Here is a 56,172-nt window from a genome sequence, read left to right as displayed (position 1 = left end):
CCGGCGATGAGCGAGCTCGCCACCGCGTTGAACTCCGTGCTGGAGGCGCTGGGGAGCATCGAGCGGAACACTCGGCAGGAGATCCTCGCCGCGCGCGAGGAGGTGGCCGAGGCGGGGCAGCGGGTCGCGGTCGCAGAAGAGCAGGCCGCGGACGCCGAGGAGCGGTCCGTCCGGTCGGAGCGGCAGGCCAGCGAGGCCGAGGAAGCGCGGCGCCGGGCCGAGGAGGACGCGCGCACTGCGCGTGAGCAGGCGGAGCAGGTGCAGCGGCAGGCGAGCGAGACCGTCGCGGCGCACCGGCAGGCGCGGGAGGCGGCCGAGCGGACGGCGCAGCTGGCCAAGCAGGCCGAGGCGTCGCTGGCCGAACGGCTGGAGGCGGCCGGCGGGCAGCTGGCGGACGAGCGGTCGGCCCGGCAGCGGCTTCAGGACGACCTCGCCGCCTGTCGCGCCGAGGTGGCGACCGTGCAGGCCGAAGCGCGGGCGGTCGCCGACACGCTCGAACGCACCAGGCGGGAGGCGGCCGATCGGGTCGCGGCCGCCGAGCAGCAGGCGGCGCGGCTGGTCAGCGCGGCCGAGGAGCGGGCCGGGCAGGTGGTGGCGGCCGCCGAGCGCGCCACGGCCGCCGAGGCGGCGCGAGCCGGGCGGGCGGAGCAGGCCGCCGAGAAGTTGCAGGAGCGGATCAGCGCTCAGCAGGAAGCCGGAGATGAGATCCGGCAGCAGCTGCATCAGGCGCTGGCCCGGCTTGAGGTGCTCGGCGCCGAACGCGACGCGGCCCGCGCCGACGCCGACCGGATGCGCGAGCGCGCGGTCACCGCCGAAGCCCGCGCCCAAGCCCTGCAGGAGCAGGCAGAAATGGGCAAGCCGAGTGACAGCGCGCCCAGCGCTGGTTAATTGGGTGTTCTTGGACGGGTGTGACGCTTGGCTTTAGGGCGGGTGGGCGAGGAATCGGCTGGATCGTGCGGCGACGGGTGACGCGCGCCGCCGCGTCCGGCCGACCCGAGGGGGACACCTTGACCAGCTTTGCCAGCGACATTCGGCCGCTGTTCCGCGAGAAGGACGTCGAGTCGATGAGCCAGTCGTTCGACCTCAGCGACTACGACGACGTCAGTGACAACGCCCAGGCCATCCTCGCCGCGCTCGCCGACGGCAAGATGCCGTGCGACGGGCCGTGGCCGAAATCGAAGGTCGACCTGTTCCGGCAGTGGGTCAACGAGGGCCAGCCCCGCTGAGCGCGGGCGCGGCGGTGACGTGCCGCAGGGGGAGCGATGCCAGGGCAGCCAGGCCCGCGCCGGCGGTGTTGAGCAGGACGTCGTCCACCGAAGCGACCCGGTCCAGGCGCAGGACGTACTGGGCGGTCTCGACCGTGGTCGAGCACGTCGCCGCCAACGCGAGGATCCGCGGCACCGACGCCAGCGCGGGGAACCGCAGCGGCCCGAAGAACCCCAGCGAGGCGAAGACCAGCAGGTTGCCGCCGATCTGCCCGGCCGCCGTCATCGGACCGGCCGCGATGATCATGGACATGTCGTGGAACGGGACCAGGCTCACCCGGTGCGGGTCGGTCTCGGACGGGCCGCCCGGCAGCAGGGTCAGCCAGACCGGCGGAACCGTCCCGTAGACCAGGCCGATCTCGCTCAGCGACGTGAGCCACGATCCCGCGAGCGTGCCGCCCAGGGCGATGCGGCGGCGCGACAGAGCCCAGACCGCCAGCACGGCCACCGGCAGCGCGGCCAGCGTGAGCAACACGACGCCGGTGAACGTCCCGAACAGGTCGTACCAGTTCCTGAGCAGCATGGGGCTTCCACTTCGTCCGATCGCAAAGGTCATCCGGGGATCGCGGCGGTGTCCACGAGGCGCGCGATCAGCTGCTCGTAGGGGACGCCGGCCGCCGCGAACATCTTCGGCACCTGGGACTCGGGAGTCATCCCGGGCATGGTGTTCACCTCGTTGAGGACCGGACCGTCCTCGGTGAGGAAGAAGTCGATGCGGGCGAGCCCGGCGCAGCCGAGGGCGTCGAACAGCCGCAGGGCGGCATCGGTCAGCGCGGTCCGGTCCGCGTCGGTGAGGACGGCCGGGACGGTGAAGCGGGCCGAGCCGTCGTACTTGGTCCGGGTGTCGAACAGCCCGTCGGCGTGGATCTCCAGCGCCGGCGCGGCCCAGGTGTGGCCGTCGGCCTCCTGGAGGACGGCGACGTCGATCTCCCGTCCGGCGATGACGTCCTCGACCAGGATCCGGTCGTCGTAACGCGCCGCGTCGGCCAGCGCCGCGCGGAGTTCGTCCGCGTCGCGGGCGACGGCGACGCCGTAGCTCGACCCGGCCGAGACCGGCTTCACCGCCACCTGCGACTCGAACCGGACGTCGGCGATGCCGGTGATCAGGCGTCCGGGCGCGGTGGCGATCCCCACGGCCTGCGCCACCAGTTTCGTCATCCATTTGTCCATCCCGATCGCGCCCGCGCGGACGCCCGAGCCGACCACCGGGACGCTGGCGAGAGCGCACAGCGCGGCGAGGGTTCCATCCTCGCCGTTGGGGCCGTGGACGACGGGGAAGACGGCGTCGGCGCGTTCGATGATGCTCAACGCGGCCGCGAGGGAGTCGGCGGGACGGGCTCCGAGCGCTCCCGATCCCTGCCGCCAGACGCCGTCGCGGCCGATGGTCAGCTCGTCCACCTCGAAACCGGTCGAGCACAGGGCCTTGGCGACTCCCGTCGCACCGGCCAGCGCGACCTCGTGCTCGGCGTTGGCGCCGCCGCCGATCACCACGACGCGCCGGGTCCTACTCCTGCTCACGCGAAGCTCCTTGTCGCGACTGCTGGTCACGCGATGCTCCTTGTCACGCGCGGCCCGATGCCGCTGACGATGGTGTGCGGGATCGTCCCGGCCCAGCGGGCCCAGTCGTGGACGCTCGGCACCGCTCCCCCGCCGGGGCCGAACACGGTCGCGGACGTGCCGACCGGGAAGGACGCGGCGCCGGTGTCGATGACGATCTGGTCCATCGAGACGCGCCCGGCGACCGGGAAGCGGCGGCCGCGGACCTCCACGCCCGCCTCGGGCGAGCACTCGCGGGGGATGCCGTCGGCGTACCCGACGGGCAGGACGCTCAGATGGGTCGTCCGGCCGGTGACGTAGGTGCCGTCGTAGCCGACGGGCGTGCCCGCCGGGACCGCCGTCGTGTGGACGATCGGGGCGGTCAGCCGGGACGCGCCGTGCATCGCGACCGTCCCGGACGGGTCGATGCCGACCAGGCCCGCCCCGACGCGGACCATGTCGAAATGGGTCGCGGGATCGGTCAGCGCCCCGGACGTGGACGCCAGGTGCGTGAGCGGCGAGCCGAGCCCCGCGGCCTGGACGGTCTGGCGCGCCAGCTGCATAGCCGCGACCGCCGGGGCGTTCGCCTCGGGGTCGGCCCGGTCGGCGAGGGGAAGGTGGCCCATGAGTCCCGCGACGCGGATCCTGCCCGCCTCTTGGCCGCGCCGGGCGAGGTCGATCAGGTCGTCCCAGCGTTCGCGCGGGCAGCCGCCGCGGGACATGCCCGTGTCCAGGTGCAGGTGGACCCGGACGGGCGGGGAGGGCTGGGCGAGCAGCGCGTCGAGCTCGTCGGGCGACCCGACCGCGACGTCGACCCCGGCGGCCGCGGCCGCTTCGGCGTCGATGCCCGAGGGGTGCAGCCAGGTGAGGATCGGCACCGACAGCCCGGCCGCGCGCAGCACCGACGCTTCGGCGACGCTCGTGGTCCCGAGCCATCCGGCGCCGGCGGCGACGGCCGCGCGCGCGACCGTCACGGCGCCGTGCCCGTAGCCGCCCGCCTTGACCACGGCCATGATCATGCTCTGGGTCCGGGCGCGGATTCGGGCCACGTTCGCGGTCACGGCCACCGGCAGCGTCTGCAGGGTCGGCGCAGGCAGGACGCCGGGCCGAGATGCGGTCGGCGCCCGCTCCCCCGGAGCGTCGCCGGGACACTCGGCCGTGCGGTTTCGCAGCGTGCTGTGGTCCATGGGTCCACTGCACACCGGGGCCGGTTGCGGTGGCGTATGCGTTTTCCGATACGTCCGCGATAACCCGGTAGGTGCTGGTCAGTTGCGCGCGAACGCCTCGGCGTGGGCGGCGGCCCATTGTTCGAACGTGCGGGCCGGACGGCCGGTGAGGTCCTCGACGGTGGTGTTGACCTGCGAGTCGTCCAGGGAGCCGGTGACGTAGAAGTCGAAGTAGGCCTCGACGTACTCGGGCGGCATGGTGTGGGACAGCTCGGCGCGCGCCTCGTCGTCGGCCTGCGCCTCGAAGCGCAGGTCGCGGCCGAGGACTTCGGCCAGAATCCGCAGGCGGTCGGCGGGCAGCAGCGCCTCGGGGCCGGTCAGCCGGTGGACGCGTTCCCGGTGACCGTCCGCCAGCAGGGCCAGGGCGGCGACCGCGCCGATATCGGCCGGGTCGATGCTCGCGATCGGGGCCCTCGCGAACGGCGCGCGGACGACGTCACCGGCGGCCAGCTGCGCGACCCACTCCAGGGTGTTGGACATGAAGCCGCTCGGGCGCAGGATCGTCCACTCCAGCCCGCACGCGCGCGCGAGGGTCTCGGACTCGACCATGGAGCGGGTCACGGCGTTGTTGAGGTCGCCCGAACCGGCAGACGGCCCGGACAGCAGCACCACGCGTTCGACGCCGGCGACCGCGGCCTCGGCCAGCAGTTCCGCGGTGCGGTCGAAGCCGGGCAGCAGGAACAGGCCGGTCGCCCGGTTCACCGCGGCGGCGAAGGTCGCGGGGTCGTTCAGGTCGCCGGCCACCGCCTCGACGCCCGCCGGGAGGCGCTCCGACTCGCCGTTCCGGACCAGGGCGCGGACGCCGGCGCCGGCGGACGCCAACGCCCGGGCGACCTCGCCGCCCACGTTCCCCGTGGCGCCTGTCACCAGGATCATCTGCCCGCCTCCATCGCCGGAGCCGCCTGCCTGGCGTCGGAGTGCTCGCCGTCCGGGTGCCTGCCGTCGTGTGTCGAGGTCACGATCGCGTCCTTCGCTTGTCGCATGGCTCGGTGTCCTGCCTGGTCGGAGCGGTTCCGGGATCAGCGAGCCTCCGGTGTCCGCGCCAGGACGGCGCTGAGGGCGGCGGCGCCGTCCAGCAGGGCCCTTGATCTGCGGGTCAGGTCGGCGCCGCGTGCGGTGAGCGCTTCGGCGACGTCCTCCAGGCGGCCGCCGCGGCGCAGTTCGGGCATGAGGCCGCGCAGCGGTTCGATGCGGTATCCGGCCGCCCGCAACTGTTGCACGATCCGCGCGTCCCGCACCTGCGACGGGGTGTACCGGCGCGTCCCCTGCGCGGTGGTCCGGTCGGGGACGACCAGGCCCTCGGCGTCCCAGTGCCGCAGCGTCGAGGAGCGGACGCCCAGCGCGGCGGCCAGTTCGGAGACGGTCATCGCGTCGGTGCCGCGGACGTCGGCGATCGGCTCGCCGGAGATCGTCCGCACGGCCGCCTCGGCTTCGTGCAGCGCCCGGCGCTCGGCGTCCAGGCGGGCGTGCGCCGCGTCCAGCAGCGCCAGCATCCGGTCGGCGGGCGGACGGTGGACGGCCCGGACGATCTCCTTCGCCTCGACCGGCCCGACCGCGGCGGCCAGCGCGCGGTAGGCCAGCGCCGACCGGACATGGACGTCGCCATAGGAGCGGTAGCCCGAGGCGGAACGCACCGCCGGCGGCAGCACCCCGTCCCGCTCCAGGTTGCGGATCTGCTGCACCGAGTACCCCGTGCGCTCGGCGACGGCACCGGTCCGCATCGCCGCCGAGTTGAGACTTGGCACGCCCTGACCTCCCCGCCTTCCCTGTCACGTCTCCACTAGCACTTCAATGTAACGCTTGAAGGCATGAGCATGGACGAGATCATCGCCTTCGTGGACGCCCTCGGCGGCGTCCTCACCCTGCGGCCGGGTCCCGGTGACGGGACGCCGGAGCTCGCCTGGGGTGACGCCTTCTTCTACTACTCCCCCGACGGCGCCGTTCCCACCGCGACCCAGCCGTTCGCGACGATCGTGACCAAGAACTACCCCGGTGACGAGACGTCCGGCCTGGACCGTCCGGGCGCCTTCCGGGTGAACATCGCGGCGGGCCGGGACGAGTTCGTCCGCCGCCTCGGTCATGGGCCGGGCGCGCCCGCGGCGGCGCCTGATGCGGCGACCGATGCGGCGACCGATGGGGCGCGCGCGGCGGCGACCGACGTTCTGATCGCGCATCCGGTCTACGGGGCGCAGGCCTGGTTGGCGGTGGTCGAGCCGGGGCCGCGCACCGGGACGGCGGTCCGTGACCTGCTGCGACGCGCCCACGAGCTGGCGAAGAACCGGTACGAGCGCCGCGCGGCCGCCGAGCGCTAGCCGTCACTGCGGCAAAGCTCTGCCGGCGCCGCGTCGCGGTCCCCATGACAAATGTCATCGGCCGGTGGTGGATGAACTCACTGGGCCCGGTGGAGGCGCCGGAAGCACCATTGAGCCATGACGAACAAAGCAGCAGGAACCGCGAACGGAATGGACGACCCGAACCACGTGATCGCCTTTCGCCGGTTGAAGGCGCTCGTGGGCCTCTATGCGACCGTCAGCGTCCTCACCTTCGCCGGTCTGGTCGCCTACCGCGACTCGTCCTCGGTGACGCAGCCGGTGTGGGTGCGCATCAGCATCGTGGCGGTCAGCTCGCTGATCCTGTTCGCGCTGACGCTGCGCGCCGCCCGCGGCTCGCGGGGCGCGTTTCGGCGGCTGCGGATCCTGTCGGCGGTGATGCTGGTCGCGATCGTGGTGATCGTGTCGCTGCCCGGGATGTTCCCAGTGTGGATGCGGATCGAGCAGAGCGTCTGCGGGGTGCTGCTGCTCGCGGTGGTGGCGGTCTCCAACGGCCGCGGCCTGCGGACCCGCTTCGCCCGATGACCGGGCGGGACGTCCCCGGGAAGCGGCGGCGGTGTTAGCGTGCGGACCATGGACCAGGCCGCGGACGCACCGGCGGAGAGCGGGTCGCCAGGAGGCGACCCGCTTCGCTGGGCGCTCGGCTGGCGGCGGGCGCTGCTCGCCACCGGAATGTTCGTTTATCCCTTCGTTTCCTTCATCGGCGTGACGCAGTTCTCCAAAGGCGCGGCGGCGTTCACCGGATATGCGATCGGGCTCGCTTTCTGCGTCGTTTACGCGATGGCGGCGGTGGCGTTCGCGCAGCATTCCGAACGGCGTTTCTGGCCGCTGCTCGCGGTGCTGACCGTGCTGTTCGCCGCCGAGCTGCCGTTCGCGCGGACGCAGGCGTTCTACCTCCTCGCCGTCATCGTGTCGTTCCTGGCGCTGACGCATCCGCGCCGGTTGCCGCTCGTCCTGGGCGGTGCCGTCGCGCTGACGCTGCTGGTGCCGTGGGCGGTGCGTCCCTGGCACACCGGGCCGGGCTGGCTGGAGGCGGCGATGGTGGCGTTCACCGCGCTGGTCGTGCGCGGGTACGCCGACCTGGCGGGCGCGAACCAGGCGCTGCTGGAGGCGCGCGCCGAGGTGGCGCGGCTGGCGTCGGACGCCGAGCGGAACCGCATCGCCCGGGACCTGCACGACCTGCTCGGGCACTCGCTCACCGCGATCACGGTGAAGAGCAACCTGGCGCGGCGGCTGGCCGAGGGCGGCGCGGACCGCGCGGTCGCCGAGATCACCGAGGTGGAGCGGCTGTCGCGGCAGGCGCTCGGCGAGGTGCGCGCCGCGGTGTCGGGGTACCGCGAGGTGACGCTGCCGGGCGAGCTCGCGCGCGGCCGGGAGCTGCTGCGCGCGGCGGGCGTCACCGCCGACCTGCCGTCCGCGGTGGACGTGGTGGACCCGGCGCACCGCGAGCTGTTCGGCTGGGTCGTCCGGGAGGGGCTGACCAACGTGGTGCGGCACGCGCGCGCGACCCGCTGTACGGTCACCCTGTCGGCGGCGGAGGTGGAGATCGTGGACGACGGTGTGGGCGGCGCGTCCGGGCCGGGCAGCGGCCTGACCGGGCTGCGCGAGCGCGTCGCGGCGGCGGGCGGCCGGGTGGAGTCCGGACCGGCGGAGCCGCGCGGCTGGCGCCTCCGCGTGACCGCCGGCACCGCGGGTTCTCACGGTGCGGGTTCGGGGGGCGTGTCGTGACGGTGCGGTTGCTGCTGGCCGATGACCAGGAGCTGATCCGCACCGCGCTGGCGGCCCTGCTGGACCTGGAGCCGGACTTCGAGGTCGTCGCGCAGGTCGGGCGGGGGGACGAGGTCGCCGCGGCGGCCGAGCGGGAGCGTCCGGACGTGGCGCTGCTGGATGTGGAGATGCCGGGCCTGGACGGGCTGGCGGCGGCCGCGGTGCTGGCCGCGCGGGTGCCGGACTGCCGGGTGGTCATCGTGACGACCTTCGGGCGGGCCGGGTACCTGCGCCGGGCGATGGAGGCGGGCGCGGTCGGGTTCGTGGTGAAGGACGCTCCGGCCGAGGCGCTCGCCGATGCGATCCGCCGGGTGGCGCGGGGCGAGCGGGTGGTGGATCCGGCGCTGGCCGCCGCGACGCTGGCGGCGGGCGCGTCCCCGCTGACCGCGCGGGAGCGGGACGTGCTGAACGCGTCCCGCTCGGGCGCCAGCGTCGCCGAGATTGCGGGCAAGCTGTTCCTGTCGGAAGGGACCGTCCGCAACTATCTGTCCGCGGCGATCGCGAAGACCGGAACCCAGAACCGGATGGAGGCGCTGCGGGTCGCCGACGACCGCGGCTGGCTCTGAGCCGCGACCGCCGGCTTCATCCCGCCGTCCCGGACGGCGGGTGACCGCGCCGCCGGTCAGCGGCTGACGGCCTTCTGGTACTGGCGGGTGGCCAGCGGGACGAACACCGCGAGCAGCGCCGCCGTCCACAGCACGGACGCCACGATCGGGTGGTGCAGCGCCCAGGCGTGGCTGTGCTGGGTGACGTTCGGGGAGGCGTTGCCGAAGCACACGCGGGCGGCCTGGGTGACGGCCGAGACCGGGTTCCACTCGGCGAAGAACCGCAGCGGCCCGGGCATGGTCGCGGAGTCGACGAAGGTGTTGGCGACGAACGCCAGCGGGAAGATCAGCATCGTGGAGGCGTTGCTGAACACCTCGGGGCTGCGCATCGACAGCGCCAGCGTCGCCATCACCCACGACAGCGCGTAGGTGAACATCAGCAGCACCAGCATCCCGAGCAGCGCCTTGGCCGGTCCGCTGTGCACGCGCCAGCCGACGACCAGTCCCATCGCGCTCATCACGGCCAGGCTGACGACGCCCGCCAGCAGGTCGCTGGTGGTGCGGCCGACCAGCACGGCGGACGGCGCCATCGGCAGCCCGCGGAACCGGTCGATGATGCCCTTCTGCAGGTCCAGCACCAGGCCGTAGCCGGTGAGGGACGCGCCGAACGCGACGGTCTCGGTGAACACCCCCGCCATCATGTACTCCCGGTAGGAGATACCGGGAATATGGATGGCGTTGCCGAAGACGTACGCGAACAGCAGCACGAACATGATCGGCGTCAGCACGACCATGCCGATGAGGTCGGGGTTGCGGCGGGTCTTGATCAGGTTGCGCCAGGCGATGGTCCCGCCGTCGCCGAGCGCGGTGGTCAGCGCGGTCATCGTGCGTGCTCCTCTCGATCGGCGCGTCCGGCGCGTCCGGACGGCCGTCCCGGCGCGGCCAGGGCCGGTTCGCGGCCGTCGTCGGGGTTGGGCGGGGCGTCGGCGGTGTGGCCGGTGAGGGACAGGAACACCTCGTCCAGGGTGGGGCGGCGCAGGCCCACGTCGCGGACGGCGACACCGGCGGCGTCCAGCAGCCCCAGGGCCCGGGCGAGCGAGTCGGCGCCCTCGGCGACCGGGGCCATGACGTGCGCGCCGTCCGCGCGGACGGGCCCGGAGGCCAGCGGCGCGAGCGCCCGGCAGGCCGCCTCGACGGCGCCCGGGCCGGGCGCGGTGAGCTCGATCCGGTCGCCGCCGATGCGGTCCTTCAGCTCGTCGGCGGTGCCGGTCTCGATGACGCGGCCGTGGTCGAGCACCGCGACGCGGTCGGCGAGCCGGTCTGCCTCCTCCATGTACTGGGTGGTGAGCAGCACGGTCGTGCCGCCGGAGACCAGGTCGGCGATGGTGTCCCAGAGCGCGGCGCGGGCGCGGGGGTCCAGGCCGGTGGTCGGCTCGTCCAGGAACAGGACGGGCGGCTCGGCGACCAGCGATCCGGCGAGGTCGATGCGGCGGCGCATCCCGCCGGAGTAGCCCTTCAGGGGGCGGTCGGCGGCCGCGGTGAGGTCGAAGCGCTCCAGCAGCTCGCGGGCGCGGGTCCGGCTGCGGCGGCGGCCGAGGTGGTAGAGGCGGCCGATCATCTCCAGGTTCTCGGCGCCGGTGAGGTCGTCGTCCACGGCGGCGTACTGGCCGGACACGCCGATGCGGGCGCGCAGCGCGCGGGCGTCGGCGACGACGTCCAGGCCGGCGACGGTTGCGCGTCCGGCGTCCGGGCGGACGAGGGTGGTGAGGATGCGGACGGTGGTGGTCTTGCCGGCGCCGTTCGGACCGAGCAGGCCGAGGACGGTCCCCTCGGGGACGGTCAGGTCCAGCTCGTCCAGGGCGGTGTGGTCGCCGTATCTCTTGGTGAGGCCCTCGGCCACGATGGCGTCGGACATGGGGGCTCCCTCGGTTCGGGCGCGTCCGCCGGGAGGACGGGCGCGCGGACCAGATGCGGGGTGTTGGATGCGGGGGCGGCGCCGGGTTCCAGCGCCGGGTTCCAGCGCCGGGGTCAGGCGGGGGTGTCGGCGAGGTCGGCGGCGCGGTGCACGTGGATGTCGCCGTAGGAGGTGCGGGCGTTGACCTCCAGCACGTCCTCGCCGGGGGCGGGTTCGCCCGACGCGTCGTCGACGAGGTCGGTGCGGACGCCGCCGTAGAGGGATCGGGCGTCGAGCCAGGCGGCGGTGCCGCGGCGGATGCCGATGTCCAGGCCGCCGGCGGAGGTCTCCATCGTGACGGTGCCGCGCACGGCCTCGCCGATGCGGACGCTGCCGTAGGCGGTCGTGGCGGTGACGCCGGCGAGGGCGAGGTCGACGGTGATGTCGCCGTAGGCGGTCTTGGCCTTCAGGTCGCCGCCCGCCTCGCCGACGGCGATCTCGCCGCTGCTGCTGCGCGCCTCGGCCGGGCCTCCGACGCGTCCGAGGCGGATGCGGCCGTAGGGCGAGACGGCGGTGGCGGGCCCGGTGGTGCGGGCGATCCAGACGTCGCCGTTGCCGGTGTCGGCGTGGCAGGAGGCGGCCTCCTCGACGCGGACGTTACCGTTGCCGGTGCGGATCCGGACGTCGCCGAGGCGTCCCTCGCAGCGGACGGCGGCGTTGGTCCGGACGTCCAGGTCGGATCCGGCGGGCAGGTCGAGGACGACGTCGATCTCGCCGGGCCAGTTCAGCCAGGAGCGCCAGCCGGTGGCCTGCTCGGTGGTCGACACCGACAGGTGCCCGTCGGCGTACTCGACCTCGACCCGGTTGGCGGACTCCACGTTCGCGGCCGAGTTCAGGTCGGCGGGCCGGACGGTGACGACGGTGTCGGCACGGTCGGCCGCGCGGACGCGGACGGTCGCGACGGCCAGCCGCAGCTCGGCGGTGACGGGTTCGGGCGTGGTGTAGGTCGGCATGGCTCCTCCTCCTCCGAGGATGGTCTGGTCAGCGCACCCAGCCGCGCACGTGCGCGCCGAACGTCGGCTTGCCCGCGGACGGGCGGCCGGCGGGCGACTCGTCCGCGCGGGTGGTGCGGCGGGTGTCGCGGTCGGTGCCGCGCTGCGGTTCCAAGGCGGCGGCGACGGCGCGGACAAGCCAGGCGTTGACCGACAGCCCGGCGTTTCCGGCGGCGGCCTCGATGCGTGGTTTGAGGTGCTCGGGGACGCGCAGGGTGATGCGCGCGGTGCCGCCCTCGTCGGTCTCCGCACCCGCGCCGGTGTCCGCGCCGGGCTCGGCGGGCGGTTCGGCGGCGATGGCGCTGGGCGGCCCCTCGGCGGGCATCGCGGACGGCGCGGGGGCGGCGTCCCCGGCCGGCTCTTCGGGCGGGGGCGGGGTGACGACGAAGTCCGGGTCGCGGCCGCGCAGCCGGACCTCGACCGAGCCGGGGGCGAGATCGGTGGTGATCTCGCCCGCGGCCCCGGCGAGCGCCTCCAGCAGCACCAGCCGGGCGGTGGAGTCCAGCGGGGCGGTGAGCCGCTCGGCCAGGGCGCGGGCCTCGGGCCCGCCCGCCTCCGCCGCCACCGCGAGGTCGCGGCGGAGGCGTTCGACATACGGAGTGAGGTCCATGACGCCATAATGACGTCCTTATGACGTCACTCGCAACGCCTGGCCGCAAAGTGCCAGGTAAAAACCCTCCCGAGTGTGGCGTCAGCGGTGACGCCACTGACGTCACCGGGTCAGAGGATGACGACCAGTCCGGCGGCGAACACCAGGTACAGCACGCCCGTCCAGGCCAGGCGGGCGGGTGTCAGCCGGTGCGCGCGCAGCGTCGCGAGCAGGTAGACGATCGCGACCATGGTCATCGCGCCCGACCAGACCAGCGCGTGGTCGAACCTCCACGGCGTGAACAGCAGGCCGAGCCCGGACGGGACGGTCGCCTGGATCATCATCGCGCCGGAGATGTTGGCCAGCGCCAGGCTGGTCTTGCCCTGCCGGACCCAGATCACCGCGTTCATGATCTCCGGCAGCTCGGTCGCGACCGGGGACAGCAGCAGCGCGGTGACCGCGGCGGGCAGCCCGATCATCGGGCCGATCGCGTCGAGCTGGTGCACGAACAGCTGGGAAGCGAAGAAGATCACGGCGAGCGTGGCCAGAGTCTGCACGGCGACCGCCCAACCGGCCGGGACCTCCCGGCGCGGCTGCAGCTTCAGCGGGTCGAGCTCGTCGTCGACCGGCCCGTCACCCTCGCGGTCGTCGCCGCCGCTCATCTCGCGCCAGAAGTAGACCGCGTAGACGGCGAAGAACAGCACGCCCAGCCAGGGCTTGAAGGCGAAGGCGACCAGGCCGAGGCCGACCTTCACCACGAACACCGCCAGGAACCAGCGCTGGTCCTTGGCCAGCCGCGCCGCCTCGGCGGGATCGGTGAGCACCTCCCCCGCCCCCGTCCCGCCAACGGTTCCCGAAGCCGCGGACGCGCGCGAACCCGAGCCCGTGGACGGGGCCGGGACGGCGGCGGCGAGCTGCGCGCGGGCGCGGGTGCGGCGGTTCCACAGCAGGGCGAGGCCGGTGACGGCGTAGGCGACGGTGGCAAGGGCCAGCGGGCCGCCCATGGCGGCGCCGACGCCGATGTCCTTGCCCCGCTCGCCGTCGCCGGTGGTGACGGCGACCAGGGTGACGACCGACTCGGGCAGCGCGGTGCCGAAGGCGGCGAGGATGGTCCCGACCGCCATCCGGCCGACGTTCAGCCGGCGGCCGAGCCACTCGACGGCGTTGACGAACCATTCACACGACAGATAGATCGCGACAGCACAGGCGATCAGCAGGACGAAGTGCCACACGTCCGGTACCCGCTCCTCCCGCGTCGCCGGGGGTTCGAGGCCGGGGGGCCGCTCCGGGGCGTCCGCGGAGACCTCGATCCCGGCCGGTGACGCGTCTGGTCATCGACAAAGGGATCGAAGGTCTCGCCCGTCCGCCTAGGCGGACCCGGCCACCGGGAGCGGGGCTCCAGTGTGTCGACGACCGGTTCGCAGGGCTACTCCCCTTCGCGCCTGCGACTCTACCGCATGGCGCCCGGACCGCCGCCGACGCCGCCGCCGGGCGGCCCGCGCCGCCGACCGTTCGGCGGCAGGCACCGGCCGATCACCCCCTCCCCGTTTCGGTCTCCAGAGGTGCGCAGTTATGGACAGACCGTATGCGGGGAGCCGGGGATGGTGACGGGGCCGGAATCAGGACGGCAAATCCCGGTCAACCCGCATGTCCCGGCAACGGACGTTCGGCAGGATCCCGTCACGATGCGTGCGGGCCCGGCGTACCGATGACGCCGGGACTCCGCGCCGCAGCACGGCCCGCCAGGGGCACCGCGTCGCGCGGGCCGCCGGGCGCGGGCCGCGGCGCGGGCACGACCGAGACGGCTAGGTACGGGGGCGCGGATGGCGACGGACACGGTGACCGGTTTCCGGATCCCGGAGATCTCCCTGCCCTTCCCGGGCCCGGTGCGGCGCGGCGACGCCGAGCGGCTGCGGGCCGGGGTGTGCGGGTGGGCCGAGGAGCGCGGGCTGGTGGGGCCTCGGGGCCGGGCGCGGCTGGAGACGTCCCGGCTGCTGGACCTGGGGATCGCGCTGACCGGGCGGGCGGACCCGGACCGGGCGGCGGTGCTGATGGGCTGGTTCCTGTGGGTGCTGCTGCTGGACGACCGGGTGGACGACGGCCCGTGGGCGGCCGGCGGCGTGCTGGCGGAGTTCTCGGCATCGGCGCTGGCGGTGCTGCGCGCCGATGCGAACACCGGGACGAACGCCGAGGCGAACGGCGAGGCGAACGGCGAGACGGGCGCCGGGGCTCTGGACGATCCGATGCTGGTCGTCCTGGCCGAGGATCTGTGGCCGCGGACGTCGGCGCTGGCGGGGCCGGCATGGCAGGAGCGGTTCGCCGGGCACCTGGCGCGGCACCTGACCGCGCAGTGCTCGCTGGTGGAGCGGCGCGCGAGCGGGCGGCTGCCCCGACTGCCGGGTTACGTCGGGCTGCGCCGGGACCTGTTCGGCGCGGACGTGTTCTTCGACCTGTTCGAGGCGGTGGACGGGATCGCGCCGCCGGACGATGCGGTGACCGCGGGGCTGCGCGCGGCGGCGGCTGACGTCATCGCCTGGACCAACGACCTGTTCTCGGTGGAGAAGGACCTGGCGTTCGGGGAGCGCGCGAACCTAGTGCTGCTGCTCCGCGAGCGTCATGTTGGAACGCTCCAAGAGGCGGTGGACGCGGCCCGGACCCTGATCTCGGCGCGCGCGGCCGACTTCCAGATCCTGCGCCGCGGCCTGCCGCGCGGCGCGCGGGACGCCGGACGGCTCGCCGACCGGCTGCGGCGGGCGATGCGAGCGTCGCTGGACTGGCACCGGTCGGTTCCCCGGTACCGTCCGCGCGCGGCCGCGGCGGTCGCCGCGTCCGGTTCGGTGGCGGGCGGGTCGGGCGGGCCGTCCGGTGCGGGCGGCGGCTGTACCGGGCGCGGGTCGGAGGAGGTCGATCCCGCGCTGACGCCGCCGAGCCTGCTGTGGCCGGAGTTCGAACGCGACCCGTACCCGCTGTACCGGCGGCTGCGCGAGGAGTTCCCGGTCGTCCGGGACGAGCCGATGGACGCCTGGCTGGTCAGCCGGTACACCGACGTCCGGGCGGCGCTGTCCGATCCGCGCTTCAACTCGCACAACTACGGCTGGCAGCTCGCGCCGATGTTCGGCCGCACCGTCCTGCAGATGGACGGCCGCGAGCACGCCGCGCACCGCTCGTTCCTGACACCGGCGTTCCGGGGCCGGGCGCTGACCTGGCTACGCGCGGCGATCGAACGCACCGCCGCCGACCTGGTCGCCGATCTGGCGTCCAAGGCGCGGCGCGGTGACGGGGTGGTCGATCTGGTGGACGGGTTCTGCCACCGCCTGCCGATCGCGGTGGTGGTGACGGCGCTCGGGCTGCCGGTCGGGGACGCGCCGCTGTTCCAGGACTGGTACCAGGCGGGGTTCTCCTACCTGAGCAACTACCGGCAGGACCCGGCGCTGCTGGAGCGCGGCCTGTCGTCCCGGGACGAGCTGTACGCCTACCTCGCCCCGTACGTCGCGCGGCGGCGGATCGCGCCCGGCCGCGACCTGCTGTCGGTGCTCTGCACGGCCGAGGTGGAGGGCGAGCCGCTGCCGGACGAGATGGTCATGGGCTTCTGCGGGATGCTGCTGGGCGCGGGCGGGGAGACGACCGACAAGGGGATGCGGTCGCTGCTGGCGAACCTGCTGGACCATCCGGACGCGCTGGCCGGGCTGCGCGCCGCCCCGGACGGGCTGGCGGCGGCGTGGGTGGAGACGCTGCGGCGCGATCCGCCGGTGCAGGTGGTGCTGCGGCAGACCGAGGAGGCGGTGGACCTGCCGTCCGGACGGGTGCCGGGCGGCGCGACGGTCGCGTGCCTGGTCGGAGCGGCAGGCCGGGACCCGGAGCAGTTCGCAGATCCGGACCGGTTCGATCCGTCCCGGCTGGCCGATGAGCCGGACCGGCAGTTCACCGCGGCGGCCGGGCACCTGTCGTTCGGTGCGGGCCGGCATTTCTGCCTGGGGTCGCAGCTGGCGCGGGCCGAGGCCGAGATCGGCGTCCGGACCCTGCTTGCGGCGCTCCCCCGGCTGCGCTGGGCCGACGGCTTCCGCCCGCAGTACGGCGGCCTCCTCACCCGCGCGCCGGAGGAGCTGCTGGTCACCTTCCGCTGACCAGCCGCCGACCCCGGCGGCGGGACGCATCGAGTCACCGGGCGCCGGGCCAGGCGGCAGGGACGCTTCGAGGCCCGGCGAAACGTCCGTCGGCGACGCTGGGCCAATGGGTTCCCCAACAGAGATCCGGACGGAGACCAGGGAGATCGACGGCGGAAGGGCGCGGCGGGGCGCGGCGCTGGCGGTGGTGTGCGCCGGGATGTTCCTGGTGCTGCTGGACGTCACGATCGTCAACGTCACGCTGCCCGGCATCGGCCGCGCGCTCGGCACGGGCGTGGCCGGGATGCAGGGGGTGGTCGACGGCTACGCGGTCGCGATCGCCGGGCTGCTGCTGGGCGGCGGCGCGCTCGGCGACCGGCTGGGGCACCGGCGGATGCTGGTGGCGGGCCTGCTGCTGTTCGGTGCGGCGTCGCTGGCGTGCGGGCTGGCGGCCGGGCCGGTGTCGCTGGTCGCGGCGCGGGCGGTGCAGGGCGCGGGCGCGGCGATGCTGCTGCCGGGGAGCCTGGCGGCGGTGACCCGGATGTTCCCCGATCCAGGCGAGCAGGCGCGGGCGATGGGGGCGTGGGCGGCGGTGTCGTCCACGGCGCTGCCGGCCGGTCCGCTGCTGGGCGGCGTGCTGGTGGACGGCCCCGGCTGGCGGTGGATCTTCCTGCTGAACGTGCCGATCGTGGTGGCGGCGGTCGCGGGCGTCCTGCTGCTGGTCCCCCGGGACCCGGCGGGTGGGCGGCAGCACCGGCGCCTGGACGCGGCGGGCCTGGTGCTCGCGCCGGTCACGCTCGGCGCGCTGGTGTGGGCGGTGATCGAGCTCGGGCACGGCGACCGGTCCGGGGCGCTGGCGGCGGCGGTCGCAGCGGCGGCCGGGGCGGTGGCGCTGGTGCTGGTGGAGCGGCGGGCGGCCGATCCGCTGTTCCCGTCCGGGCTGGTACGGGCTCCGGCGTTCCTCGGCGCGAACGGCGCGTCGCTGGTGATGAACCTGGTCACCAACGGGACGCTGTTCGTGGTGACGCTGTGGCTGCAGCAGGTGCAGGGCCGCTCGGCGCTGGCGGCCGGGGCGCTGCTGCTGCCGATGGCGGTGCCGCTGGTGCTGCTGGCGCCGCTGAGCGGCGCGCTGAACGCGCGGTTCGGGCCGCGCCTGCCGGTGCGGACAGGGATCGTGATCGCGCTGTGCGGGACGCCGGCGCTGCTGTTCACCGGCCCGCACTCCCCATACGCGGTGCTGCTGCCGACGCTGGTCCTGATCGGGATCGGGGACGGGCTGATCACGGCGTCGGCGGTGTCGGCGGCGATGCGCACCGCGCCGCCCGCGCTTGCGGGCCTGGCGGGCGGGTTCAACAACACCGCCCGGCAGGTCGGGACGGCGCTCGGCGCGGCCATCTTCGGGTCGGTCGCGGGGTCGCCGCTGGACGGCGCGGCCTTCGCGAGCGGGCTGCACATCCTTGCGTGGGTCAGCGCGGCGCTATGGCTGGCGGCGCTGGCGGGCACGTCCCTGATCCGCCTCTGATCCGTCTCTGATCCGCCCCCGAGCGGCCCCCGAGCGGCCTCTGAGCGGCGGGAAAACGGGTTGGCCGCGGCTGCGGCGCGCCGGTACAACCGTGGGCATGTTGAACAAGTACCCGCGGACCCGGCATCTCCAGGGGTCCCGGCTGCAACCGGGCGACCACGACCTGTCGGCGGCACCGTTCGGTGAGGTGGCGGGGCGGTACCTGGTGGTGGAGGAGAAGCTGGACGGCGCGAACGCCGGGATCAGCTTCTCCGGCTCGGGTGAGCTTCGGCTGCAGAGCCGCGGGCACTTCCTGACCGGCGGGCCGCGGGAGCGGCAGTTCGCGCCGTTGAAGGCGTGGGCGGCGTCCGTCCAGCACGAGCTGTGGCCGCGGTTGAAGGACCGGTACGTGATGTACGGGGAGTGGCTGTACGCCAAGCACACCGTCTTCTACGACGCGCTCCCCCACTACTTCTGCGAGTTCGACGTCCTGGACCAGCAGGACGGGACGTTCCTGTCGACCGCCGCGCGGCGCGAGCTGCTGGACGGCGCGCCGATCGTGTCGGTGCCGGTGCTGCGCACGGGCGAGGTGGCCGATCTGAAGGAGCTGACGGCGCTGGTCGGGCCGTCCACCTGCCGGACGCCGCGCTGGCGGGAGGCGCTGCGCGAGGCTGCGGTGGCGTCGGGGGCCGATCCGGACCGGGTCGCTGCCGAGACCGACACCGCCGACGAGATGGAGGGCCTCTACCTGAAGGTGGAGGAGGGCGGCCAAACGGTCGGCCGCTACAAGTGGGTGCGGGCGAGCTTCCTCACCGCGATCCAGGACGCGGGGACGCACTGGCAGGACCGTCCGATCGTCGCCAACGGCCTGGCCGATCCGGAGGTGCTGTATGCGGGTGTGGGATGAGCTGTGCCCGGCGCCGCCGGACTGGACGGTGCCGTGGGACGCGATCAGCGAGGCGTTCGGGTGGGTGCGGCGGCTGACCGGTGTCCCGCAGGACGCGGTGCACCACGCCGAGGGCGACGTCGCCACGCACACGCGGATGGCGTGCGAGGCGCTGACGGCCTCGGCCGAGTGGCGGGCGCGTCCGGCGGACGAGCGGGCGCGGCTGTTCGCGGCGGTGCTGATGCACGACATCGCCAAGCCGGACTGCACGCGGCACGAGGACGACGGGTCGGTCACGGCGCACGGGCACTCGCGGCGCGGGGACCTGATGGTGCGCCGGATCCTGTGGGAGCTGGGCGCGCCGGTGGCGTGGCGGGAGCACGTGGCGGCGCTGGTGCGGCACCACCAGGTGCCGTTCTGGGCGCTGGAGCGTCCGGACCTGCGGCAGATCGCGTTCCGGGTGAGCCTGCTGGCGCGCAACGACGACCTGGTGCTGCTGGCGACCGCCGACATCCTCGGCCGGATCTGCGGCGACACCGAGGAGGTGCTGGAGAACATCGCGCTGTACCGCGAATACTGCGCGGAGCAGCGGTGCCTGGACGCGCCGCGCGCGTTCCCGTCCGACCATGCGCGGTTCTGGTTCTTCCGCCGTCCGGACCGGGACCCGGACTGGGCGGCCTACGACGACACGCGCTGCACGGTGACGGTGCTGTCGGGGCTGCCGGGTGTGGGGAAGGACCACTGGATCGCCGCGCACCGTCCGGGGCTGCCGGTGGTGAGTTTGGACGCGCTGCGCGCCGAGATGGGCGTGGCGCCGTCGGGTGACCAGCGTCCGGTGGCGGCGGCCGCGATGGAGCGGGCGCGGGTGCACCTGCGGGCGGGCGAGTCGTTCGTGTGGAACGCCACGAACGTGTCGCGGCAGCTGCGCGGGCAGGCGATCGGGCTGGCCGCCGACTACCGGGCGCGGGTGGAGGTCGCGGCGCTGGAGGCCGCGCCGGAGGTGCTGCGGTCGCGGAACCGGGCGCGTCCGGCGCCGGTGCCGGACACGGTGATCGACCGGCTCGTCCGGCGGTGGGAGACCCCGGACCCGACCGAGGCGCACCGCGTCGACTGGATCGCCACCGGCTGACCGGTCGCCGCCCGCCCGGCGTGCGGGTGCTTACGCGTTCATGACCCCGGGCTGCCGGGACGTGATCGTCCGGATGAGAGGGTTTCCCCGGGGAGAGGGGACGGGATCATGACGGACGCGGCGGACGGCCGGGTGGCGCTGGTGACCGGCGCGGGTTCGGGGATCGGCGCGGCGGTCGCATCGGCGCTGCTGGCGCGCGGCGACCGGGTCGTCCTGGCCGGGCGGCATCCGGACACGCTGGAGCGGACGGCCCGCGACGCGGGCGGCGACGCGCTGGTGGCGCGGGCGGACGTGACCGATCCGGAGTCGGTGGACGCGCTGTTCGGCGCGGTCGCGGACCGCTGGGGACGGCTGGACCTGCTGTTCAACAACGCCGGGGTGTTCGGCGCGCCCGCCGGGATCGCCGACGTGCCGTTCGAGGCGTGGCGGACGGTCCTGGACACCAACGTGACGGGCGCGTTCCTGTGCGCGCAGGCGGCGTTCCGGATGATGCGCGACCAGGATCCGCAGGGCGGGCGGATCATCAACAACGGGTCGGTGTCGGCGCACACGCCTCGTCCGCTGTCGGTGGCCTACACCGCGAGCAAGCACGCGGTGACGGGCCTGACCAAGTCGCTGTCGCTGGAGGGCCGCGCGTTCGGCATCGCGTGCGGGCAGATCGACATCGGGAACGCGGCGACCGACATGACCACCACGTTCACCGGCGGTGTGCTGCAGGCGGACGGGTCGGTGCGGTCCGAGCCGGTGATGGACGTGCGGAACGCGGTGGAGGCGGTGCTGTTCATGGCGGACCTGCCGGCCGAGGCCAACGTGCAGTTCATGTCGGTGCTGGCGACGACGATGCCCTCGTTCGTGGGACGCGGCTGACCGACGTCCCGGCGCGCGTCCTGGCCAGGGTGTCGGCGGCGCTGGCGGGAGCGCCGCGCGGTAGGGATCATGGTCGGGATTTCCCTGTCGCGCGGGCGGTGCCGCGACCGTAGGATCGGCGAATGTTCAAGCCGGTATTCCCGATTAGGACGGAACGTCTGGATCTGCGGCCGTTCCGCGACGAGGACCTCGGCGCGCTGTACGCCTACCAGTCGCTTCCGGAGGTGGCCCGGTTCCTGTACTGGGAGCCGCGGTCGCTGGAGGAGGCGCGGTCGTTCCTGCGGGAGAAGCAGGCCGCGACCTGCTGGGACCGGGAGGGCGACTGGCTGGCGCTGGCGGTGGAGTGGCGCGAGCGCGGCGAGGTGATCGGCGAGGTCAACCTGCAGTGGGGCAGCCGCCGGGACCGCAACGCCGAGATCGGCTACATCCTCAACCCGGCCTACCACGGCAAGGGGTTCGCGACCGAGGCGGCGCGGGCGGTGCTGCGGATGGCGTTCGAGGACGCGGGCCTGCACCGGGTGGCGGCGCGGCTCGACGCGCGCAACGACGCGTCCGCGCGCGTGCTGGAACGGCTCGGGATGCGCCGCGAGGCCCTGCTGCTGGAGAACGAGTTCGTCAAGGGCGAGTGGGCGAGCGAGCTGGTGTACGCGATGCTGCGCCGCGAGTGGGACGCCCTCGCCGACACCTGACCGCTCCCGCGGGACGCGCCCACCCGCGAGGCGCCATCACCTGCGGGGCGCGGTCAGAGGAAGAACAGCAGCAGGCCGGCGGCGTGGCCGACGACCACCAGGACGATCCCGGCGAAGAAGATGTACTTGGCGGTCGGGTGGTCGAACTGGCCCTTGGGGGTCGATCCGTGGACCGAGCGGCGCTGCGCCTGGTCTTCCAGCTCGTCCAGGCTGGGCAGGAACGCGGGGCGCTTGAACGCCATGCGGATCACCCTTTTCTCGCTCGCGTGCCGGGGGCGGAGTCCCGCGGGTCCACGCGGTGCCGCCTCTTGTATATCTGAGGCCCCGGGGAGTCCTGCCTCGGGGCCCGGGTTGCGGGGCCGGGACTCCCCCGGTCGGGCCTGGCGGTCTCCGGGCCGGGGCCGATGAGCACGCGGCCGATCGCGCCGAGGACGAGGCCGAGGCTCCAGCCGGCGAGGGCGTCGGTGGGCCAGTGGTAGCCGAGCGCGACGACCCCGACCGCCACGGCGGCGATCAGGGCGTGCACGGCGATCCACCAGCGGCGGGTGGCGTGCAGGAGCGCGGCGGTGACGGTGAGGCAGGCGGCGGCGTTGGCGGCGTGCCCGGACGGGAAGGACAGGTACCCGCCGGTGAACAGGTGGTCGGCGCCGGTGCGGGGCGGGGTGCGGGCGAAGGCGGTCTGGGCGGCGCGGATGGCGGCCTCGGTGCCGAGCAGCCAGATCCCGGCGCGGACGGCCGTGGCGAGGCTGCGGCGGCGCCAGGCGGTGCGCAGCGCGACCAGGGTGACCAGCGTCCCGACGAGCCAGTACTGGCCGCCGTTGACGACGGTGCGCCAGAACCAGTGCCAGGCGCCGGTGCGCGGCGGCAGGCCGCCGGCGAAGACCCGGTCGTCGGCGTGCCGGAGCAGGCCGCCCGCCAGCACGTCCAGGACGGTGGCGGCGGCGATCAGCGCGGCGAGGAGCGGCAGCGCCCAGGCCCGCAGGGCGCGCCCGGGAAGGCGCCCGCCCCCCGGTCGGAGCACCTGCATCCTTCGAGCATGCCCGATCACCCGGGGTGACTTCACACCCCGGGGCGGCCGGATACGCAGATCACGACAACTTCGGACATGATTCTTATCACTGCCCGGCGTAGCACGCGGGCGGCCGGGGCGAAACAGTCGGCGGCAGTCGCGCGGCCAGGGGAGGGCCGCGCCGCGTACCCCCTGGAGGAGCCATGCCGGTGCCGGATCGTCCCCTTCCGAACGTCCCGGACCCGGGCGGGCCTCCCCCGGCGGCGTCCGCCCGCTCGGCGGGTCCCCGCCGGGCCCTGGCGGTCGGCGCGGCGGCCGCGGCGTGCGCGGTCGCGCTCGGGTTGGCGGCTCCGGCGGCGTCCGCGCGGCCGATGGACGGCGCCCAGACGCGTCCGTCCGCGGCGGCAGTGAGCGTGAAGGCCGCCGACGGCGCGCAGATCACCGCGACCACGTGGCTGTCGGACCGGGAGGTGGACCTAACGGTCAACTCCCCCGCGCTCGGCAAGTCGGTGAAGGTGCGGGTGCTCGTCCCGCAGGGCTGGAGCGCGGACGCCTCGCGCACCTGGCCGGTGCTGTACGCGCTGCACGGCGGCAACGACGACTACACCTCCTGGACGACGAACAGCGACATCGCGACGTGGGCGGCGGGCTACGACGTGATGGTCGTGATGCCGGAGGCCGCGAACGGCTCCTACACCGACTGGTACAACTACGGCATGGGCGGGAACCCCCGCTGGGAGACCTTCCACACCCAGGAGGTCCGGCAGCTGCTGGAGGCGAACCTGCGGGCGGGCGACGCGCGCGCGGTGATCGGGAACTCCTCCGGCGGGCAGGGCGCGTTCGACTACGCGGCGCGGCATCCGGGGCTGTTCAAGTACGCGGCGTCGCTGAGCGGGATCCTGTCGATGCGGTATCCGGGCATCCCGGCGATGCTGATGATGACGAACGCGGCGTCCGGGCAGGACCCGAACGCGATCTGGGGCATCCCGCTACTGAACGACGCGAACTGGGCGGCGCACGACCCGAAGGCGCTGGCGGACAAGCTGCGCGGGGTGGGCCTGTTCTTCTCGTCCGGGACGACCGGCAAGCCCGGGCCCGGCGACCCGCAGGTGGCGCCGTGGGACATCGGGCTGCTGTCGGAGATCGCGGTCGGCGCCGAGAACAAGGACTTCCAGCAGCAGCTGGACCGGCTCGGCATCCCCTACACCGCGCACATCTACGGCGACGGGCGGCACAACTGGCCGGCGTGGCGGCGTGAGGCGCAGTTCATCTGGCCGACGCTGATGCAGTCGATCGGCGCGTCCGCGGTCCAGAGCTAGGCTGTGTTTACGCAGTCACGGCCCACTGCGCTCGCCTAGCGGCTCGCTCCGTGACCGTGCCTGGGCGAACGCGGCATCGCTTCGCGATCAACCCGGGTGCCGCGACGCCGAAGGCGAGCGGCACCCGGGTTGGTCACGCGTTCGCGCGCGTGGCCGAGGCCACTTCGAAACAGGCCCTAGCCGCGAGCGCGGGAAGGCCCGGCGCGGGGCGGAAAGGCCCGGCGCGGGAAGGCCCGGCGCGAGATGGTCCGCGCCGGGCCTTCTGGTGTGCCGGTTGTCAGTGGCGGGGGTAGGTCAGGCCGGAGCCGAAGGGGTAGAGGGTCTGGTCGGGGTGGTCGGCGGCGGGGATGTCGACGGGCAGGCGTCCCTGCGGGCGGTTGGCGCCGAACAGGGTCGCGGCGGCGGCGTGCAGCGCGTCGGCGGTGTAGGAGTAGGTGGCCAGGTAGGCGGGCGCGGCGGGGAAGGCGTTGATGTCGTAGGCGTCCCGGACGGCCAGGACGATCACCGGCTTGCCGGTGGCGATCAGCGCTTTGACCAGGTCGGCCTGGCCGGGGCCGTTGTGGCCGGTGGCGGTGGAGGTGTCCCAGGCCTTGTTGGTGGTGACCACGGTGAGGTCGTGGGTGCGGGCGGCGGCGACGGCGGTGGCGATCGTGGCGGGGCTGGGGCTGAGGCCGGTGGAGAAGGCGTCGGCGGTCGCGCCGTAGTTCTTGATCTCGGTGGCGAGGGTCGCGGTGGTGGTGACGCCCCATCCGGTGACGTAGACGCTGCGGGCGCCGGGGCGCAGCGGGAGCCGGTCGCCGCCGGGCTGCGGGTCGTTCTTCACCAGGGTGGTGGTGCGGTCCGTGGCGCGGCGTGCGGTTGCGAGGTGTTCGGGCGTCCCGACGACCTGGTCGACGCGGCTCTCGTCGGTGTAGGGGTTCCGGAACAGGCCGCGCCGCTGCTTGAGTTCCAGGACGCGGTAGACCGACTGGTCGATGCGGTCCTCGGTGAGCTCGCCGTTCCTGACGGCGTTGACGACGGCGTCGAGTTGGGTCGCGAACTTCCCGGCGGGCGGCTTGAGCAGGGTGTCGACGCCGGCCTTGAGGGCGAGGACGGGCACCCGGTCGTCGCCGTACTTGTCGCGCACGCCCTGCATGTCCAGGGCGTCGGTGATGACGACGCCGCGGTAGTGCAGCTGGTCGCGCAGGATGCCGGTGACGATCGGCCGGGACAGGGTGGCGGGGTCGCCGGAGGGGTCCAGGGACGGCACGACCAGGTGCCCGGTCATGATCGAGTCGGCGCCGGCGGCGATCGCGGCGCGGAACGGCGGCAGGTCGATGGCCTCCCACTGCGCGCGGGTGTGCTTGATGACCGGGACGCCGGTGTGGCTGTCGGTGTCGGCGTCGCCGTGACCGGGGAAGTGCTTGGGCGTGGCGGTGACGTCCGCCGACCGGTATCCGGCGAGCTGCGCGGTGACCATCCGCGACACCAGGGCCGGGTCGGAGCCGAAGGACCGGACGCCGATGACCGGGTTGACGGGGTTGACGTTGACGTCGGCGTCGGGGGCGTAGTCCTGGTTGACGCCGATGGCGCGCAGTTCGGCGCCGGTGATGCGGGCGAGCCCGCGGGCGTCGGCGGTGCGGCGTCCGGCGGCCAGGGCCATCGCGCCGGGCTGCTGGGTCGCGGGCGGTCCGACGCGGGCGACGATGCCGCCCTCCTGGTCGATCGCGACGGTCTCGGGGATGCCGTGCCCGGCGGCGCGGGCGGCGCGCTGGATGCCGTTGGAGAAGGCGGCGAGCTGGTGCGGGTCGGTGACGTTGTTGCCGTAGTAGATGATGCCGCCGGGCTGGTCGCGGGCGATGAGCTGCGCGGCGTTGTCCACGCCGTACAGCGAGCGGTTGGCGGCGACGTCGGCGGGGTCGGTGGTGTCGGCGGACATGCCGTAGATCTGCACGACGAACAGCTGCGCGACCTTCTGCCGCAGCGTCATGGAACCGAGGAGCTTCACCAGGCGGGGGTCGCGTCCGTGGGCGCTGCTCGTGCGCGCGCGGGTGTCGGCGTGGGCGGACGTGGCGGCGGCGAGCGGCGATGCGGCGAGCACGGCTGCGGTCAACGCGGCTGTGACCGGACGTCCGGCTCTGCGTGCGCGCGGCTTTGCGGGGACGCGCGGCTCTATGGTTGCGCGCGGCGCTCGGGGCTTGCGCACGGCCTTGGGCATGCGTGCAGGCATGGAACGTTCCCTTCCGCCCCCGAGAACGATCTTGTGTGTGGTCCGCACGCTAGCCCCGCGCGGACGACGCGTCCAGAGCAGGACCCGACGACATGACGGCCCGACGGCCCGGCGCTCGACCGCGCGCCGCAGCGCCCGACCAGCGGACGCGGCAGGCCGCTCAGTGGACGCATCAGGGACCGTCCAGCGGGCGCGGCGGGCCTGTTCAGCCGACGCAGCGGGGGCCGGATCAGCAGGTACGGCGGCGGGCGCGCCCGGCCGTCTTCAGCGGGTGTGGCGGCGGGCGCGTCCGGTCGTCTTGGCGGTGGTGAGGGGGTGCTCCTCGACGTCGTAGCGGCGGACGTAGGCCTGCAGGAACGCCTGGAGGCTGGCGGCGACGGGCAGGCCGAGGACCGCTCCGACGGGTCCGAGGATCGCGGTGCCGGCGAGGACGACGCCGAACGCGACGGCGGGGTGCATGTCCAGGGTCCGGGCGGTGATGCGCGGTTGCAGGACGTAGTTCTCGAACTGCTGGTAGGCGATGATGAACAGCAGCGTCCACACCGCGGTCGAGGGGGCGTGGGTGAGCGCGATCAGGACGGGCACGACCCCGGCGAGGTAGGTCCCGACGGTGGGGATGAACTGGGACACGACGCCCACCCACAGGGCGAGGGTGAGCGCGTACGGGACGTCCAGCAGGCTCAGCGCGGCGTAGTGGAACACCGCGGAGATCGCGGCGAGCAGCGCGCGGGAGTAGATGTAGCCGCCGGTCTTGTCGACCGCGATCGTCCAGGCGCGCAGGACCTGCCGCTGCCGGTGCGGGGGCAGCAGGGAGCAGACCGTCCGGCGGAACTGCGGGCCCTGCGCCGACAGGTAGAAGGTGAACAGCAGCACGCCGAACCCCTGGAACAGCACGCCGAGCGCGGTCGCGCCGATCCCCCACACGTTCCCGGCGACCTCCGACAGGTGCTTGGACAGCTCGCCGCTCACCGCGGGGATCTTGCTGACCAGGGTGTGCTTGGACAGCCGCGCGCCGAACGACCGGTTGACCCAGTCGATGATCTCGTCGGCGTACCGGGGCGCGTTGTCGACCAGGGTCGTGGTCTGGTGGATCAGCAGTGACCCGAGGACGCTGACGAACCCGACGCCGAGCACGGCCAGCACGATGAACATCGCACCGGTGGCGACGCCGCGCCGCCAGCCGCGGTCGGCGAGCCAGTTCACGGCCGGTTCGATCGCGAACGCCAGGAACAGCGAGATCACCAGCAGGATGATCAGGCCGCGCAGCCGGTCCAGCAGCCACAACCCGACCCCGAACGCCACGACCGTCGCCGCGGCGAGCACAAACGCCCGCGGCAACCACACCGGCATCCGCGCAGCCCCCGCACCACCCCGGCCGCCCGCGCTCGTCCGGTCACCCGCACTGTTTCCGCTGGACGGGCGGGTCGAGTCGTCCGCACGGGTCGGGCCATCTGCGCGGGTCGGGCCATCTGCGCGGGTCGGGCCATCTGCGCGGGTCGAGGAGTCCGCGCTGGTTCCGGCGTCCGCGCGGGTTGAGTCGTCTGCGGTGGTCGGGCCCTCCGCGTCAGTCGAGGCGTTCGCGTTGGTTCGGTCGTCCGCGCCGGTCGGGTCGTGTGCGTTGCTTTCGTCGCCTCTGCTGGTGGGGCCGTCCGCGCCGGCTGCGGGCGTCTGCGCCATGCGAGGACGCTAGCGGCGCGGTCCGTCCCGTCCACTGGGATGCCGCGCATGCGGAACGAGCCTTTGCCGTCGCTTCGCGCGCGCGTGGAACGCCCGCGGCACCTACGCGCTCCGGCCCCGCCTCACGCGCGTGCGCGGGTCGTACGGTGCAAAACACACCGCAGCCGCCAGCGCGGCTTCCCTTCGCGCGCGTGGAACGCCCCCGGCAGCTGCGCGCACCGGCGCCTCTTCGTGCGTGCGCGGGTCGCATGGTGCACAGCACACGGCCGCCAGGACGGCTCTGCCTCGCGCGCGCGTGGAACGCCCGCGAGACCTGCGCGCACCGGCGCCGCTTTGTGCGCGGGCGCACGGTGCACAGTGCAACGCCGCCGCCGGGGCGGTGCTGCTTCGTGTGCGTGGGCGCGGGTCAGTCGTCGTCGGCGACGGTCTGGCTGATGTGGTCGCCGAAGGACGGCGCGGTCGTGTCGGCGTCGGCTTCGTTCGGTGCGTCGGCGGGGAGGGCGGTGAGGCGGGGTTTGGCGGCGTAGTCGCCGATGCCGTGTTCCAGCAGGTCGAAGACGCGTGCGGCGTCGGCGTGGACGCTGTCGCGCATCTCCTCCAGGGTCTCGCCGGCGAGCTTGCGCTTGGTGATCTCGCCGACCAGGCTCCACTGCGCGGCGTGGATCATCGCGGCGACGATGCGGGGTGTCACGTCGTCGGGGTCGGCGCCGGTCTCCTCGGCGAGGACGGCGGCGAGGGCGTCCTGGGCGAGCTGGCCGATCTCGCGCTGGCGGGCCATCAGCGCGGGGCTGTCGGTGACGGTGCGGACCCAGACCTCGGCGCCCTCGTGGAAGCCGGTCTGGAACGAGCCCTCGTCCAGGCCCTCGAAGAACCTGCGGCGGTAGAACGCGACGGCGGACTCGCCGGGGCGGCGGGCGTGGAAGCCGTCGGCGGCGTCTCTGAGGATCTCGTCCTGCCGGTCGAAGAACAGGTCTTCCTTGGTGTGGAAGTAGTTGAAGACCGTGTTCACCGACACGTCGGCGTTGCGGGCGACGTCGGCGATGGTGACGTTGTCGAAGCCGCGCATCATGAACAGCCCGGTGGCGATGTCGGCGATGCGCCGCCGGGTCTCGCGCTTCTTGCGTTCGCGCAGGCCGAGGCGGGGTTCGGCGTCGTCGTGGGTGTCGTCCGGCGCGGTCTGCTTGGCCATGGACCCGATTCTAGGCCGACTGGCGTCGCTGAAAAGTTGGTGTGACTGCAAAATTGGGGTTACTCTATCTCTGTCGCGGTGGTCGCCGCGGCGCGGGGTCGAGGTGATCTTGGAGGCTTGGGTGATCGAGGCGCGCGGGCTCGCCCGCACTTTCACGGGCAGGCGCGGGACCGTCGAGGCGGTGCGCGGGGTGGACCTTTCGGTCGCGTCCGGGGACGTGGTGGGGTTCCTCGGCCCGAACGGCGCGGGCAAGACCACCACGCTGCGGATGCTCACCACGCTGCTGGCGCCGACGGCGGGTACGGCGACGGTCGCGGGCCGCGACCTGCGGTCCGATCCGGCCGGGGTGCGGCGGCGCATCGGGTACGTGGCGCAGGGTGGCGGCACCGATCCGTCCGTCCCGGCGGCCGAGGAGCTGGAGCTGCAGGCGCGGCTGTACGGGGTGGCCGATCCGGCGGCGCGGATCGGCGAGCTGGCGCGGCGGTTGGAGCTGGACGGCGAGGGCCTGCTAGCGCGTCCGTCGGCGGCGATGTCGGGCGGGCAGCGGCGGCGGCTGGACCTCGCGCTCGGGCTGGTGCACCGTCCGCGGCTGCTGTTCCTGGACGAGCCGACCACCGGCCTCGATCCGCAGAGCCGCGGCAACCTGTGGGAGCACATCCGGGGCATGCGCGACCGCGACGGCACGACGGTGTTCCTGACCACGCACTACCTGGACGAGGCCGACGCGCTGTGCGACCGCATCCTGATCATCGACCGGGGGCGGATCGTCGCCGAGGGCTCCCCCGCCGAGCTGAAGCGCCGGGTGTCGGGCGATGTGGTGACGCTGGAGCTGGCCGCGTCCGGCGAGCCGCTCGACCAGATCGCGGGCAAGGCCCGCGCGGCGCTGGCCGACCATCCGTCGGTGCGCGAGGCGACGGTGCTGGACGGCGCGCTGCGGCTGACCGTCGACGACGGCGAGCGCGCGCTGATGGGCCTGGTCCGCGCGCTGGACGGCGCGGGCGTGGAGCTGGCGGCGCTGCGGATGGCGCGCCCGACGCTGGACGACGTGTTCCTGACGGTGACCGGCCGCTCCCTGCGGGACGCGGCCTGATGCGAGGGAGAGACATGACAACGACGACATCGAACACCCCGTCCGGCCTCGGCGGGGGCGGCGACCCCGGCGAGGAGCGGGACGGCGGCCCCGGTCGCGGGCGGCACGACGGTCCCGGTGGCGGGCGGCACGACGGTTCGGGTGGTGGGCGGCACGGCGGTCCCGGTCGCGAGCGGCACGATGGTCCCGGCAACGAGCGGCACTACGGCTCGGGTGGCGGGCGGGGCGGCGGTTCGGGTGAGGGAGGGGACGGCCGTTCCGGTGACGGCGGGGGCCTGGGCGGGAGCGGCGCCGCCGCTGTGGACGGCGGGTTCGTGGAGGAACGGGGCGGTGTCGCGCGCACGCTGCGCGACACGCGGCTGATCTTCCTGCGGTACGTGCGGCAGATGCTGCGGAACAAGGTCGGGGTGGCGTTCGGGTTGACGCAGCCGCTGCTGTACCTGGTGCTGTTCGGTCCGCTGCTGGGCAAGATCGGCGGGGTGCAGGGCGCGGGCGGCGGCAACACCTGGCGGGCGTTCGTGCCGGGCATCCTGGTGCAGCTGGCGCTGTTCGGCGCGGGGTTCGTGGGGTTCGGGCTGATCGCCGATCTGCGGTCGGGGGTGGTGGAACGCCTGCGGGTCACGCCGGTGTCGCGCCTTGCGCTGCTGCTGGGCCGGGTCCTGCGCGACACGCTGCTGCTGGTGGTCCAGGCGGTGATGCTCCTGGCGACGAGCGTGGTGCTGGGGCTGCGCGCGCCCCTGTGGGGCATCGCGGTCGGGCTGGTGTTCGTGGCGCTGCTGGCGCTCAGCATCGCCTCGCTGTCCTACGTGCTGGCGATGGCGACGCGCGTGGAGGACGCATTCGCGCCGCTGCTGTCGACGGTGACGCTGCCGCTGATGCTGCTGTCGGGGATCATCCTGCCGATGGACATGGCCCCGACCTGGCTGGACGCGGTGTCGCGATGCACGCCGTTCCGGTACGTGGTCGATGCCGCGCGGGCGGCGTTCCGCGGCGACTTCTCCTCCCCGTCCGTCCTGGAGGGCGCTGCCGTCACCGCCGTCCTGGTGCTGGTGTCGGTGACCCTGGGCACCCACCGCTTCCGCCGCGAGAACGCCTAATGCCCGCCTCGCACCGGCCGACCGGCTCCCGTCCGTCCGACGACAGCCCTCCCCGGCCGCAGCCGCCCGCAGCCACGCACGCCCGAACGCGCCTCCGCTCGTGCGGGTCAGCCGCAGGGTCAGCGCGCGAGCTCAGGCGTGCGGGGTCAGCCGCGCGGAGCCGTCCGTACGGGATCAGCCGCGTGGGGCCGACCGCACCGGCCGAGCGCACGAGATCAGCTGTGGAGGTGGTCGGTGGTGGGGGTCAGGTGAGGGTGGTGGATTCGGCGGGGATGGGGGGTTCCGGCGTGAGCGGGAGGGTGTCGGGTGCGGCGGGGGTGGGGTTCGAGGGGGTGACGGAGCGTTGGGCCAGGTAGGCGCCGGTGAGGACGATCGCGCCGCCGGCGAGCTGGACGGCGGTGAGGTGTTCGCCGAGCACGATCCAGGCGATGAGCGTCGCGGCGACGGCCTCGGTGTAGGAGAGGGCTCCGGCGATCTGGGCGGACAGCAGCCGGACGGCGATGTTGCCGGTGACGTAGGCCAGCACGGTGCTGATCCCGATGATCCAGGCGGCCAGGACCCAGCCGGGCGCGGTGTGGCCGCCGATCGGGACGGCGTCGCCGAGGACGTGCCAGGGCATCGCCCAGGGCGTTGCGGGGAGGATCAGCAGCACGGCGGCGACGAACCCCCCGGCGGCGTTGGTGACGAGGGGGTCGACGGCGTCGCCCATCCGGTCCAGCAGCAGGAAGTAGGCGGCCTGGCAGGCGGCGGCGCCGAGCCCGGCGGCCAGGCCGAGGGCGTCCAGCCGCAGGCCCTGCCAGACCTGCACGACCAGCGCGAGCCCGACCATCGCGACGGCGACGCCGCGGGCGGCGGAGCGGCGGACGGGGGTGCGGCGCACCAGCCGCATCCACACCAGGACGAGCACGGGCCCGCAGAACTCCAGCAGGATCGCCACGCCGACCGGGAGGCGGGACGCGGCGAGGAAGTACAGGCCCTGGCAGCCGGCGACGGCGACGACCCCGTAGGCGGCCAGCGGGGCGAGGCTCGCCCGGACGGTGGTCCAGGCGGCGCGGCCGCGCAGGGCCGCCGACAGCACGATCAGGACGGCCGCGGCTCCGGCGATGCGCATCCACACCGCCTGCAGGGGACTCAGCCCCGCCTCGATGAGGGCCTTGCCGAACGGCCCGGAGCCGCCGAAACAGACCGACGAAAGGATGATCAGTGCCAGTCCGCCGGCGCGGTGACGGCCCGCGCCGGTTTCGGGGTACGCCAATGAGGTGTCCTCCTGCGCTCCGGGTTCAGGAGCATAGTGCCATATCGCTACTTACATGTCGATGGTCGCGTTCCTCCCGGATGGTCGCCGGAGGACTACTATTCGCCGGGTGAACCAGCAGGCAGCGGGGACCGGACCGGGCGGGCACGGCGGAGGCGGTCAGGCGGGCGATCGGGGCGACCTGTTCACCGCCGTGGAGGGCAACGTCCGGGAGCTGGTGGCCTCGCCGTGGTGGGCGTCGGCGCCGCCGCAGCAGCGCGCCGAGCAGATCGTCGCGCGGATGCTGTGGGGCGCGGGCGAGTGGTGGCTGTACGGGGCGTGGGGGCGCTGGTACCGGTGCGGCCTGGACGGCACGTGGCACCCGTGCCCGCCGCCGCCGGACTCGGCGTCGCGGAACGCGGCGATGCCCGCGCCGCGCGGCGCCGGCAACCCGCCCGTCCCGCCGCAGCTGTTCCCCACCGGCCCGGACCTGGCCGCCGGGCGGATGGTGTCGGCGGGCTTCCTCGGCCCGGTCCCCGACACCGCCGTCGTCGCGCGGATCTCCCAGGCCCTGACCACGGCGCTGGCGGTGGACCCGCAGCAGTTCCAGCAGCACGACCCGATGTTCCAGCCCGGCACGCCCTCGACGGTCGCGGCGGCATGGGGCGCGCTGCTGTGGTGCGCGGGCGCGCCGGTCGCGCTGACCGAGCATCCGCTGATCGAGTCGTTCGTGCCGTTCCTCACCACGCCCGCCGACCGGCTGCACTGGATGATGCCGCCGGACTTCTCCACCCTCGCGGGCTACTACGCGTCCCGGCTGGTGATGGGCGACGGCGCGGGCGCCGCGCACGTCGCGCGGGTGATGTACGAGGTCGCGGCGGGCCTGGCGGGCGACGAGCGGTTCCGTCCGGGCGCGGACGCGCTCGCCGCGGTGACGGCGGCGTCGCTGCGGCTGGTGCCGCAGGACCTGGCGACCGCCCGGTACGGGCAGCAGGCGGTGCTGGCGGAGTGGCGGCGGCGCTGCCCGGCCGAGCACGCGATCCCGATGATGCGCGACGCGGCGCCGGGCGAGCACCTGCGGCTGTCGCTGTACGACCTGCAGCAGATCGTCGCCGATCTGGCGGGCGAGGAGCTGCCCGGCACCGGGATGCTCGGCGGCCCGGGCGCCACGCAGGGCGCGGGCCAGCAGGGCATGACCGCCGGGACGTCCGCGCCGGGACGGCGCCACGACGCGGTCCGCCGCGCCGGTGTCGCGGTCCTGGCCGCCGACCTGCAGGCCGCGCCGAACGTCCTGCCGGCGCTGCAGCGCTGGCTCGACCCCGACAGCGCGCGCGTGCTGCAGGCGGTGCTGGCCGATCCGGGGCATCCGCTGCGGGTGCTGTGGCCGCGCGAGGGGCGCCTTCCGGACGTGCTGCGCGGCGACTCCGACACCCTGGGGTCGCTGCTGGTCACCACCTACAGCCTGGGGCTGACCTGGTGCCGGCTGGCGCAGGTGACGCCGCCCGCGACCGGGTTCGCGCTCCCCCAGGCCGTCGCGGCCGAGCTGATGTCCCCGGCGATGCACACCCCGCCGTCCACCGACGAGCTGAGCGCGTGGGACATCATCAAGGCCGCCCGCGCGCACCTGGCCGCGCAGCGCGAGCCGTCCCAGTCGCCGTCCGGCACGCCCGACCCGCCGTCGGGCCCGGTCGCGGGCGGCCCGCCGCCGCCCGTCCCGCCGGGGTCCCCGTCCCCGGCCCCCGGCCCGGACGCCGCCCCGCCGCCTCCGCCGGCGGGCGCGCCGGTCCCGGCCCCCGGCGCCGACCAGCCGGGCGCCGCGTTCGGTTCGGTGGGCGCCCCCGGCGACCCCGCGGCCTCCCCCGGCCCGTCCGGCCTCCCGAGGATCCCTCCGCCTCCGCCCCCGCCAGGCCCCGGCAACCACCCCGCCCCCAACGACCCCCCACACCCGTCACCCGCCGGCGCCCCCAGCGACCCCATGTACCCACCGCCAAGCGGCACCCCCGCCGCGCCCGCAGGCAGCCCACCCGCCGCTGCCCCCGGCGCGCCGCCCTTCGGCCCGCCCCCCGCACCGGGGTATCCGCCTGCAGGGGGTTCCGGCTCGTCCGCGCCCGGCAACCCGTCTGGAGGGGGTTCCGGCGCAGCCGCTTCTGCCATGCCTTCGGCACCGGGTTATCCGCCCGCGGGTGGCCCCGACGCAGCGGCGCCGTTCGGCGCTGGCGGTGGCTCGGGTGCGCCGGTTTCCGGTGGCTCGGCGGGGGCTCCTGCGGCCGGGTTCGGGTCCGTTGGTGTGCCTCCGGCGGGCGGTGCTCCCGGTGCTGCGCCCGCATACAGCCCGGCGCCCCCGACGGTGCTGAGTTCCGAGGGGGCCGGTTCTGACCGTGGCGGGACGAGCGGGTCGTCGTCCGGAGATCCCGGTGCGGGCGGATGGGCCTCGCCCGGCGGGGGTCCCGCGGCCGAGCGTCCCGGTTCGGGTGGTGCTTCTGGCGGGTCGTCCGACGCGGGTGCGCGGCCGTCGAATCCGCAGGGCGTTCCCGGGGGATCCGGTGGCGGGTTCCAGCAGGGTGTGACGACGGCGGATCCGTCCTACCGGATTCCGCCCGCGGGGCCTGCGGCTCCTCCGCCGGGGCCGCCGCCGGGCGCGGGCGTTCCGGCCTGGATGGACCGGTCGGCCGATCCCGAGGCGACGCAGATGGATCCGGGTCGGGGACGTCCGGCGCGTCCGGTCGACGCGACCACGGCGGACGCGGGCGGCGCGTGGGGCGGGGAGGCTCCGGCGATGGGGGCGGCCGGGTCGTGGGCGTCGGACGCCACGACCGCGGACGCCCCGGCGCTGCCGCCGCCTCCGCCGCCGGTGGCCGAGCCGATCCCGCCCGCGCCGCAGCCCCCCGCTCCGGCGCAGGGGCCGCGGATCGCCGAGGCGTACGGGATCCGGTTCCTGTGCGGGGCGGACGACATCGAGCGCGTGGTGACCGAGGTACGGCGGCGCGGGAAATGGGCCAAGCGGCTGCGCGGGCAGGAGGTGTCGAGCGCGTCGGCGCCGGGCCTGCTGCTGATCGGCGAGCCGTCCAGCGGGCAGCGCCGCCTCGCGCGGATGGCGGCACGGGCGCTGGCGGAGGTCGAGGCGGGCAGCGGCGAGGTCCGGACGGTCCGCGCGGAGGAGGTCGCGGCGAACGGCCCGGAGGGGCTCGCGGAGTTGCTGGCGAGTCACGCCGGGAACGTCCTGCTGTTGGACGGCCTGGACAAGCTCGTCCTGGACGAGGCGCGCGGTGCAGGTTACTCGGCGGCACTCGCGCGTGCACGCCTGGAGGGCGTCAGCGATACCGCGCTACTCGGCACGTGCGCGCCCGCGCGGGTGGGTGAGCTGTCGGCGGCCGCGCCAGAGCTGGTGACCGACTTGCGGGCCGTTCGGCTGCCGGACCTGTCGCAGCCGCGCGAGCGGGAGGCGCTGCTGCGGCTGCTCGCGGAGGAGCGGCGGCTGCGGATCGGTGAGGATGCGTGGCCGGTGGTGCGGCGCGACCTTGCCTCGATGCGGGGACGCGGACGGGTGACCGGCGCGCGGCTGGTCGAGGCGTACCTGGACCGCGCCGCGACGCGGAACCTGGGCCGCGCGGCGGCGACGCAGGCGATCAGCGACTCGGGTTCCCTGACGCTCACCGCCGGCGACTTCGAAGGCGTCGCCGACGACCTCACCACCCCCTGACCAGCGCCAGCGCCCACCCCCGTCCCCGCTGGACGGTGGGGTGTGCGGTCCCGTCCCGCTGCCGCGGCTACCTGGACGGCGCGGCCGCCAACGGGCAATGTCGCCGCTACTGCGAGCTGTCCGTGCTGCCGACGCCGCAGAAGGGGCCGCGGTCGGGGACGTGAGATGTCGGCGCCCGCCACCGCGCTGGTCCCCCTGCCGCGCTGGTCACCCCGCTTCGCTGGTCACCCCGCTTCGCTGGTCACCCCTGCCGCGCCGGTCCCCCTGCCGCGCTGGTCACCTCGCTTCGCCGTCACCCTGCCGCGCAGCTCACTTCGGACGCTGCCCGCCCTCGCCAGGCTGCCCACCCATGCGCGCTGCCCACCATGCGCTGCCGACGCGTGCGCGCTTGCCTGCCCCGCGCCGCTGCTCACCCCAGCGCCGCTGCTGACCCCAGCGCGCTGTCGGTCAGGCGCGGTGGCGCATCGACGCGAGGAGTTCTGCCGGCCCGTTGGGCTGCCCGCCGACGCGTCCGCCGGGCTGGCGCGGGTGCCCGGGAGCTGCATGCGGCGCCCAGCAGGTGTGGCGGGCGGACGTGCCCGCAGCCCTAGCCCTGTTCCGCTGACCGGGGCCGTCCGCCCAGGAGATGGGCCGAGCGCACCTACGACCTCGCGCGCTACACCCGCCTGCCCCGCGGCGGGCACTTCGCCGCGCACGAGAAGCCCGAGGTGCTGGCCCGCGACACCATCGAGGGCTTCCACGCCTGACGGCGAACGCCAGTCAGGGCGGGGCGGCCCTACCTGTGCGGTTCGCTCTGGCGGTGGGTGGCGTGGATGGAGCCGAGGAGGTTGAGGGCCTGGGCGCTGTCGCTGCCCGGCTCGGCGTGGTAGATCACCAGTTGCTGGCCGGGGGCGTCGCGTACGTCGAAGGCCTGGTAGGTGAGCGTGAGCGGGCCGACGTCGGGATGCAGGAGGTGCTTGGCGTCCTGGGTCTTGCCGCGGACGGTGTGGGCGTTCCAGAGGCGGGCGAAGTCCGCGCTCCGCTCAGTGAGGTCGCGGACGAGCTCGGCCAGGTGCGGGTCGTCCGGGTCGAAGCCGGCCGCCTGGCGCAGGTTGGCGACGGTGGCCTGGGCCGCGCGGTCCCAGTCGGTGTAGAAGCGCCGGCCCGCCGGATCGAGGAAGGTCATGCGGGCCAGGTTGTCCGCCTGCTCGAAGGGGCTGTAGAGGGCGTCGGCCAGGGCGTTGGTGGCCAGGATGTCCAGGGTGCGGTTCATCACGAACGCCGGAGTGTGAGGGTAGCCGTCCATCAGCTGGCGCAGCGCCGGGCCGACCTGCTCGCGGGCGGCCTGCCTGAAGGGCCTCTCGTCAGGGGCGATCCCGGCCAGCCGGAACAGGTGCGCCCGAGCGTCGGCGTCGAGGCGCAGCGCGCGGCCGAGGGCGTCGAGCACCTGACCTGAAGGGTTGCGCTCGCGGCCTTGTTCCAGGCGGGTGTAGTAGTCGGCGTTCATCCCGGCCAGGACGGCGACCTCCTCGCGGCGCAATCCGGCGACCCTGCGGGTCCCGTAGCTCGCCATGCCGACGTCCTCCGGCCGCAGGTGAGCGCGGCGCGCGCGCAGGAACTCTCCCAGGTGGTTGCCGGTCATACGACCAGGCTATGCGGGCGCCCGGTGTGCTGCCTGGGTGCGCTGCACCCAGGCAGCGCACGTCCTGGTTAACCCCCTCTGACCTGCGCAGACTCGATGAAGCACCGCCTATCTGAAGGAGCCCATCCATGCCCGGCAATCCCCATCCGTACGTCGGTATGTGGGTCACCGCCGACCGACGGATCCGCCAAGAACTCCTCGCCAACGGCCGCTACGAGGAGGAACGCGACGGCCGCAAGCGCGCCTACACCGGCCGCTACACCGTCACGGGCACCCACCTGGACTACCAGGACGACCTGGGCTTCACCGCCACCGGCGACGTGCGAGAAGGCGTGCTCTACCACGAGCACCTCGTCCTGTACCGGGAGGAGGGCCCGTCATGACCAAAGACCGCCGGGTCAGCTCGTCCCGTCCCCCGGCGCCCGCACCGCGACACGACACGACACAACCACCGAACCGAGAGATCTGAGGGAGTTCCCATGGCAGGACAACGACTCGCCGGCAAGGTCGCGCTGATCACCGGCGCGACCGGAGGCATCGGCGCGGCGACCGCCGAGCTCTTCGCCCGCGAGGGCGCCCGACTGATGATCACCGATGTCGCCGAGAAACCGCTGCGCGAGCTGGCCGGCAGGATCGAGGACCTCGGCGCGGACGTAGCCGCCGCCCGCCTCGACGTCTCCTCCGCAAGTGAGTGGGACGAGGTGATCCACGTCGTGCGCGAACGTTTCGGCACGCTGGACGTGCTGGTGAACGTGGCCGGCATCGTGGACTGGCCCGGCGTCGAGGACACGGCCGAGGACGCCTGGGACCGCGTCATCGATGTCAACCAGAAAGGCACCTGGCTCGGGATGAAGGCCGCGATGCCGCTCCTGCGCGCGAGCGGCAACGCCTCGGTGATCAACACCTCGTCGGTGCTCGGGCTCGTCGGCAGCGGCGCGGCCGCGGCCTACCAGGCGTCCAAGGGCGCGGTACGCCTGCTGAGCAAGACCGCCGCGGTCGAGTACGCGCGCCAGGGCGTGCGGGTCAACTCCGTCCACCCCGGCGTCATCGCCACGCCGATGATCCAGGAGCTCCTGGACGAGCAGGGCGACCGCCAGCCGGACATCCAGCGCACCCCGATGCGCCGGGCCGGACGCGCCGAGGAGATCGCACCCGCCTACCTCTTCCTCGCCAGCGACGACTCGTCCTTCGTCACCGGCGCGGAGTTCGTGATCGACGGCGGCCTCACCGCGTACTGAGCAGCCGGACACCGAACGGCCAGGACCGCCGGCACGGTCGCCGCGCCGCGAATGGCCGCCCAAGCAGGAAGGAAAAGGACGATGACATCCACGATCGAGCCCGCCGAGCCCGCCGAGGCCACCGAGTCCACCGAGTTCGCCGGGAAGGTGGCCCTCGTCACCGGGGCCGCGCGCGGCGTGGGCAAGGAGACCGTCCGGCTGCTGCACCGCCGCGGCGCCCGGATCGTCGCCCTCGACCAGCGTCCGGAGGTCGCAGCGCTGCCCGCGGAGTTCCCCGGCGTGCATCCCTTGATCGGGGACGTCGCGGACGAGGCGATGGCCGAACGGGCCGTCCAGGAGGCCGTCGAGTTGTTCGGCGGTCTGGACGTCCTGGTCAACAACGCGGGCCGCACCTTGAACAAGCCGATCACGGACACGACGGCGCAGGACTGGGACGCGCTGATGGCGGTCAACGCGCGCGGCTCGTTCTTCTTCGCCCGCGAAGCCTTCCGCGTGATGCGCGAGCGCGGCGGCGGCGCCATCGTGAGCACCGGCTCCTACGTCTGCACCGTCGGCATGCCCGACGGCGGCGCCTACGCGGCGTCCAAGGGCGCCCTGGCCCAGCTCACCAAGGTCCTCGCGGTCGAGGGCGGCCCGCTGGGCATCCGGGCCAACCTCGTGGCCGCGGGCGTCATCGAGACCGACTTCCTCGACACCTTCCGCACCGACAGCCGCGCCTACCTGGCCTCCTTCGCCGATGCCCAGCCGCTCGGCCGCGTGGCCCAGCCCGAGGAGATCGCCGAGGTGCTCTGCTTCCTCGCCTCCCCCCGCGCCCGCTTCATCACCGGTGCCGTCGTCCCCGCCGACGGCGGCTTCACCGCAACGTGAGAACCAGAACACGACGAAGCCGCCGTCCAACGCCCGCGCCGCGACGGTGCTGCGCATGCTCCGCAAGCACGACGAAGCAACCGCCGCGGCCATATTCGCCCGAGCCTTCCCCACTACTGAAGGGAAGCGCGTGGCGTGGAAGGGGTCAGGCGAAGCGCTGGTTGGCGGAGCCGTTGCAGGGTTGGAGCGCCACGGCCTTGTCTGCGACGGGTTGGGTCAGGCAGAGGCCGTTGGCGGTGGCGGGACGGATCGTGCCGTCGGCGGGCATGGTCCATTGCTGGTTGGTGCCGCCGTGGCAGTCCCACAGGATCGCGGCGGTGGGGGCGGCGATGTCGCGGGAGTCCAGGCAGCGGTCGTGGGACAGGCCGGTGTGGATGGACTTGTACGCCGGGTCGTACCACCAGGTCTGGTTGCGTCCGCCGTGGCAGGTCCAGCCGATGACGGCGGTGTAGTTGCGGGACGAGCCGCCGTTGCTGTCCATGCACTGGCCGGTGGCCTGGTTCTTCAGCGGCTTGAACTTGTCGTCCCAGGCGCCGGGGTAGAGCTTGGCGGTGTTGGTGGAGGCGGGGTCGGCGCAGGACGCCTCGCGCAGTCCGGAGTCGTAGAACTGGCTGAAGCAGGACGCGAACGCGCCGTGCCCGGTGGCGTTGGGGTGGTAGGACTGCCGGACGGAGTTCTCGTCGGGCGGGAAGCTGCCGTCGTAGTAGAACCCGCGCGCCCAGGTGGTCTCGGTGCAGACCTCATGGCCGTGGAACAGGCGGGACGCGTCGAGGTAGTAGGCGCCGGACTGCTGGGCGGCCTTGCGGATGCCGCGTTCGAAGGCGGGGACGGCCTGGTTGCGTCCCCAGGCGGCGTCGGAGTCGTAGCCGAGGCAGCCGCCGGGGATCTTGCCGGGGAAGTTGGGGTTGTCGGCCATGTCGGGGCTGATGGGCGAGGGGTAGCTCATCAGGACGAGCTTGTAGGCGTCGTCGGTGTAGCCGGCGTCGCGCATGACGGTCTTGAGGTCGGTGACGGTGGCGGCGACCTTGGGGACCATGCCGTCCACGCGGGCCTGCCAGCCGGGGGCGTAGACCGGCTCGCAGGTGCCCTTGGACAGGATCCAGCGTTCGACGCAGTCGGTCATCACCGGCCCGAACTGGATGTCGTCGTTGGCGCCGACGACCAGGACGACCATCTTGACGCGGGTGTTGCGGGCCTTGATCGCCAGGTTGTCGCTCTGGACGAGCTGGTCGGCGTACTGCTTCTGGCCGCCGATCCTGATGTGGTAAGTCGCCGCCCCTGAGCAGGCGACGTTGGTGCTGACGTCGGCGGGGATGCTGGTGCGGTAGATCGCGGCGACCTGGGACCGGTGGCACCAGTTGGTCGGGCCGGTGGTGTCGGGCCAGTAGGACCCGGCGCCCTCACCGGAGATCTCCGAGTCGCCGAGCGACAGCAGCGAGGTCTTCCGGTCGTCCATCGGACGCTCTTCAGGGCTCCCGTACAGCTTGGTCGCCTCGGCCGCGCGGATCTGCTCCAGATCCGGCGGCAGCGGCGTGCTGGCGGCGAGGCCGGGAGCGGCGCTCGCGGTCGGGGCGGCGAGGGACAGGAGGGTGAGGACGGCGGTGGCCATGGCGGCGCAAGTCCGCAGCCGTCGCCTGGGGTGGGACATAGGGGGGACCTCCCGGGCTGGGGTGTTACCTCCGGTAATTACCGCCTGCAGCCCCTCCCCGGAAGACCCAAACATGAAAACCCCTCAACTTTCCCCCCACGCCCCGCCCGCCGTCGAGCCTCAAGCAGCAACCACCCGGCAGCAGCCCCCTCGACCCCGCCCCGACCGGGCGCCGATGGGAAATGTTCCAGAAGGGCTGTGTGTGGCGACTTTCGGTACGATCCGGGGATGGGAGCGGGCAATGGCCGCAGTCTGCGCGAGGTCCGCCGAATGCGTCGGCCGCGCTGCGCTTATCGGGGGGTCAGGGGTGCGGGCCGGGGGTGTTCGGGCCTTTGTTTGCTTGTTTGGGTGCCTCGGCGCGTAGTTCGGTGGCGGGCTGGCCGGGCCGGGCGGTGATGGTCTCGCATAGGTCCCGGATCGCCGCCAGCAGTGGTACGCAGGTGCGGACAAGTTCAGCGGCGGCGGCGAGCACGGCGGAGAGGGCGGTCAGCACCGCCAGGAGAGTCGTCATGAAGCCTCCTCGGTTCGCTCGATCGCCCGAGCCGGGTGGCGCGGGTCCGCCCATCCCGCCATTCCGCGCGGCCGCCTGTCATCCGCTCCAGTGTCAATTCACGGCGCCACCTGCGGAGACGTCATATCCGAGTCGGACCGGACCGGATCGCGGACGGCGCCGATGACGGCTTCAGGCGCGTCCGGCCCGGGGGACGGTCAGCTCGCCGAGCAGCTGGATGCGTTGCGGGAGTTGACCGGGCTGACCTCTCAGCGGCTTGCGGAGAAGGCGAGGGTGAGCCCCAAGACGCTCAGCGACTGGCGTAGCGGGACGATCCCCCGCGACGAAGAGAGCCTGCTGAAAGTCGTGCGGGCTGCACGCGAACATCTGCGGGCCAAGAACAGCATTCCCGGCACCCCTGAGACCCGGCGACTCCTGAACGACGGCTATTGGGAGCGCTTGTACCGCAATGCCAAAAGCGCGCGGAAGAACGCGGTCTCGCACGTCGCCGAGCGGGCGCAGGAAGTGTACGCCGGTCTCGATCCGCAGCAGCAGAAGGCGGTTCCCGGGATTCTGCTGCGCCTTGTCGCGGTCGGCGAGGACGCGGAGTACGCGCTGCGCTCGGCACGCGAAGAGGAATTCGCCACCGACCAGGCCACCGAGCAGGACGTCCAGGAGGTCCTCCAGGCATTCACCAAGTCCGGCGTCCTGGTCCGGACAGGAGACCGGATCATGCTCTCCCATGTCGCGCTGATCCAGGCCTGGCCTGACCTGCACGAGTGGGTGCAGGCCGAGAGCGGCGCTTTGGCCATCCATCAGGAACTCGCCGACGCGGCCCGGAGCTGGGAACAACTCGACCGCAACGGAAGTGTCCTGTTCCACGGCGCGATGCTGGAACGCGCACTGACCTTGACCGAACCGGGGCGTCACTTCAGCCTCAACCCCACCGAACGCGCCTTCGTCCACGAGGGGACGAGACTGGCGGTGCGCCGGGTTCGCCAGCGCAACCTGGTCATCGCCGTGCTGGCTGTGTTGCTCGTGGCCGCGATCGGGGCAGGAATGGGCATCTTCGTCCAGGGCCGTACGGTTACCCGGCAGCGCGACCGGGCCGTCGGCATCCGGATCGCGAACGTGGCCACCACGATGCGCCGCACCGATCCGGCCACCGCCAAGCAACTCGCAGTGGCCGCCGCGGCGCTCGCCCCTGGTAGCCACGAGGCCCGCAACGCCCTGATAACGCTGCACTCACAGTGGGAGCAGTACGTCTACCGGCCCCGGGGATTGGACGAGACCTGGAAGCGGGCCGTCGACGGGACCGGCCACCTGATGGTCTACGCGCGCGGCGACCAGGTCAGGGTCGCCGACGTCGATGCTCGGACGGTGGCGGCGTCCTTCACTCTCGGGGCCGAGCCCGGCCAGGACATCGCGGATCTGTCACTGTCGTCGGACGGGCGCCAGTTGGCGGTCGGCCTGCGCGGCGGGACCGTGGGCTTGTGGGACACCGCGACCGGACGGCGGGAACCGACGGCGATCCGCACGCCGGTGCCGTGGCCGGTTCCGCGGCTGAGCCCGAAGCGCACCCGCGTGCTGGTGGCCTCCAGCGGCGAAGCGAAGGCCGTCTGGGACACCTCATCGGGCAAGCCCGTCCTGACACTGCCGAGCCACACCGACGACGCCGGCACCGCCTTCACCCCCGACGACCGGTACCTGGTCATCGCGCGGGACATGACGCTGGAATTCTGGGACCTGACCACGGGCACGCAAGGCACGCGTCATCCGCCTTGTGGATCGCTTCCCGTCCGGGAAGCCTCGTGAATATTCGAGCCTGGCCGTGAGCCCCGATGGCCGGCTGCTGGCGTTCAGCGAGAGTCCGAAGCACAGGCCCGCCCTGGCCTCGCGGATGGGCATCGTCCCCCTGGACAGGTCGGACAACGTGGAGGTGAGCTGGCGGTCGCTGACCGCGGCGTTCGATCAGGGCACCCAGGTTCCCGTCTTCAGTTCCGACGGCAGGTACGTCGCCTTCAGCGGAATGATCTGGGAGACGGCCAATCCCGTCCCGCAGCCGGTCATGAAATACGCCGGTATCGCCTGCTCCGTCAATACGCTCGAAGGCCTGCCCACCTCCCTGCTGCGCTTCGGCCCCGGCGACCGCACTCTGCGCTGCGGCGGCGGCGACGCCGGCACGATGGTCCTGTCCCTCGACACGATCCGCGCCCCCGCCCTGCACGATGGGTGGACGAACGCACAATTCAGTCAGGACGGTTCGACCCTCCTGGCCGAGGACACTTACAGCCCTGGCGGATGGGAGGTCTGGGACGCCGTCCGCCACCTGCGCCGGACGACCCTGCCGCCGGACAAGAACGAGCTGGGCGCAAAGCAACGGCTCTCCCGCGACGGGCGGCTGCTGGCATGGACACACGACAACGGCGACATCGACCTCTGGGACGTCGCCTCGACGCCGGCCGTGAAGAAGGCAACCCTGCGCACCCGCCACCACGACCTCGTCGACCTCGCGTTCTCACCCGATGGGCGGACCGTGGCCGTGCTCGCCAACGAGCAGAGCCACTCGCTCCTCGAACTATGGGACGTCCGCGCCACAGCCGTGCAGCGCACCTTCACCACCCGGGAGCCGTCCGATCATGACGCAAGGGTCGTCTTCAGTCCCGACGGGCGTTCCGTGCTCGCCGCCGGCACCGACCACGGGCTGCTGGAGGTCGCGTCCGGCAAGCGGCTGATCGCCGCCGACTCCGGCATCACCACGGTCAACGCGGTGAGCAAGGACGGACTCGCCGCGGTGCCCTACACCGAGAATGTCTCCTTCTGGGACATCAGAACGCTCAAGCGGGTCTACGACGCCCGCCTCGGCTTCAACGTGAACCGCGGCGCCACCGCCTTCTCACCGGACGGCCGGCTCGGCGCGGTCGCCGACGACGACACCGCCGACATCCAGCTGTGGGACGTCGCCGCACGGCAGCCCTTGGAGCAGCCGCTGACCGGCTTCTACACCCCCGCGGGCAACATCAGCGGCGACATCGCCGCACTGTCCTTCACCCCGGACGGCTCGGCCGTGCAGGCGGTCGACTACTGGGGCCACCTGCGCACCCACCTCATCGCCCCCAAGAAGATCAAGACAGCCTTCTGCACCCAGTTCGGCCCCCTGCCCAAGGCCACCTGGAAGACATACCTCCCAGAAGTCCCCTACCGAAAAACCTGCTAGGAAGTCGCCTCGCCTGGTTCCGGTCGTCGCGCCGGCCGTCCAAGGAGTGGACCGAGGCTCACCAGGCGAGGGAGGACCCGGCCGGAGACCACGTCCTCCAAGCCGACCTCGACGCCCGCAGGGTTCGCGGCGACCGGATACCTGACCCTGACAAGGAGCCAATCCATGGGGGCCCTGTCATGGCGTGCGAAGTTGCCCTCCCGGGCGTCCGAAGCGGTGGACGCCGGATGGGCGGGTGGGGACAATCCGGTCATGAGCGATCGTGAAGCAGAGGGTCAAGTCGCAGACGATGCGAGCGCGGAGTCGCAGGACGCCCCCGAGGGCATCCGGCAGGGCGGGAACGTGTTCATCGGTTCCGCGCAGAGCGTGGTTCAGCTGGACACCTTCAGCGGGGAGCTGACGATCGGCGAAGTGCCGGCGGAGAAGCCTGGGGTGTTCGCTCGTGTCTGGCGCAGGGTGTTCACGCGATCGGGGCGCTGAGGCCTGGGCGGGCCGTATGTGGCGGGGGCGGGAGAGGGGGGTTACCCGGCGGGCATAGTGTCGGTGGCGGGGGTCACGATGGGTGGGTGGAGGACGACCGAGGAGTTCGCGAGGGGCTTCCCCGCCGCGCCGCTTCCGGCGACGCGGACCGCGCGTCCGATCTCGATCGGGTCGACCGCCTGCTGCTGCTGGTGACCGAGCTGCGGCGGGCCTCGCCCGGGGAGCTGGAGGCGGGAGAGCTGGCCGGGCGGGTGGGCGTGAGCGCCCGGACCGTCCGGCGTGACATGGAGCTGCTGGCGCACGGCGGGCTGCCGGTGCGGCACGAGCGCGGCCGCGGGTACGCGGTGGAGCCGGAGCCGGAGGGTGAGCCGCTGGATGAGGCGGCGTCGCTGGTGGGGCCGGTGCGCGACACGCTCGCCGAGGCGGTCCGCACGCGGCGGGTGGTGCGGCTGGTGTACACCGACCGGGACGGTGAGCGGACGGTCCGGGACGTGGAGGCGCACGGCCTGGTGACCGCGCCGTATGCCGAGTACCTGGTCGGCTGGTGCCGGATGCGGGAGGGGCCGCGGCTGTTCCGGCTGGAGCGGATCGGCGCGGCGTACCTGTCGGGGCGCGGTGCCGGGGTGCGGGATCTGGACGCGTTGCTGGCGGCGCTGCGGGTGCCGGTTCCGCGTCCGCCGGCCGAGCCCGCGCCGCGCGGTCCGGTCGCGCGGGACGCGGCGGGCGCGGCGCGGGCGCGCGCGTGGACGCTGGACCGTATCGAGTTCACGCGGACGCGCCTGCGCGAGGCCGTCGCGGCGGCGCGTTCGCCTGCCGGCCGTTCGCGCGCGTCCGATGGTGGTGTGGTGGCGTTGCGGGGGGTGCTGGGGCATCTGGCGGAGTGGACGCGGTGGCAGTCGGCGGCGGTGCGGTCGGCGGTGACGGGTGAGCCGCCGGTGGAGGCGGGGCGTCCGCCGGAGTATCCGGAGGGGTTCGCGCGGGTCGCGTCGTTCGACGCGTGGGAGTCGATGGTGCAGGACGCGATGGCGGTGCGGTCGCTGGGCGAGCTGGCGCGGGACCTGTCGCAGGTGCTGGAGGACCTGGCGCGGTGGGTCGCCGACAGCGACGACGCGGTGTGGCGGCGGCCGGTGCCCGAGCCGCGCCGGTTCGGGGCGGCGGGTCCGGCGCGTCCGCCGGCGGATCTGCTGGCGGGGTGGCGGGGGCCGCTCGCGCACATCGAGTGGCATCTGGACCGGTTGACCGAGGAGCCTCCCCCGCCGCCGGGCGGGGTGTCGGGTGAGGAGGAGCTGTGGGTGGTGGACCGCTGCCCGCTACAGCCCTGACCCGGCGGGGCCGCGCGGTGGCCCCTTCTGCGCGGCGGTGTCAGGTCCGGGGGTTGAGGGTGCGGGTGAACCAGACGGTCTTGCCCGGGGGGTGGGGGCAGGTGCCGTAGGCGGTGGCGAGGGCGGTGACCAGCAGGAGTCCGCGGCCGTCCTCGGACCAGTCCAGGACGGGCGGGGCGGACGGCGTCGGGGACTGGACGGCGGGCAGCACGGGGTCGTCGTCGGTGATCTCGCCGTGCAGGACGGGGGCGGTGGGCGCGCCGCGGAGGGTGAGGTGGAGCCGGACGGCGCCGGAGCCGTGGACGACGGCGTTGGTGATGAGCTCGTCCACGATGAGGATGATGTCGTCGAGGGCGGCGGGGTCGGCGGCGATGCGTCCGTTGCGGGCCCAGGCGCGCAGGGTGCCGGTGGTGAAGGCGCGGGCGTGGGCGGCGGCGCGGGGGTCGGCGGGCAGCGTCCATGCGGCGTCGATCCGCGACCATGCCGGGTCGGCGTCCGCGGCGACGGAACCGCCGAACCCGCTTCCGTCGAGAGAGCCGGGGCCGTCCGGCACGGGCGGCGTGAGGAGCGGGTTGTCGGGGCGGGCTGGTCGGCCGGGGGCGTCGTCCGGGTCGCCGCCGGGGGTGGCGGCGCCGGGTGGTGCCGGGCGGGGGCCCGGCCGGGGCGGGTCCCCGGCGGACTCGGGGTCCGCGGTGCGTTCGTCGTCGATTCCGAGCCCTTTGGTGCCCACTCCCCGACTCCTTTGCGCTGGTGACGCTGTCGCCGTTGTCGTTCGACCTGTTCCCCCGGGCGGGCCCGGTGATGGCGGCCGGTGGCCGGTTTGTGGCCGTGGCGAGAGGTCGCCGTGGCCCCGGCGCGGTCGCCGGCACGCGGTCCCCGGGGGCGCCGGCGGTTTCGCCGGCGGTGCTGCCGCCGTCCGTGCGGGGTGGGCGTCCGGCGCGTGCCGCGGGGTGCTTCAGTGTTGTTGACGCCGGGCGGGGCGGGCGGGTGCACGGGTGCACGGAACCGTCACCGGGTGGTGAGGTGATCGGGGACACGCGGGCCGGTGTGCGGGGGCAGTGCCCGGCAGCGGTTAGAGTGGTTGCCGTCGGTGTGGATTGTGTCCCCCGGGCTCTAAATGATGCCTTCGCGGAATACCGTCCGGCTGGAGCCGCGTTGTGCCTTTCGCCGTGAGGCGACCACCACACCGACTTAGACGTCATGAACGCCGAGGGCCTCGGCAGGAACCAGCTTCCTGCCGGGGCCCTCGGCGTTCGCGGGGTCAGGAGAAGGCGGTGAGGATCGCCGAGACGAACGCGGTGACGACGCCCACGGCGGCGATCACCACGGCGGCGATGAGGCGGACGCGGCGGCGGGGTGCGCCGCCGAGGGCGGTGAGGCGTCGGGCGAGCCGCGGGTCGTCCTCGATCAGCCGGTTCTCGATCTCGGCGAGGATCCGCTGCTCCTCCGTCGACAGCGCCATGCTCTGTACCTCCGGGGGGCCTGGTCAGGGTGCTGTGTTTGTCCCCCGTCGGGCGTGGTTTTACCCCCGGTTCACGGTCACCGTTGCGGCGCGGGCGGGCGGGCTCTCGCGGTGCAGGCGGTCCAGGGCGGTGACGGTGTAGGTGTAGGCGCGTCCGGGGCGGGCGGTGGTGTCGGTGAGGGTGAGGCGGGCGCCGGCGGGGGTGCCGGGGTCGCGGGCGGTGCCGATCAGCGCGGCGGGGTCGACGGCGGCGCAGCCGGCGCCGTGCCCGTCGCGGCGGTACACCGCGTAGGCGGTCGCCTGCCCGGGGCCGCCGCCGGAGCCGTCGCCGGTCGCGGTGGGCGGCGTCCAGGAGATCTGCACGCCCTGCTTGGCGGGGGCGGCGCGGACGTCGCGGACGGGCGCGGGCGGCTCCGACTTCTGCGCGAGAGCCGACCCCGCGGCGGGCGCCGGGGGGATCGCGGGGCGCGAGTAGTGGTCGCTGCGGACGCGGGAGGCGAACCCGCGGCGGTCGGCGGCGATGTCGGTGGCGGAGAAGAAGATGTCGCCGCGGACGGCGGGGTAGCGGGCGTTGAGGGCGAGGTGGCGGGACAGCTCGTCGGGGCGGCGCCAGGCGGCGTCCTCCCCGACGCGGTATCCGGCCTGGCCGATGCTGAGCTGGACGCCGGTCCCGGCGACCTGGCGGCTCCACCAGTCGACCAGGGTGCGGTAGTCGGCGGCGCGGTCGCCGAGGGGCCAGTACAGCTGCGGGGTGATGTAGTCGATCCAGCGTTTGCGGATCCAGCCGCGGGTGTCGGCGTAGATGTCGTCGTAGGACTGCAGGGCGCTGGTGGCCGATCCGGCGGGGTCGGTGGTCTTGTTGCGCCACACCCCGAACGGGCTGATCCCGAACCGGACCCAGGGTTTGGCCTGGTGGATCCGCGCGGACAGGGTCTGGACGAGGGTGTCGACGTTGCGGCGGCGCCAGTCGGCCTTGTTCATGCCGTGCCCGTAGGCGCGGTAGGTCGCGGCGTCGGGGAAGTCGCCGGACTCGGGGTAGGGGTAGAAGTAGTCGTCGAAGTGGACGGCGTCGATGTCGTACTTGTGGACGACGTCCATGACGGCGTTGGTGGCCAGGTCGCGGACCTGCGGCAGGCCCGGGTCGTACCAGAGCTGGTCGCCGTAGGTGCGGACCCAGTCGGGGTGCTGGCGGGCGGGGCTGGTGGCGGCGAGTTTGGACCGGTCGGTGTCCTGCGCGACGCGGTAGGGGTTGAACCAGGCGTGGAACTCCAGGTTCCGCGCATGGGCCTCCTTCACCATGAACGCCAGCACGTCGTAGCCGGGGTCCTTGCCGGGCGTGCCGGTCAGCACTGACGACCACGGCTCGTAGGGGGAGCGGTAGAACGCGTCGGCGTCGGGGCGGATCTGCACGACGACGGCGTTGAGGTTCATCGCGCGGGCGGTGTCGAGCAGGCGGGTGAAGTTCGCGCGCTGCTCGGCGGCGGGACGGGCCGGGTCGGTAGGCCAGTCGGTGCCGCCGACGGTCGCGATCCACATGCCGCGCAGCTGCCGGGAGCGGGAGTCGCCGGGCGCGGCGATGGCGGCGCATTCGGCGGGGACATCCTCGGCGTCGGCGGCGTTCTTGCGGGTGCCGCCGAACGCCGACATGCATCCGGTCGCGGTGGTCAGCGCGAGGACCGCGCCGGTGACGGCCGCCGCCGTCCGCCGCGCGGGCCCTGCTGTGCGCCGCGCGCGCCCGGGCCTGGGTGCGGGGTGCGGGGCGGGGGCGGGAGGGGCCGGACGGTCTGCCTGGGTGTTCCGCGATCGCGATGCCATAGCCGAGCCATTGTTACGCACCCGTTGCCGTGGTAACGCCGAAACAGCCGCGCTCGCGTGTTGCGTCCACTCCCCCGCGACGCCTCCCCCGCCACGTCCTCACCCCTCCCACCTGCGCTTTCCCGGCCCTCGGTCCGGTGGCGGCAAGGCGTCCGCGTCCGGCTCCTGCGGCTGCTTCCCGTCCGCCGGGCGACGGGCGGGGAAGGACCAAGGGGTCAGGCGTTCTCGGCGGTGAGCTCGACGGGTTCGGCGATGACGTCGACCATCGCGCCGTTGCGCAGGACGGTGATCGGCAGGGGCCGTCCGATCGCGTCGGCGAACATCAGCCGCTGCAGGGACTGGGCGTGCGACACCGGGGTGCCGGCGGCGGCGAGGACCAGGTCGCCGCGGCGCAGCCCGGCGCGGTCGGCGGGGCTCGCCGGGACGACCTCGGCGACGCGCAGCGCGTCCTGCTGCCCGGTGCGCTCGCGCAGCTGCGCGGGGACCGGGACGGGCGCGGCGACGACGCCGAGGTAGGCGCGGCGGACGCGGCCGTCGGCCATCAGCGCCGCGATGATCCGGCGGGTGGTGGCGTTGACCGGGACGGCGAGGCCCACGCCGACGCCGGCGACGGCGGTGTTGACGCCGACGACGCGGCCGCGCCAGTCGGCGAGAGCGCCGCCGGAGTTTCCGGGGTTGAGGGCGGCGTCGGTCTGGATGACGTCCTCGACGATCCGGACGGCGCTGCCGCTGCGGGTCGGCAGGGACCGGCCGAGCGCGGACACGACCCCGGCGGTGACCGATCCGGCGAGGCCGAGGGGGTTGCCGACGGCGACGACGAGCTGCCCGACGACCAGGGCGTCGCTGTCGCCGAGCGGTGCGGGGGCGGGGGCGGGCCCGTCGGCGCGGACCACGGCCAGGTCCGACAGGGGGTCGGTGCCGACGGTGGTGAACGCGGTGGTGGTGCCGTCGGCGAAGGCGGCCTGCCCGCCGGTGGCGGTCCCGACGACGTGGGCGTTGGTCAGCAGGAACCCGTCGCCGGTGAACACCACGGCCGATCCGGCGCCCTCGCGTCCGCGGTGCCGCACGCGCAGCCCGGCGACGCTGGGCGTCAGGCTCCGGGCGACGTCGGACACGACCCGCGAGTAGTCGTCCAGCGGGCTCTCACCGCCGTCGCGGCCGTCGGGCTTGGGGTCGGGGTCTGGTTGGGGGAACATCGCACCTCCCGATGATTACATAGTTACACGTAAACATCGGGAGGTGAACGGCTCTTCCCGTGCGGGTTCCGCCGCAGGTCGCTCGCGGGCCGGGCGGACGGTTCAGCGGAGGGTGGACAGGCCGCCGTCCACGTGCAGGACCTGCCCGGTGATGTAGGACGCGCGGTCCGACAGCAGGAACCCCGCGGCGGCGGCGACCTCGTGGGCGGTGCCCTGGCGGCCGAGGGGGACGAGCCGGGCGGTGCGGTCGCGGTCGGCGTTGCCGGCGGAGGCGGCGCGTCCCATCACGGTGTCGATGAGGCCGGGCGCGAGCAGGTTCGCGCGGACGCCGCGGGGTGCGGCCTCGGCGGCCAGGTGCCGGAGCAGCCCGGTGAGCCCGGCCTTGGACGCGTCGTAGGACGGGGACCGCGAGCCGGGCTTGGTGCCGGCGAGGGACCCGATCAGCACGATCGCCGCGCCGGGTTCCAGCAGCGGCAGCGCGGCCCGCGCGGACAGGAACGGCGCGCGCAGGTTCACGGCCAGGACGCGGTCCCAGTCGGCGGGGTCGGTTCCGGCCAGGCCGTAGCCGATGCCGATCCCGGCGTTGTGGACCAGGCCGTCCAGGCCGCCGAGGGCCGCGGCGGCCTGCTCGACGGTGCGGGCGGCCGCGCCGGGGTCGGCGGCGTCGGCGGCGGGCAGCGCGTGCGCGGTGCCGCCCTCGTCGGTGATCATGCCGGCGGTGCGGCGGGCGGCTGCGGCGTCCAGGTCGGAGCAGGCGACGGCGGCGCCCTCGCGGGCGGCGGCGAGCGCGATCGCGCGGCCGTTGCCGGGCGGGGCGTCGGGGTCGTCGCTGGGGCTGGTCCCGGCTCCGACGACCAGGACGCGGCGTCCGGCGAGCAGCGGACCGGGGGTGAAGGGCGACGCGGGGTCGTGGGGGGTGGGCGGCATGGCCCGCACCCTAACCATCCCGCGCCCCGGCGCGACAGGCCCGTCGCGCAAGGCGATCCGGCGATTCCATGCCCTCTCGTTGGGAGTCGATCCACACCTTCGCTCCTTGCGGCGCGGGAATGCGGATCGTCCCGCGGGCCGCGGCCGCCGGACGCGGGGTTTTCGGTTCGAGGACGGGGCGGACGGGCGGTTAGGGTCGTGCGCATGGTGAACGGGGTCGAGGCGGACGTGGTGGAGCGCGCGGCGGGCGTCGGGGGCGAGCTGGTGCTGCGCCGCGCCGGGGAGCACCACGAGATCATCAGCAACGGCGTGTTCCTGATGGACACCCGCAACGGGGAGTCCGAGCGGCTGCTGGTGACCGCCGCCGTGGCGGCCGTGGACGGCGGCGAGGACCGCGGTGAGGACGGCGGCGGGGACGGTCGGGGCGGGGGTGTGAGTGTGCTGGTCGGCGGGCTGGGCGTGGGGTTCAGCCTGGCCGAGGCGGTGCGGCTGCCGCGCGTCGGGGCGGTGACGGTGGTGGAGCGGGAACCGGCGGTCGTCGCCTGGCACGACGGCCCGGACGCGCCGCTGCGGCCGTTCTCGCAGGGCGCGGTGGACGATCCGCGCGTCCGCATCGTCACGGCCGACCTGGTCGACCACCTCGCCTCCGACGCGTCCCGCTACGACGTGCTGTGCCTGGACGTCGACAACGGCCCCGACTGGACGGTCACGCCCGGCAACGCCCGCCTCTACGGCCCGGACGGCCTGGACCTGCTGGCCGCGCGCCTGTCGGACCGGGGCGTGCTGGCGGTGTGGAGCGCGGGCGCGGCCCCGGCGTTCGAGGACCTGCTGCGGAGCCGGTTCGAGCGCGTGGAGGTCCTGCCGGTCCCGGTGCCGCGCGGCGAACCCGACGTCGTCTACCTCGCCCACCGCGCCTGACGCCCTTCCGGAATGTTCGCCCGCTTCCTGCACGGCGCCCGCCGCGCGCTCGCGGGGTCCCGGCCTGCGCCGCCCCGACTCCTTCTGGTCCCGCCTTGGGCGGCTGGGGTTCTGCGTCCGGTTCTCGTCCCTGTTGCGGGAGGGACGGGTTAGGGGGTGTCGGCGCGGGTGTGGTGGCCGGTCGGGGGATGGCGACAAAGCCGGGTGGGTGGATCTTGTAGGGCGGGTGATCCCGCCGCTCCGGGACGTTCGCTAGTTTCGTCCCAACACGCACGTTTTGTGGAGGTTGCTGTGTCCACCGCTCACGCCGCCCCGGCGCCCCGGCGTCCCGCCGCCGTCCTGTCCGACCTGCTGCCGGGCGCGCTCGCCCGCGACGCCGCGCTGGTGGCGGGGTCGGCCGCGCTGGTCGGGGCCGCCGCGCAGATCTCGATCCCGCTGCCGGGCACGCCGGTGCCGGTGTCGGGGCAGACCTTCGCCGTCCTGCTGGCGGGGGCGGCGCTCGGCCGCACCCGCGCGGCGCTCGGCATGCTGCTGTACCTGGCGGCCGGTGTCGCCGGGGTGCCCTGGTTCGCCGAGGGGTCGTCCGGCGCGTCGATGCCGTCGCTGGGGTACGTGCTGGGGTTCGTGCTGGCCGCGGCGGTCGTCGGGCGGCTGGCCGAGCGGGGCGGTGACCGCACGCCGCTGCGGACGGTCGCGACGATGACGTTCGGCACCGTCCTGATCTACCTGGTCGGCGTCCCGTACCTGATGGCGTCGCTGCACGTGGGCCTGGACAAGGCGCTGCACCTGGGCGTCACGCCGTTCCTGGCCGGGGACGCGCTGAAGGTGCTGCTGGCAGCGGGGCTGCTGCCGGTCGCGTGGCGTTTCGCGGGCCGCCGCACCTGATCGCCCGCCTGGTCGGCTGCTCGAAGGCCCGCTCCCCCGCCGGTTCCGCGGCGGGAAGGGCGGGCTTTCAGCTTTTCCGCCGCCGCCGTTCGGCGGGCTCTGCGTCAGCGTTCTGTCAGTGTTCGGGGGGCTTGCAGGCGGGCGGGCGGTGTGGCGCAGGCCTCAGCGCGCGCTTGCACCCCGCCGGTTTGAACGGGTTCAAAACTCCCGTAGAGTGGCGCTTGTGAAGCTCGCCGTGCACGCACCCGGCCGCCTCGTCGTCCGCACCGCTCCGGTCGCCGACCCCGGCGACCTGCTGGCACGGCTCCCGCACCCCACCGCGCTGGCCTGGGTCCGGCACGGCGACGGCCTGGTCGGCTGGGGCGAGACCGCGCGGCTGGAGCTGCCCGGCGGGCACGACCGGTTCGCGGCCGCCGACGCGTGGCTGCAGGAGGTGTTCGGCGGCGCCGAGGTGGACGACCCGCTGCGGCTGCCCGGCACCGGCCCCGTCGCGTTCGGCAGCTTCGGCTTCGACCCCAAGTCGGCGGACTCGGTGCTGATCGTCCCCCGGTACGTGCTCGGGCGCCGCGACGGCCGCGCCTGGCTCACCACGATAGGCGACCCGTCCGAGCCCCTCCCCGACGATCTTCACGGGACGCTCCCGCCGCCGACCGCGTCCGCGCCCCCGGGGCGGCTGACCTGGAGCGACGGCGCGCGCAGCGCCCCGGCGTGGGAGCAGGCCGTCGCGACCGCCACGGGCCGGATCCGCGCGGGGCACCTGCGCAAGGCGGTGCTGGCGCGGGACCTGATCGCGCACGCGTCCCGCCCGATCGACGCGCGGGTGCTGCTGGAGCGCCTGTCGGCCCGCTACCCGACCTGCTACACCTTCGCCGTCGCGGGCCTGGTCGGCGCGACACCCGAGCTGCTGATCCGGCGCAGCGGCGACACCGTCGACTCGCTGGTGCTGGCCGGGACGACCGCGCGCGGCACCGGCCCCGCCGACGACGACGCCCGCGCCCGCGAGCTGTTCCGCTCCGGCAAGGACCGCGAGGAGCACTCCTACGCGGTCGACATGGTCCGCGACGCGCTCGCGCCGCTGTGCACCGACCTGGACGTCCCGGACGAGCCGGAGCTGCTGCGCCTGCCGAACGTGACGCACCTGGCGTCGCCGGTGCACGGCCGCCTCGCCGCGCACCGCACCGTCCTGGACGTGCTGGCGGCGCTGCACCCGACCCCCGCGGTGGCGGGCACCCCCACCGACCGGGCGCTGGAGCTGATCCGGGAGCTGGAGGGCATGGACCGCGGCCGGTACGCGGGCCCGGTCGGCTGGGTCGACGCGCGCGGCGACGGCGAGTGGGGCATCGCGCTGCGCTGCGCGGAGCTGGACGGGACCCGCGCGCGGCTGTTCGCCGGCTGCGGCATCGTCGCCGACTCCGACCCGGCCGCCGAGCTGGCCGAGGCGCAGAACAAGTTCCGCGCCATGCAGGAGGCCCTCGAAGGCTGACCCCTCCCGTCCGCGCCTGGCCGCTCCGGTTCGCCGCTAGAGCAGGGCGGGGGCGAGGGTGCGCCACTGCGGGAGCGGGAGCGCGGACGGGTCGTCGGTAAGGACCTGGACGCAGACGTGGTCGGCGCCCGCCTGCAGGTGCTGGTGGACGCGTTCGCGGATGTCCTCGACGTCGCCGTGGGCGACGATCGCGTCGACGACCCGGTCGGTGGGGCCGCCTGCGGGGCCGGCGGTCATGTCGTGGTCGTCGAAGCCGAGGCGGCGGAGGCTGGCCCGCTGGTGCTCGGCCATCTCCACGTAGCCGCGGACGTGCGCCCGGGCGGCGTCCCGGGCGCGGGTGCGGTCGCTGTCGAGGACGACGGCCTGCTCGACGCCCAGGAACGCCTCCGGGCCCATGATCTGCCGGGCGCGCTCGGTGTGCTCGACGGGCACGAAGTAGGGGTGCGCGCCCCAGGTCCGCCGCCCGGCCAGCTCCAGCATCTTCGGCCCGAGCGCCGCCAGCACCCGCCGCGCGGGCTCCGGCGCGACGGGGGCGTGCGCGGGGACGGCGTCCATCGCGTCGAGGTAGGCGCGCATGGTCGGGACGGCCCGTCCGACCGCGGGCATGGCGTACCCGTCGAGGGAGCCGGCGTCGCCGATGCGGTGCCCGCCGAGGCCGAGCAGGTAGCGGCCGGGGAACGCCTCGCCGAGCGTACGCTCG

At 74.1% G+C, this 56,172-nt stretch carries 51 protein-coding genes (1 of these 51 only partly in view); 26 read left to right on the top strand and 25 right to left on the bottom strand.

Annotation, left to right across the window (positions count from 1 at the left end; all coding sequences use genetic code 11):
- Both FHU30_RS41885 and FHU30_RS41880 read left to right on the top strand, forming a co-directional pair.
- On the top strand, positions 1-888 hold the 3' portion of the coding sequence (locus FHU30_RS41885) for a coiled-coil domain-containing protein (RefSeq protein WP_253883298.1). It extends 261 nt beyond the left edge of the window; the window shows 888 of its 1,149 coding nt (coding positions 262-1,149); the start codon falls outside the window, past its left edge; it ends in the stop codon at positions 886-888.
- A 119-nt stretch (positions 889-1,007) separates the two neighbouring features.
- On the top strand, positions 1,008-1,226 hold the full coding sequence (locus FHU30_RS41880) for a hypothetical protein (protein WP_253883297.1): 219 nt from the start codon (positions 1,008-1,010) through the stop codon (positions 1,224-1,226).
- On the opposite strand, the gene FHU30_RS41875 is transcribed toward FHU30_RS41880, so the two are convergent.
- From FHU30_RS41875 to FHU30_RS41855, 5 genes are all read right to left on the bottom strand, one after another.
- Positions 1,204-1,788, bottom strand: coding sequence for a VanZ family protein (locus tag FHU30_RS41875; RefSeq protein WP_253883296.1), 585 nt, complete (start codon positions 1,786-1,788; stop codon positions 1,204-1,206). The two genes, FHU30_RS41880 and FHU30_RS41875, sit on opposite strands and share 23 nt — an antisense overlap.
- Before the next feature lie 29 nt (positions 1,789-1,817).
- Complete coding sequence (locus FHU30_RS41870; protein WP_253883295.1) at positions 1,818-2,783, bottom strand: D-alanine--D-alanine ligase family protein; 966 nt, start codon at positions 2,781-2,783, stop codon at positions 1,818-1,820.
- Between the two features lie 26 nt (positions 2,784-2,809).
- A complete protein-coding gene (alr, locus tag FHU30_RS41865; protein WP_253883294.1) occupies positions 2,810-3,988 on the bottom strand; it encodes an alanine racemase in 1,179 nt (392 codons plus the stop codon).
- A 78-nt stretch (positions 3,989-4,066) separates the two neighbouring features.
- Positions 4,067-4,903, bottom strand: a complete 837-nt coding sequence (locus FHU30_RS41860) for an NAD(P)H-binding protein (protein WP_253883293.1) — start codon at positions 4,901-4,903, stop codon at positions 4,067-4,069.
- Positions 4,904-5,046: 143 nt separating this feature from the next.
- Positions 5,047-5,772, bottom strand: coding sequence for a MerR family transcriptional regulator (locus tag FHU30_RS41855; protein ID WP_253883292.1), 726 nt, complete (start codon positions 5,770-5,772; stop codon positions 5,047-5,049).
- A 63-nt stretch (positions 5,773-5,835) separates the two neighbouring features.
- On the opposite strand from FHU30_RS41855, the gene FHU30_RS41850 reads away from it, so the two are divergent.
- The 4 genes from FHU30_RS41850 (at position 5,836) to FHU30_RS41835 (ending at position 8,690) form a co-directional block, all read left to right on the top strand.
- A complete protein-coding gene (locus FHU30_RS41850; RefSeq protein ID WP_253883291.1) occupies positions 5,836-6,339 on the top strand; it encodes a DUF6194 family protein in 504 nt (167 codons plus the stop codon).
- A 117-nt stretch (positions 6,340-6,456) separates the two neighbouring features.
- Positions 6,457-6,882 carry a hypothetical protein gene (locus FHU30_RS41845; RefSeq protein ID WP_253883290.1) on the top strand — a complete coding sequence of 142 codons (426 nt, stop codon included), beginning with the start codon at positions 6,457-6,459 and terminating at the stop codon, positions 6,880-6,882.
- A 48-nt stretch (positions 6,883-6,930) separates the two neighbouring features.
- Positions 6,931-8,085: a sensor histidine kinase gene (locus FHU30_RS41840; RefSeq protein ID WP_253883289.1), complete on the top strand. Its 1,155-nt coding sequence runs from the start codon at positions 6,931-6,933 to the stop codon at positions 8,083-8,085.
- Positions 8,082-8,690, top strand: a complete 609-nt coding sequence (locus FHU30_RS41835) for a response regulator transcription factor (protein WP_253883288.1) — start codon at positions 8,082-8,084, stop codon at positions 8,688-8,690. Before FHU30_RS41840 ends, FHU30_RS41835 begins: the two co-directional genes overlap by 4 nt.
- Before the next feature lie 56 nt (positions 8,691-8,746).
- Here the strand turns inward: FHU30_RS41835 and FHU30_RS41830 are convergent, their stop codons facing one another.
- The 5 genes from FHU30_RS41830 to FHU30_RS41810 all read right to left on the bottom strand — a co-directional run bounded on the left by FHU30_RS41830 (position 8,747) and on the right by FHU30_RS41810 (position 13,436).
- Positions 8,747-9,553: an ABC transporter permease gene (locus FHU30_RS41830; RefSeq protein WP_253883287.1), complete on the bottom strand. Its 807-nt coding sequence runs from the start codon at positions 9,551-9,553 to the stop codon at positions 8,747-8,749.
- A complete protein-coding gene (locus FHU30_RS41825; RefSeq protein ID WP_253883286.1) occupies positions 9,550-10,584 on the bottom strand; it encodes an ATP-binding cassette domain-containing protein in 1,035 nt (344 codons plus the stop codon). Before FHU30_RS41825 ends, FHU30_RS41830 begins: the two co-directional genes overlap by 4 nt.
- Positions 10,585-10,697: 113 nt before the next feature.
- Positions 10,698-11,576 (bottom strand): DUF4097 family beta strand repeat-containing protein, encoded by an 879-nt coding sequence (locus tag FHU30_RS41820; protein WP_253883285.1) that lies wholly within the window; start codon positions 11,574-11,576, stop codon positions 10,698-10,700.
- Between the two features lie 28 nt (positions 11,577-11,604).
- Positions 11,605-12,225 (bottom strand): toxin-antitoxin system HicB family antitoxin, encoded by a 621-nt coding sequence (locus tag FHU30_RS41815; RefSeq protein WP_253883284.1) that lies wholly within the window; start codon positions 12,223-12,225, stop codon positions 11,605-11,607.
- Positions 12,226-12,335: 110 nt separating this feature from the next.
- Positions 12,336-13,436, bottom strand: a complete 1,101-nt coding sequence (locus tag FHU30_RS41810) for a sodium:calcium antiporter (protein WP_253883283.1) — start codon at positions 13,434-13,436, stop codon at positions 12,336-12,338.
- A gap of 591 nt (positions 13,437-14,027) precedes the next feature.
- Here FHU30_RS41810 and FHU30_RS41805 point away from each other — a divergent pair.
- The 6 genes from FHU30_RS41805 (at position 14,028) to FHU30_RS41780 (ending at position 21,379) form a co-directional block, all read left to right on the top strand.
- On the top strand, positions 14,028-16,328 hold the full coding sequence (locus FHU30_RS41805) for a cytochrome P450 (protein ID WP_253883282.1): 2,301 nt from the start codon (positions 14,028-14,030) through the stop codon (positions 16,326-16,328).
- Between the two features lie 106 nt (positions 16,329-16,434).
- Positions 16,435-17,829, top strand: coding sequence for an MFS transporter (locus FHU30_RS41800; RefSeq protein ID WP_253883281.1), 1,395 nt, complete (start codon positions 16,435-16,437; stop codon positions 17,827-17,829).
- A gap of 97 nt (positions 17,830-17,926) precedes the next feature.
- A complete protein-coding gene (locus tag FHU30_RS41795; protein ID WP_253883280.1) occupies positions 17,927-18,715 on the top strand; it encodes an RNA ligase family protein in 789 nt (262 codons plus the stop codon).
- Positions 18,699-19,823: an AAA family ATPase gene (locus tag FHU30_RS41790; protein WP_253883279.1), complete on the top strand. Its 1,125-nt coding sequence runs from the start codon at positions 18,699-18,701 to the stop codon at positions 19,821-19,823. The genes FHU30_RS41795 and FHU30_RS41790 overlap by 17 nt, the downstream gene beginning before the upstream one ends.
- Before the next feature lie 108 nt (positions 19,824-19,931).
- Positions 19,932-20,690, top strand: a complete 759-nt coding sequence (locus FHU30_RS41785) for an SDR family oxidoreductase (protein ID WP_253883278.1) — start codon at positions 19,932-19,934, stop codon at positions 20,688-20,690.
- Positions 20,691-20,812: 122 nt separating this feature from the next.
- A complete protein-coding gene (locus FHU30_RS41780; RefSeq protein WP_253883277.1) occupies positions 20,813-21,379 on the top strand; it encodes a GNAT family N-acetyltransferase in 567 nt (188 codons plus the stop codon).
- Between the two features lie 53 nt (positions 21,380-21,432).
- Here the strand turns inward: FHU30_RS41780 and FHU30_RS41775 are convergent, their stop codons facing one another.
- Both FHU30_RS41775 and FHU30_RS46695 read right to left on the bottom strand, forming a co-directional pair.
- Entirely contained in the window at positions 21,433-21,621 is a 189-nt protein-coding gene (locus tag FHU30_RS41775; RefSeq protein WP_253883276.1) for a hypothetical protein, read from the bottom strand.
- A gap of 5 nt (positions 21,622-21,626) precedes the next feature.
- The gene (locus FHU30_RS46695; RefSeq protein WP_308211492.1) at positions 21,627-22,400 is read right to left on the bottom strand and encodes a phosphatase PAP2 family protein; all 774 of its coding nucleotides are present in this window, start codon (positions 22,398-22,400) and stop codon (positions 21,627-21,629) included.
- A gap of 197 nt (positions 22,401-22,597) precedes the next feature.
- Here FHU30_RS46695 and FHU30_RS41765 point away from each other — a divergent pair, with 197 nt between their 5' ends.
- The gene (locus FHU30_RS41765) at positions 22,598-23,707 is read left to right on the top strand and encodes an alpha/beta hydrolase (protein WP_253883275.1); all 1,110 of its coding nucleotides are present in this window, start codon (positions 22,598-22,600) and stop codon (positions 23,705-23,707) included.
- A 277-nt stretch (positions 23,708-23,984) separates the two neighbouring features.
- Here FHU30_RS41765 and FHU30_RS41760 read toward each other — a convergent pair whose 3' ends face one another.
- From FHU30_RS41760 to FHU30_RS41750, 3 genes are all read right to left on the bottom strand, one after another.
- On the bottom strand, positions 23,985-25,799 hold the full coding sequence (locus FHU30_RS41760) for a glycoside hydrolase family 3 protein (protein WP_253883274.1): 1,815 nt from the start codon (positions 25,797-25,799) through the stop codon (positions 23,985-23,987).
- A 381-nt stretch (positions 25,800-26,180) separates the two neighbouring features.
- The gene (locus FHU30_RS41755; protein ID WP_253883273.1) at positions 26,181-27,593 is read right to left on the bottom strand and encodes an AI-2E family transporter; all 1,413 of its coding nucleotides are present in this window, start codon (positions 27,591-27,593) and stop codon (positions 26,181-26,183) included.
- 406 nt (positions 27,594-27,999) lie between these two features.
- On the bottom strand, positions 28,000-28,782 hold the full coding sequence (locus tag FHU30_RS41750) for a TetR/AcrR family transcriptional regulator (protein WP_253883272.1): 783 nt from the start codon (positions 28,780-28,782) through the stop codon (positions 28,000-28,002).
- A 121-nt stretch (positions 28,783-28,903) separates the two neighbouring features.
- Between FHU30_RS41750 and FHU30_RS41745 the strand changes: the two genes are divergently transcribed.
- Together FHU30_RS41745 and FHU30_RS41740 are read left to right on the top strand one after the other, a co-directional pair.
- Positions 28,904-29,872: an ATP-binding cassette domain-containing protein gene (locus FHU30_RS41745; protein ID WP_253883271.1), complete on the top strand. Its 969-nt coding sequence runs from the start codon at positions 28,904-28,906 to the stop codon at positions 29,870-29,872.
- 14 nt (positions 29,873-29,886) lie between these two features.
- The gene (locus FHU30_RS41740) at positions 29,887-30,969 is read left to right on the top strand and encodes an ABC transporter permease (RefSeq protein WP_253883270.1); all 1,083 of its coding nucleotides are present in this window, start codon (positions 29,887-29,889) and stop codon (positions 30,967-30,969) included.
- 244 nt (positions 30,970-31,213) lie between these two features.
- On the opposite strand, the gene FHU30_RS41735 is transcribed toward FHU30_RS41740, so the two are convergent.
- Positions 31,214-32,224: an EamA family transporter gene (locus FHU30_RS41735; RefSeq protein ID WP_253883269.1), complete on the bottom strand. Its 1,011-nt coding sequence runs from the start codon at positions 32,222-32,224 to the stop codon at positions 31,214-31,216.
- 109 nt (positions 32,225-32,333) lie between these two features.
- On the opposite strand from FHU30_RS41735, the gene FHU30_RS41730 reads away from it, so the two are divergent.
- Positions 32,334-35,903, top strand: coding sequence for a hypothetical protein (locus FHU30_RS41730; protein ID WP_253883268.1), 3,570 nt, complete (start codon positions 32,334-32,336; stop codon positions 35,901-35,903).
- A 775-nt stretch (positions 35,904-36,678) separates the two neighbouring features.
- Here FHU30_RS41730 and FHU30_RS41725 read toward each other — a convergent pair.
- The gene (locus FHU30_RS41725; RefSeq protein WP_253883267.1) at positions 36,679-37,524 is read right to left on the bottom strand and encodes a helix-turn-helix transcriptional regulator; all 846 of its coding nucleotides are present in this window, start codon (positions 37,522-37,524) and stop codon (positions 36,679-36,681) included.
- 128 nt (positions 37,525-37,652) lie between these two features.
- Between FHU30_RS41725 and FHU30_RS41720 the strand changes: the two genes are divergently transcribed.
- The 3 genes from FHU30_RS41720 to FHU30_RS41710 all read left to right on the top strand — a co-directional run bounded on the left by FHU30_RS41720 (position 37,653) and on the right by FHU30_RS41710 (position 39,629).
- Complete coding sequence (locus tag FHU30_RS41720) at positions 37,653-37,907, top strand: Atu4866 domain-containing protein (RefSeq protein WP_253883266.1); 255 nt, start codon at positions 37,653-37,655, stop codon at positions 37,905-37,907.
- A 96-nt stretch (positions 37,908-38,003) separates the two neighbouring features.
- Positions 38,004-38,762 carry an SDR family NAD(P)-dependent oxidoreductase gene (locus FHU30_RS41715; protein ID WP_253883265.1) on the top strand — a complete coding sequence of 253 codons (759 nt, stop codon included), beginning with the start codon at positions 38,004-38,006 and terminating at the stop codon, positions 38,760-38,762.
- Positions 38,763-38,843: 81 nt separating this feature from the next.
- The gene (locus tag FHU30_RS41710) at positions 38,844-39,629 is read left to right on the top strand and encodes an SDR family NAD(P)-dependent oxidoreductase (RefSeq protein WP_253883264.1); all 786 of its coding nucleotides are present in this window, start codon (positions 38,844-38,846) and stop codon (positions 39,627-39,629) included.
- Between the two features lie 145 nt (positions 39,630-39,774).
- On the opposite strand, the gene FHU30_RS41705 is transcribed toward FHU30_RS41710, so the two are convergent.
- Together FHU30_RS41705 and FHU30_RS41700 are read right to left on the bottom strand one after the other, a co-directional pair.
- A complete protein-coding gene (locus FHU30_RS41705) occupies positions 39,775-41,238 on the bottom strand; it encodes a ricin-type beta-trefoil lectin domain protein (protein WP_253883263.1) in 1,464 nt (487 codons plus the stop codon).
- Between the two features lie 340 nt (positions 41,239-41,578).
- Complete coding sequence (locus FHU30_RS41700) at positions 41,579-41,788, bottom strand: hypothetical protein (RefSeq protein ID WP_253883262.1); 210 nt, start codon at positions 41,786-41,788, stop codon at positions 41,579-41,581.
- A gap of 273 nt (positions 41,789-42,061) precedes the next feature.
- Between FHU30_RS41700 and FHU30_RS41695 the strand changes: the two genes are divergently transcribed.
- The 4 genes from FHU30_RS41695 to FHU30_RS41680 all read left to right on the top strand — a co-directional run bounded on the left by FHU30_RS41695 (position 42,062) and on the right by FHU30_RS41680 (position 46,786).
- On the top strand, positions 42,062-43,582 hold the full coding sequence (locus tag FHU30_RS41695) for an nSTAND1 domain-containing NTPase (protein WP_253883261.1): 1,521 nt from the start codon (positions 42,062-42,064) through the stop codon (positions 43,580-43,582).
- Positions 43,583-43,598: 16 nt separating this feature from the next.
- A complete protein-coding gene (locus tag FHU30_RS41690) occupies positions 43,599-44,984 on the top strand; it encodes a WD40 repeat domain-containing protein (protein WP_253883260.1) in 1,386 nt (461 codons plus the stop codon).
- Between the two features lie 252 nt (positions 44,985-45,236).
- A complete protein-coding gene (locus tag FHU30_RS41685; protein WP_253883259.1) occupies positions 45,237-45,464 on the top strand; it encodes a hypothetical protein in 228 nt (75 codons plus the stop codon).
- Positions 45,465-45,550: 86 nt separating this feature from the next.
- Complete coding sequence (locus FHU30_RS41680; RefSeq protein ID WP_253883258.1) at positions 45,551-46,786, top strand: helix-turn-helix transcriptional regulator; 1,236 nt, start codon at positions 45,551-45,553, stop codon at positions 46,784-46,786.
- Positions 46,787-46,826: 40 nt separating this feature from the next.
- On the opposite strand, the gene FHU30_RS47490 is transcribed toward FHU30_RS41680, so the two are convergent.
- The 5 genes from FHU30_RS47490 to FHU30_RS41655 form a co-directional block, all read right to left on the bottom strand.
- Positions 46,827-47,516, bottom strand: a complete 690-nt coding sequence (locus tag FHU30_RS47490; protein ID WP_253883257.1) for an ATP-binding protein — start codon at positions 47,514-47,516, stop codon at positions 46,827-46,829.
- A gap of 531 nt (positions 47,517-48,047) precedes the next feature.
- The gene (locus tag FHU30_RS41670) at positions 48,048-48,248 is read right to left on the bottom strand and encodes a DUF3040 domain-containing protein (RefSeq protein WP_253883256.1); all 201 of its coding nucleotides are present in this window, start codon (positions 48,246-48,248) and stop codon (positions 48,048-48,050) included.
- Between the two features lie 60 nt (positions 48,249-48,308).
- A complete protein-coding gene (locus tag FHU30_RS41665) occupies positions 48,309-50,063 on the bottom strand; it encodes a glycoside hydrolase family 10-like protein (protein ID WP_253883255.1) in 1,755 nt (584 codons plus the stop codon).
- Positions 50,064-50,278: 215 nt separating this feature from the next.
- Positions 50,279-51,259 carry a S1C family serine protease gene (locus FHU30_RS41660; protein ID WP_253883254.1) on the bottom strand — a complete coding sequence of 327 codons (981 nt, stop codon included), beginning with the start codon at positions 51,257-51,259 and terminating at the stop codon, positions 50,279-50,281.
- A gap of 102 nt (positions 51,260-51,361) precedes the next feature.
- A complete protein-coding gene (locus tag FHU30_RS41655; RefSeq protein WP_253883253.1) occupies positions 51,362-52,186 on the bottom strand; it encodes an SDR family NAD(P)-dependent oxidoreductase in 825 nt (274 codons plus the stop codon).
- Between the two features lie 204 nt (positions 52,187-52,390).
- Here FHU30_RS41655 and FHU30_RS41650 point away from each other — a divergent pair, with 204 nt between their 5' ends.
- The 3 genes from FHU30_RS41650 to FHU30_RS41640 all read left to right on the top strand — a co-directional run bounded on the left by FHU30_RS41650 (position 52,391) and on the right by FHU30_RS41640 (position 55,472).
- Positions 52,391-53,104, top strand: coding sequence for a polyamine aminopropyltransferase (locus FHU30_RS41650; protein WP_253883252.1), 714 nt, complete (start codon positions 52,391-52,393; stop codon positions 53,102-53,104).
- 291 nt (positions 53,105-53,395) lie between these two features.
- Positions 53,396-53,989 (top strand): biotin transporter BioY, encoded by a 594-nt coding sequence (locus FHU30_RS41645; RefSeq protein ID WP_253883251.1) that lies wholly within the window; start codon positions 53,396-53,398, stop codon positions 53,987-53,989.
- A gap of 223 nt (positions 53,990-54,212) precedes the next feature.
- Entirely contained in the window at positions 54,213-55,472 is a 1,260-nt protein-coding gene (locus tag FHU30_RS41640) for an isochorismate synthase (protein WP_253883250.1), read from the top strand.
- A 36-nt stretch (positions 55,473-55,508) separates the two neighbouring features.
- Here FHU30_RS41640 and FHU30_RS41635 read toward each other — a convergent pair.
- Positions 55,509-56,172 (bottom strand): LLM class oxidoreductase (locus FHU30_RS41635; RefSeq protein ID WP_253883249.1); only part of this gene is annotated, 664 nt, incomplete at its 5' end.

The organism is Actinomadura rupiterrae (assembly GCF_024172125.1).
GTDB classification, from domain to species: Bacteria; Actinomycetota; Actinomycetes; order Streptosporangiales; family Streptosporangiaceae; genus Spirillospora; species Spirillospora rupiterrae.
This window is presented reverse-complemented; position numbering and strand designations above follow the sequence as displayed.

Excerpts from the sequence above, each read along its gene's own strand:
- FHU30_RS41660 (WP_253883254.1), bottom strand. The coding sequence starts at position 51,259 with ATGTTCCCCCAACCAGACCCCGACCCCAAGCCCGACGGCCGCGACGGC.
- FHU30_RS41725 (WP_253883267.1), bottom strand. The coding sequence starts at position 37,524 with ATGACCGGCAACCACCTGGGAGAGTTCCTGCGCGCGCGCCGCGCTCAC.
- FHU30_RS41655 (WP_253883253.1), bottom strand. The coding sequence starts at position 52,186 with ATGCCGCCCACCCCCCACGACCCCGCGTCGCCCTTCACCCCCGGTCCG.
- FHU30_RS41805 (WP_253883282.1), top strand. The coding sequence starts at position 14,028 with ATGGCGACGGACACGGTGACCGGTTTCCGGATCCCGGAGATCTCCCTG.
- alr (WP_253883294.1), bottom strand. The coding sequence starts at position 3,988 with ATGGACCACAGCACGCTGCGAAACCGCACGGCCGAGTGTCCCGGCGAC.
- FHU30_RS41670 (WP_253883256.1), bottom strand. The coding sequence starts at position 48,248 with ATGGCGCTGTCGACGGAGGAGCAGCGGATCCTCGCCGAGATCGAGAAC.
- FHU30_RS41840 (WP_253883289.1), top strand. The coding sequence starts at position 6,931 with ATGGACCAGGCCGCGGACGCACCGGCGGAGAGCGGGTCGCCAGGAGGC.
- FHU30_RS41755 (WP_253883273.1), bottom strand. The coding sequence starts at position 27,593 with ATGGCGCAGACGCCCGCAGCCGGCGCGGACGGCCCCACCAGCAGAGGC.
- FHU30_RS41825 (WP_253883286.1), bottom strand. The coding sequence starts at position 10,584 with ATGTCCGACGCCATCGTGGCCGAGGGCCTCACCAAGAGATACGGCGAC.
- FHU30_RS41705 (WP_253883263.1), bottom strand. The coding sequence starts at position 41,238 with ATGGCCACCGCCGTCCTCACCCTCCTGTCCCTCGCCGCCCCGACCGCG.
- FHU30_RS41715 (WP_253883265.1), top strand. The coding sequence starts at position 38,004 with ATGGCAGGACAACGACTCGCCGGCAAGGTCGCGCTGATCACCGGCGCG.
- FHU30_RS41815 (WP_253883284.1), bottom strand. The coding sequence starts at position 12,225 with ATGGACCTCACTCCGTATGTCGAACGCCTCCGCCGCGACCTCGCGGTG.
- FHU30_RS41830 (WP_253883287.1), bottom strand. The coding sequence starts at position 9,553 with ATGACCGCGCTGACCACCGCGCTCGGCGACGGCGGGACCATCGCCTGG.
- FHU30_RS41720 (WP_253883266.1), top strand. The coding sequence starts at position 37,653 with ATGCCCGGCAATCCCCATCCGTACGTCGGTATGTGGGTCACCGCCGAC.
- FHU30_RS41650 (WP_253883252.1), top strand. The coding sequence starts at position 52,391 with ATGGTGAACGGGGTCGAGGCGGACGTGGTGGAGCGCGCGGCGGGCGTC.
- FHU30_RS41875 (WP_253883296.1), bottom strand. The coding sequence starts at position 1,788 with ATGCTGCTCAGGAACTGGTACGACCTGTTCGGGACGTTCACCGGCGTC.
- FHU30_RS41790 (WP_253883279.1), top strand. The coding sequence starts at position 18,699 with ATGCGGGTGTGGGATGAGCTGTGCCCGGCGCCGCCGGACTGGACGGTG.
- FHU30_RS41850 (WP_253883291.1), top strand. The coding sequence starts at position 5,836 with ATGAGCATGGACGAGATCATCGCCTTCGTGGACGCCCTCGGCGGCGTC.
- FHU30_RS41820 (WP_253883285.1), bottom strand. The coding sequence starts at position 11,576 with ATGCCGACCTACACCACGCCCGAACCCGTCACCGCCGAGCTGCGGCTG.
- FHU30_RS41685 (WP_253883259.1), top strand. The coding sequence starts at position 45,237 with ATGAGCGATCGTGAAGCAGAGGGTCAAGTCGCAGACGATGCGAGCGCG.
- FHU30_RS41780 (WP_253883277.1), top strand. The coding sequence starts at position 20,813 with ATGTTCAAGCCGGTATTCCCGATTAGGACGGAACGTCTGGATCTGCGG.
- FHU30_RS41845 (WP_253883290.1), top strand. The coding sequence starts at position 6,457 with ATGACGAACAAAGCAGCAGGAACCGCGAACGGAATGGACGACCCGAAC.
- FHU30_RS41740 (WP_253883270.1), top strand. The coding sequence starts at position 29,887 with ATGACAACGACGACATCGAACACCCCGTCCGGCCTCGGCGGGGGCGGC.
- FHU30_RS41700 (WP_253883262.1), bottom strand. The coding sequence starts at position 41,788 with ATGACGACTCTCCTGGCGGTGCTGACCGCCCTCTCCGCCGTGCTCGCC.
- FHU30_RS41800 (WP_253883281.1), top strand. The coding sequence starts at position 16,435 with ATGGGTTCCCCAACAGAGATCCGGACGGAGACCAGGGAGATCGACGGC.
- FHU30_RS41750 (WP_253883272.1), bottom strand. The coding sequence starts at position 28,782 with ATGGCCAAGCAGACCGCGCCGGACGACACCCACGACGACGCCGAACCC.
- FHU30_RS41785 (WP_253883278.1), top strand. The coding sequence starts at position 19,932 with ATGACGGACGCGGCGGACGGCCGGGTGGCGCTGGTGACCGGCGCGGGT.
- FHU30_RS41710 (WP_253883264.1), top strand. The coding sequence starts at position 38,844 with ATGACATCCACGATCGAGCCCGCCGAGCCCGCCGAGGCCACCGAGTCC.
- FHU30_RS41665 (WP_253883255.1), bottom strand. The coding sequence starts at position 50,063 with ATGGCATCGCGATCGCGGAACACCCAGGCAGACCGTCCGGCCCCTCCC.
- FHU30_RS41860 (WP_253883293.1), bottom strand. The coding sequence starts at position 4,903 with ATGATCCTGGTGACAGGCGCCACGGGGAACGTGGGCGGCGAGGTCGCC.
- FHU30_RS41795 (WP_253883280.1), top strand. The coding sequence starts at position 17,927 with ATGTTGAACAAGTACCCGCGGACCCGGCATCTCCAGGGGTCCCGGCTG.
- FHU30_RS41775 (WP_253883276.1), bottom strand. The coding sequence starts at position 21,621 with ATGGCGTTCAAGCGCCCCGCGTTCCTGCCCAGCCTGGACGAGCTGGAA.